General features: G+C 51.7%; 43 protein-coding genes, 11 tRNA genes and 2 rRNA genes (2 of these 56 running past the window's edge). 13 read left to right on the top strand and 43 right to left on the bottom strand.

The genetic code is table 11. The features are described from left to right. From MKY74_RS07060 to MKY74_RS07040, 5 genes are all read right to left on the bottom strand, one after another. Positions 1-871, bottom strand: the 5' portion of a protein-coding gene (locus MKY74_RS07060; RefSeq protein ID WP_076176177.1) for an aldo/keto reductase. 47 nt of this gene lie to the left of the window's left edge; 871 of the gene's 918 nt are visible here — the first part of the coding sequence; it begins with the start codon at positions 869-871; its stop codon lies off the left edge, out of view. A gap of 72 nt (positions 872-943) precedes the next feature. Next, the gene (locus MKY74_RS07055) at positions 944-1507 is read right to left on the bottom strand and encodes a class I SAM-dependent methyltransferase (protein WP_167372937.1); all 564 of its coding nucleotides are present in this window, start codon (positions 1505-1507) and stop codon (positions 944-946) included. A gap of 365 nt (positions 1508-1872) precedes the next feature. Then, complete coding sequence (locus MKY74_RS07050) at positions 1873-2076, bottom strand: hypothetical protein (RefSeq protein ID WP_076176181.1); 204 nt, start codon at positions 2074-2076, stop codon at positions 1873-1875. Between the two features lie 310 nt (positions 2077-2386). Beyond that, entirely contained in the window at positions 2387-3127 is a 741-nt protein-coding gene (locus tag MKY74_RS07045) for an SDR family NAD(P)-dependent oxidoreductase (protein ID WP_076176183.1), read from the bottom strand. A 65-nt stretch (positions 3128-3192) separates the two neighbouring features. Further along, positions 3193-3576, bottom strand: coding sequence for a tautomerase family protein (locus tag MKY74_RS07040; RefSeq protein WP_076176185.1), 384 nt, complete (start codon positions 3574-3576; stop codon positions 3193-3195). Between the two features lie 138 nt (positions 3577-3714). Between MKY74_RS07040 and MKY74_RS07035 the strand changes: the two genes are divergently transcribed. Beyond that, complete coding sequence (locus MKY74_RS07035; RefSeq protein WP_076176187.1) at positions 3715-4638, top strand: LysR family transcriptional regulator; 924 nt, start codon at positions 3715-3717, stop codon at positions 4636-4638. 79 nt (positions 4639-4717) lie between these two features. On the opposite strand, the gene MKY74_RS07030 is transcribed toward MKY74_RS07035, so the two are convergent. Continuing rightward, the gene (locus MKY74_RS07030) at positions 4718-5440 is read right to left on the bottom strand and encodes an AAA family ATPase (protein WP_076176189.1); all 723 of its coding nucleotides are present in this window, start codon (positions 5438-5440) and stop codon (positions 4718-4720) included. Positions 5441-5468: 28 nt separating this feature from the next. Then, positions 5469-6809 carry an aminotransferase-like domain-containing protein gene (locus tag MKY74_RS07025; protein ID WP_076176191.1) on the bottom strand — a complete coding sequence of 447 codons (1341 nt, stop codon included), beginning with the start codon at positions 6807-6809 and terminating at the stop codon, positions 5469-5471. 142 nt (positions 6810-6951) lie between these two features. Between MKY74_RS07025 and MKY74_RS07020 the strand changes: the two genes are divergently transcribed. Beyond that, positions 6952-7902: a DMT family transporter gene (locus MKY74_RS07020; RefSeq protein WP_076176193.1), complete on the top strand. Its 951-nt coding sequence runs from the start codon at positions 6952-6954 to the stop codon at positions 7900-7902. Between the two features lie 188 nt (positions 7903-8090). On the opposite strand, the gene MKY74_RS07015 is transcribed toward MKY74_RS07020, so the two are convergent. The 4 genes from MKY74_RS07015 to MKY74_RS07000 form a co-directional block, all read right to left on the bottom strand. Next, on the bottom strand, positions 8091-11336 hold the full coding sequence (locus MKY74_RS07015) for a DEAD/DEAH box helicase (RefSeq protein WP_076176195.1): 3246 nt from the start codon (positions 11334-11336) through the stop codon (positions 8091-8093). Further along, entirely contained in the window at positions 11333-12964 is a 1632-nt protein-coding gene (locus MKY74_RS07010; protein WP_076176197.1) for an SWIM zinc finger family protein, read from the bottom strand. The genes MKY74_RS07015 and MKY74_RS07010 overlap by 4 nt, the downstream gene beginning before the upstream one ends. Before the next feature lie 61 nt (positions 12965-13025). Further along, on the bottom strand, positions 13026-14228 hold the full coding sequence (locus MKY74_RS07005) for an MFS transporter (protein WP_076176268.1): 1203 nt from the start codon (positions 14226-14228) through the stop codon (positions 13026-13028). A gap of 104 nt (positions 14229-14332) precedes the next feature. Beyond that, a complete protein-coding gene (locus MKY74_RS07000) occupies positions 14333-14761 on the bottom strand; it encodes a DnaJ family domain-containing protein (RefSeq protein ID WP_076176199.1) in 429 nt (142 codons plus the stop codon). A 203-nt stretch (positions 14762-14964) separates the two neighbouring features. Here MKY74_RS07000 and MKY74_RS06995 point away from each other — a divergent pair, with 203 nt between their 5' ends. Next, a complete protein-coding gene (locus MKY74_RS06995; RefSeq protein WP_076176201.1) occupies positions 14965-15825 on the top strand; it encodes a CPBP family intramembrane glutamic endopeptidase in 861 nt (286 codons plus the stop codon). A 122-nt stretch (positions 15826-15947) separates the two neighbouring features. Here MKY74_RS06995 and MKY74_RS06990 read toward each other — a convergent pair whose 3' ends face one another. Further along, positions 15948-17408, bottom strand: a complete 1461-nt coding sequence (locus MKY74_RS06990; protein WP_076176203.1) for an MFS transporter — start codon at positions 17406-17408, stop codon at positions 15948-15950. Between the two features lie 174 nt (positions 17409-17582). On the opposite strand from MKY74_RS06990, the gene MKY74_RS06985 reads away from it, so the two are divergent. Beyond that, positions 17583-18011: a MarR family winged helix-turn-helix transcriptional regulator gene (locus tag MKY74_RS06985; protein ID WP_076176205.1), complete on the top strand. Its 429-nt coding sequence runs from the start codon at positions 17583-17585 to the stop codon at positions 18009-18011. Between the two features lie 124 nt (positions 18012-18135). On the opposite strand, the gene MKY74_RS06980 is transcribed toward MKY74_RS06985, so the two are convergent. Together MKY74_RS06980 and MKY74_RS06975 are read right to left on the bottom strand one after the other, a co-directional pair. Continuing rightward, on the bottom strand, positions 18136-19854 hold the full coding sequence (locus tag MKY74_RS06980) for an ABC transporter ATP-binding protein (RefSeq protein WP_076176207.1): 1719 nt from the start codon (positions 19852-19854) through the stop codon (positions 18136-18138). 28 nt (positions 19855-19882) lie between these two features. After that, positions 19883-20236, bottom strand: coding sequence for a glyoxalase superfamily protein (locus MKY74_RS06975; RefSeq protein ID WP_076176209.1), 354 nt, complete (start codon positions 20234-20236; stop codon positions 19883-19885). A gap of 275 nt (positions 20237-20511) precedes the next feature. Here MKY74_RS06975 and MKY74_RS06970 point away from each other — a divergent pair, with 275 nt between their 5' ends. The 3 genes from MKY74_RS06970 to MKY74_RS06960 all read left to right on the top strand — a co-directional run bounded on the left by MKY74_RS06970 (position 20512) and on the right by MKY74_RS06960 (position 24064). Continuing rightward, positions 20512-21654 carry a tyrosine-protein phosphatase gene (locus MKY74_RS06970; RefSeq protein ID WP_244169444.1) on the top strand — a complete coding sequence of 381 codons (1143 nt, stop codon included), beginning with the start codon at positions 20512-20514 and terminating at the stop codon, positions 21652-21654. 226 nt (positions 21655-21880) lie between these two features. Beyond that, the gene (locus MKY74_RS06965) at positions 21881-22954 is read left to right on the top strand and encodes an SPFH domain-containing protein (RefSeq protein WP_076176211.1); all 1074 of its coding nucleotides are present in this window, start codon (positions 21881-21883) and stop codon (positions 22952-22954) included. A gap of 12 nt (positions 22955-22966) precedes the next feature. Then, positions 22967-24064, top strand: a complete 1098-nt coding sequence (locus tag MKY74_RS06960) for a hypothetical protein (protein WP_076176213.1) — start codon at positions 22967-22969, stop codon at positions 24062-24064. Positions 24065-24173: 109 nt separating this feature from the next. On the opposite strand, the gene MKY74_RS06955 is transcribed toward MKY74_RS06960, so the two are convergent. After that, positions 24174-24527 carry a winged helix-turn-helix transcriptional regulator gene (locus MKY74_RS06955; protein WP_076176215.1) on the bottom strand — a complete coding sequence of 118 codons (354 nt, stop codon included), beginning with the start codon at positions 24525-24527 and terminating at the stop codon, positions 24174-24176. Between the two features lie 197 nt (positions 24528-24724). Between MKY74_RS06955 and MKY74_RS06950 the strand changes: the two genes are divergently transcribed. After that, a complete protein-coding gene (locus MKY74_RS06950) occupies positions 24725-26140 on the top strand; it encodes an MFS transporter (RefSeq protein ID WP_076176217.1) in 1416 nt (471 codons plus the stop codon). A gap of 298 nt (positions 26141-26438) precedes the next feature. Further along, a complete protein-coding gene (gene katA, locus MKY74_RS06945) occupies positions 26439-27896 on the top strand; it encodes a catalase KatA (RefSeq protein ID WP_208629397.1) in 1458 nt (485 codons plus the stop codon). A 69-nt stretch (positions 27897-27965) separates the two neighbouring features. On the opposite strand, the gene MKY74_RS06940 is transcribed toward katA, so the two are convergent. Further along, positions 27966-28925 (bottom strand): ring-cleaving dioxygenase, encoded by a 960-nt coding sequence (locus MKY74_RS06940; RefSeq protein WP_144025533.1) that lies wholly within the window; start codon positions 28923-28925, stop codon positions 27966-27968. 351 nt (positions 28926-29276) lie between these two features. On the opposite strand from MKY74_RS06940, the gene MKY74_RS06935 reads away from it, so the two are divergent. Both MKY74_RS06935 and MKY74_RS06930 read left to right on the top strand, forming a co-directional pair. Further along, the gene (locus tag MKY74_RS06935) at positions 29277-29705 is read left to right on the top strand and encodes a hypothetical protein (protein WP_076176221.1); all 429 of its coding nucleotides are present in this window, start codon (positions 29277-29279) and stop codon (positions 29703-29705) included. Next, on the top strand, positions 29698-30936 hold the full coding sequence (locus tag MKY74_RS06930) for an MFS transporter (protein WP_076176223.1): 1239 nt from the start codon (positions 29698-29700) through the stop codon (positions 30934-30936). The genes MKY74_RS06935 and MKY74_RS06930 overlap by 8 nt, the downstream gene beginning before the upstream one ends. Positions 30937-31062: 126 nt before the next feature. On the opposite strand, the gene MKY74_RS06925 is transcribed toward MKY74_RS06930, so the two are convergent. Together MKY74_RS06925 and MKY74_RS06920 are read right to left on the bottom strand one after the other, a co-directional pair. Continuing rightward, positions 31063-32895 (bottom strand): amidohydrolase, encoded by a 1833-nt coding sequence (locus MKY74_RS06925; protein WP_076176225.1) that lies wholly within the window; start codon positions 32893-32895, stop codon positions 31063-31065. 25 nt (positions 32896-32920) lie between these two features. Next, positions 32921-33106, bottom strand: coding sequence for a XapX domain-containing protein (locus tag MKY74_RS06920; RefSeq protein ID WP_076176227.1), 186 nt, complete (start codon positions 33104-33106; stop codon positions 32921-32923). A gap of 289 nt (positions 33107-33395) precedes the next feature. On the opposite strand from MKY74_RS06920, the gene MKY74_RS06915 reads away from it, so the two are divergent. Then, on the top strand, positions 33396-34046 hold the full coding sequence (locus MKY74_RS06915; protein ID WP_076176229.1) for a hydrolase: 651 nt from the start codon (positions 33396-33398) through the stop codon (positions 34044-34046). Positions 34047-34078: 32 nt separating this feature from the next. Next, a complete protein-coding gene (locus tag MKY74_RS06910; protein ID WP_076176231.1) occupies positions 34079-34918 on the top strand; it encodes an alpha/beta fold hydrolase in 840 nt (279 codons plus the stop codon). 90 nt (positions 34919-35008) lie between these two features. On the opposite strand, the gene MKY74_RS06905 is transcribed toward MKY74_RS06910, so the two are convergent. The 25 genes from MKY74_RS06905 to MKY74_RS06785 form a co-directional block, all read right to left on the bottom strand. Beyond that, complete coding sequence (locus tag MKY74_RS06905; RefSeq protein WP_076176233.1) at positions 35009-36568, bottom strand: response regulator; 1560 nt, start codon at positions 36566-36568, stop codon at positions 35009-35011. 7 nt (positions 36569-36575) lie between these two features. Then, a complete protein-coding gene (locus MKY74_RS06900) occupies positions 36576-38462 on the bottom strand; it encodes a sensor histidine kinase (protein WP_076176235.1) in 1887 nt (628 codons plus the stop codon). A gap of 35 nt (positions 38463-38497) precedes the next feature. Next, positions 38498-40195: an extracellular solute-binding protein gene (locus tag MKY74_RS06895; protein ID WP_076176237.1), complete on the bottom strand. Its 1698-nt coding sequence runs from the start codon at positions 40193-40195 to the stop codon at positions 38498-38500. A gap of 256 nt (positions 40196-40451) precedes the next feature. Further along, complete coding sequence (locus MKY74_RS06890; RefSeq protein ID WP_076176240.1) at positions 40452-41315, bottom strand: LysR family transcriptional regulator; 864 nt, start codon at positions 41313-41315, stop codon at positions 40452-40454. Then, complete coding sequence (locus MKY74_RS06885) at positions 41300-42199, bottom strand: LysR family transcriptional regulator (RefSeq protein WP_076176242.1); 900 nt, start codon at positions 42197-42199, stop codon at positions 41300-41302. The genes MKY74_RS06890 and MKY74_RS06885 overlap by 16 nt, the downstream gene beginning before the upstream one ends. A gap of 814 nt (positions 42200-43013) precedes the next feature. Next, entirely contained in the window at positions 43014-44846 is a 1833-nt protein-coding gene (glmS, locus tag MKY74_RS06880) for a glutamine--fructose-6-phosphate transaminase (isomerizing) (RefSeq protein WP_076176244.1), read from the bottom strand. Between the two features lie 602 nt (positions 44847-45448). Next, positions 45449-46789 carry a phosphoglucosamine mutase gene (gene glmM / locus MKY74_RS06875; RefSeq protein WP_076176247.1) on the bottom strand — a complete coding sequence of 447 codons (1341 nt, stop codon included), beginning with the start codon at positions 46787-46789 and terminating at the stop codon, positions 45449-45451. A 52-nt stretch (positions 46790-46841) separates the two neighbouring features. Continuing rightward, a complete protein-coding gene (locus tag MKY74_RS06870; RefSeq protein WP_076176249.1) occupies positions 46842-48275 on the bottom strand; it encodes a CdaR family protein in 1434 nt (477 codons plus the stop codon). Beyond that, positions 48268-49098 carry a diadenylate cyclase CdaA gene (gene cdaA / locus MKY74_RS06865; RefSeq protein WP_076176252.1) on the bottom strand — a complete coding sequence of 277 codons (831 nt, stop codon included), beginning with the start codon at positions 49096-49098 and terminating at the stop codon, positions 48268-48270. The genes MKY74_RS06870 and cdaA overlap by 8 nt, the downstream gene beginning before the upstream one ends. A 199-nt stretch (positions 49099-49297) precedes the next feature. After that, positions 49298-49912: a zf-HC2 domain-containing protein gene (locus MKY74_RS06860; RefSeq protein WP_076176254.1), complete on the bottom strand. Its 615-nt coding sequence runs from the start codon at positions 49910-49912 to the stop codon at positions 49298-49300. Between the two features lie 119 nt (positions 49913-50031). Then, complete coding sequence (sigW, locus tag MKY74_RS06855) at positions 50032-50598, bottom strand: RNA polymerase sigma factor SigW (protein ID WP_076176256.1); 567 nt, start codon at positions 50596-50598, stop codon at positions 50032-50034. A 188-nt stretch (positions 50599-50786) separates the two neighbouring features. Beyond that, entirely contained in the window at positions 50787-53582 is a 2796-nt protein-coding gene (ppc, locus tag MKY74_RS06850) for a phosphoenolpyruvate carboxylase (RefSeq protein ID WP_076176258.1), read from the bottom strand. Between the two features lie 1221 nt (positions 53583-54803). Further along, a tRNA-Gly gene (locus MKY74_RS06845) sits at positions 54804-54877 on the bottom strand. 56 nt (positions 54878-54933) lie between these two features. Next, a tRNA-Pro gene (locus MKY74_RS06840) sits at positions 54934-55007 on the bottom strand. 23 nt (positions 55008-55030) lie between these two features. Continuing rightward, positions 55031-55107: transfer RNA gene (locus tag MKY74_RS06835), tRNA-Arg, on the bottom strand. A gap of 3 nt (positions 55108-55110) precedes the next feature. Then, positions 55111-55185, bottom strand: a tRNA-Gly gene (locus tag MKY74_RS06830). A gap of 11 nt (positions 55186-55196) precedes the next feature. After that, positions 55197-55280: transfer RNA gene (locus tag MKY74_RS06825), tRNA-Leu, on the bottom strand. An 18-nt stretch (positions 55281-55298) separates the two neighbouring features. After that, positions 55299-55374 (bottom strand) — tRNA-Lys (locus MKY74_RS06820). Positions 55375-55378: 4 nt separating this feature from the next. After that, positions 55379-55453 (bottom strand) — tRNA-Gln (locus MKY74_RS06815). A gap of 51 nt (positions 55454-55504) precedes the next feature. Continuing rightward, positions 55505-55580, bottom strand: a tRNA-Val gene (locus tag MKY74_RS06810). 125 nt (positions 55581-55705) lie between these two features. Then, positions 55706-55777 (bottom strand) — tRNA-Glu (locus MKY74_RS06805). A gap of 8 nt (positions 55778-55785) precedes the next feature. Then, positions 55786-55861: transfer RNA gene (locus MKY74_RS06800), tRNA-Thr, on the bottom strand. Between the two features lie 3 nt (positions 55862-55864). Next, positions 55865-55940 (bottom strand) — tRNA-Asn (locus MKY74_RS06795). 7 nt (positions 55941-55947) lie between these two features. Beyond that, positions 55948-56064: ribosomal RNA gene (gene rrf / locus MKY74_RS06790) — 5S ribosomal RNA — on the bottom strand. Between the two features lie 97 nt (positions 56065-56161). Then, positions 56162-57671, bottom strand: a 23S ribosomal RNA gene (locus MKY74_RS06785); it runs 1420 nt beyond the window's last position.

Below are 57671 nucleotides of genomic sequence, written 5' to 3'. Positions count from 1 at the left end.
CAGCGGCCGCATTGGCCTCGACCTGCTCCGGGCTCTTGCAGCCCGGGATCACGCAGTCCACGGCGGGGTTCTGCAGACACCAGGCCAAGGCCCACTGGGCCATGCCCACGCCTTCGGGCACCTCGGTCCGCTGGATTTCCTCCACCTCGCGGAGGCGGGCATCGATGTTGTCGCGCTCATGCCGTTTGCGCACGTTATCCTGGAACACGGCGCCGGGCTTGTACTTGCCGCTTAGATAACCGCTGGCCAGCGGCACTCTCGCAAGGACGCCCAGATCCTGCTCGGTGCAGGACGGAAAGACACGCTCTTCCGGTTTCCGGTCGAGCCGGTTGTACACGACCTGAATCGCTTTGGCGTTCAGCTCCGTCGCCCGGGAAGTCTGCTCCAGGTTATCGTTGCTGCCGATGGAAATGCCGAGGTTGCGGATTTTCCCGGCCTGCACCTGCTTGTCCAGCAGTGTCCACAGATCGTCGTTGTGAAATACTTCATCCGAGCCCGAGTGGAACTGGTACAGGTCGATATAGTCCGTTTGCAGCGCTTTCAAGGATTCATCCAACTGGACGAGAACTTCATCTGCAGACCAGGCGTTTTCCCAATGATCATGCCAGCGGTGGCCGAATTTCGAAGCCACAACCCAGTCCTCGCGGCGGTCCCGCTTCAGAAAGTTTCCGATGAGGCTCTCGGACAGGTGATGCGGACCATAGCATTCCGCCGTGTCGATCAGGTTGATGCCCAAATCCTTCGCCTTATGCAAAATGGCGTCTGCCTCCTGCTGGTTAAAGTCCTTCCCCCAGTCTCCCCCGAACTGCCATGTTCCTACACCGACCACCGATACCTTCAATTCCGTTTTTCCAAGCCGTCTGTATTTCATTCTCAAGCCACCTCTCCTGTGAATGGGTTTGCATTTTTAGCGCTGCACAGCTTCCGCCGGGCGATACACACGTTATTTCTGAAAAACGATGCTGTAATACTTGTCTGACCACGGCTGTCTGCTGAGCACCTTGAGGCCAAGCTCCTCTCCCATGCGGGCCATGTCCGATGAGGAGATGCGGTGATCCGACGGCGGTTCGCTGTCCGGATAAGCCCATTCCACGCAGAGCGCCTTGCCTCCTTTTTTGAGAACGCGCTGCACTTCCTTCAATCCCTGCTCATGCGGCTCGGCAATATGCAGGACGAGGGACAGGATCATCACGTCCACGCTTTCTTCCTCTAGCGGAATCTGTTCTGCCGTTCCCTGAATCAGCCGAATATTCGTAACGCCCCGCTCTTCCGAACGGGTCTTCAGCATGTCCAGCATCTGCGGATGGGTATCCAGCGCATAGACCGTTCCGGAAGTTCGTGCCGCCGCCGGAAACGTGAAGTAACCGCTGCCTGCCCCCACATCCAGCAAGTCTTCGTGCCCGGACAACTCCAGCAGGTCCAGCAGCTTCTCCGGGGGAAGCTTCTCCAGGCGTTCCGGGCTCTCCAGCCGCGCGATCAGCGTCGGGTCGTACTCTTCTGCAGCCACTTGCTCATCCTCCTTGTCGGATATCCCCATATGAGATATCACCCTTATTTTCTTCATCCTACCATTATCAGCCATAGAGACACAATCGCCTAGCGGTGCATGCCCCGGAGAAAGCTCCCGATCCCAAGCCTTCCTCCTGTGCAGGCCTCAAGCAAGGCGTCCAAGGGATGGGTAACGACGGTATGGATGCTCAGGCCGGGGAAATGAGATCGACTGAGAACGGCTGAAAAACTTCGGATTGGGCGGGTATTTCTAACGATGCAAAATTTTTGACGATGCAAAGGATGCAGAGAATGCAAAGCAAAAAGGCAGCCTGTTCAGGCTGCCACTTGGAAGTTACTCCTGGTCTGCAAGTATATCCTGCGCTAATCCGGTTCTCTCTCCGAATGCTGTACCGAACCACCGGTTTCTGTACTTTGCCGCTCCGAGTCACCGGTTCCCGCATCCCCCTGCTCCGCACACGGGAAGCATTTCAACGACTGGTCCTCCAGCACCACGCCATTCAAAAAACCGTTCTCGCAATAAATGTCCCTGCCGCAATCGCGGCATTTGCCGATCCATTCGCGCATCGGGCAATCCCTCCTGACCCCGCGGATTCTAACCGCGGCTGGTATAATCCGTCTTTTCCAAGTGGAGCTAAGATCAGGTTACCTCGTTTGGAGTCCTTCACGCAACGGATATGCTGTGGATATACCATGGATATTCTGTGGATATGCTGTTATTTACTGTGGATATGATGTGGATATGTTGTGAAACACTTCGGAGGTGCGGAAGATTTTGCATCTACGATCCCGAAATCCCCTTGTTCTCGCGACGTACGGCCGGCCGCTCGCCTCTTTTACAATTCTGCCGCTCCTTCTGCCCGATGCGATATCCTTTTTACATCGTCTGCCCTGCATCCACCGTGATGACCTGCCCGGTCAGCGAATCCTGTTCGACCACGGCACAGATCATATGGGCGATATCTTCGGGCGAAGAAATCCGATTCAGCAGCAAGGAGCCTGCCAGCTGCTCCATCTGCTGCTCGCGCCCGGCCCACCATCGGGTGGCCACCGCCCCCGGCGCGACGCTGCTCACGCGAATCTCCGGGGCCAGCGCCCTGGCGAGCGAGCGGGTCAGTCCATGCACCGCGGCCTTGGACACGGCATACGGCAGTGAAGAACCGCTGCCCGTAATGCCGGCGATGCTCCCCAGGTTAACGATAACGCCTTGCTTTTGCTTTTTCATCTCGGCAGCTGCCGCCCTGGCGCAGTAGAACATCCCTTTCACGTTGACCTGGTAGAGCTCATCCCACGCCTCATCGTTCACGGATTCCAGGTCATTCATGGCAATATACCGGGTAATGCTGGCGTTATTAATCAAAATATCGACCGAACCGAACTCCCTGGCGGCTCTGCCTACCATTGCCTGAACCTCTGCCTCTTTAGCTACATTGGCTTGGACCGCAACGGCTGTGCCGCCGCCCTCTTGAATGGTTCGCACCGTTTCCTCCGCGTCTTCCCGCGACCGGGAGTAATTGACAACCACGCGGGCTCCCCGCTTCGCCAGCTCAATGGACACCGCTCTCCCGATTCCGGTTCCCCCGCCCGTGACGATCGCTGTTTTATGCTGAATGTTCATGTGATCAGCTCTCCTTTCAAATTCCAAAATTGGGTCAGAAATTCATTGATGTCTTTCAAATCCTATCACGGGGCCATCTGCGCGATGCCGTTGCCGAACGACCAGTTTTCTGCCGTATTTTCCGTTAAAATGATCATGACGTCCTGCGGCCGGATGCCCGCTGATTGCTGCAGCCTTTCTGCGATGGCGGCATACAGCGCCTTTTTCTTCGCAAGCGTCCGCCCCTCTTTCAGCGTAATCTGTATAAATATCTGTCCCTCGGACCGTTCTACGTTTAAGTAACTGCGGTCGTACAGCAGCTCCCCTGCCCCATGCCGGGTAATCACCTGAAAATAATCGTCTCCCGGGACGTCGATCGTGTCCACCATCGCCTGATGAATGGAGCGGCTGATCACAGCCAGTTCTTCTTCCGAGGGCCCCTGCCCTACATCTATCCGCACAAATGGCATGTTCCATAACCTCCTGTAGCTTCCGTTTTCTTTCTGCCGGCAATGATATTGTAATCCCGGGGATCATATTTGTATAATTGAATTAAATAAACGACGAATTCAAAAATATTGAACCATACAGCAGGAGGCAAACATATCATGGACCTGAAAGCTGTCAAAACCTTTCACCGGATCGTCGCCCTTGGCGGCTTTAACCGGGCGGCCGAAGAATTGAATTACGCCCAATCCACCGTCACGATGCAAATCCAGAAGCTCGAGTCGGAGCTCGGCGTCCGGTTGATCGAACGGGGCAAAACCTTTCAGCTCACCGAAGCAGGCCGCCTTTTTCACGAGCAGAGCGCACATATCGTCAAGGATGTGGAGCAGCTTCAAGGCACCATGAAGGAGCTGCTGTCGGGGGAAGCAGGCCATCTCCGTCTTGGCGTCGTAGAGCCCATTGCCAGCTACCGGCTGCCGGAGATCCTCGCTTCTTTTCTGCGCGATTACCCCAATATACGGGTATCCGTGACGATTTCCAGCTCGCCCCAGCTGAACGAGCAGGTGCTGCGGGGAGATCTGGACATGGCGATTTGTTCTCCTCCCCAGCTCGGTGCCGGGCTTTATTATGAACCGCTGCTGACCGAACATTTTATCGTCCTCATGCCGGAGGATCATCCGCTGGCTTCCAGGGAGCTCGTCACTCCCGCCGATCTTAGAGGGCATCGCCTGCTGATCACGCAGGCCGACTGCCCTTACCGCCGGAAGCTTGAAATGATCATGCAGGAGCCGGGCGGCCCGCCTATGGATGCGATGGAAATCGGCAGCATGGCTGCGCTGAAATTTTACGTGCAGAGCGGATTGGGCGCTGCCCTCGTGCCGCTGACCGTTCTGCAGCCTGCACCTGCCGGAACAGTAATCCGTCCTTTTAAAGGCAATGCCGTCAACATCACCTGCGGTTATGTATGCCGGTCGGCTGAATACCCGCCGCGCTTGGCCGCCTCCAGGCTATATGAGGCTCTGCAGCGGGGGCTGCCGCAGGCAGAGGCGGAGGAAACCTCCGAGGCAATCCGGCGGAATGCATAGATTTGATCCATGACAACAATCGAGCCCACGCAAACAAGCCCATTTCCTCGAAATGGGCTTTTAACATGGAATATCCGCTTCAGTCCCCGTCCTCCTCCTCAAACAGCTCGCTCAGCACACGCTTCCGGTTTTCAAGAAAACGGCGGGTGATGATATAATGCATCGTATCTTCATATTGAACCTCTTGGGGAGGATGGACGTCAAAATTGATGATATCCGCATCGGGATAGCCCAGCAGGATCGGCGAATGGGTCGCGATGATAAACTGGGCCTCTTTCTCCAAATCCTTGATCACCTTCAGCAGCGCCAGCTGCCGCGCTGGAGATAAGGCCGCTTCAGGCTCGTCCAGCAGGTAGATAGCCTTTTTACCGAACCGGTGCTTGAACAGCGACAGAAAGGCCTCCCCATGCGACTGCTCATGCAGAGATCGCCCTCCGTAATAACGTAAGCTGGCAGGCATGGTGTCCAGATGACTGGCAAAATGGTAAAACGTCTCCGCACGCAGGAAAAACCCGTTCGTCACTTTGGGCATCCAGGACAACCGGATATGGTCACCAAGCGCTGATTGGGAAGCATCCACCTCATACGCGTTGTTTCTGCTCCCGCCGGCCGTGTTGAATCCGCACCGGTCTGCGATTCCTTCCATCAGCGTGGATTTGCCCGACCCATTTTCCCCGACAAAAAAGGTGACGTTTCCCCGAAACGACAGGGACTCCAAATTCCGCAGCGCCGGGATGGAAAAGGGGTATTCGTTCCCCTTGGTATGTTCATTGCGCAGAATGGTCAAGCTTCGTAAAAACATCGGTCTTCTCCCTTCATCATGGATCGTCCTACCCGATCTCCCGAATCACCTGCTCAATGCCGGACTCGATGTCCGGCTCCTTCACGCTGGACACATTCAGCTTGAGAAGCGGCTCTTTCACAAACGAATCAAGGTAACCTGCGTCTGCCGTTTCGACCCGAATGAACTTTTTCTGCAGCCGCTGAATCACCTGACGGGCACGGGCAGCATCCTCCAGCTTCAGATAGGTGTGGACACCCCGCTGCCGGGCCGGCTGGTAGGTAAAGTGAGACGATTGCGTACTTCCTGCATGCAACATGATCGTTTCATGCAGCAGGGCAGATCTTCGCCCATAGCAGCTGCGCATTTTTTTGCGGTGACGCTCAAACATGCCGCTCTTGAGGTACAGCTCCAGGGCCGCCTGGGAGAGCATCGAGCTGTCGATGTCCGACAGTTTTTTATATTGGTTGAAATCGTTCCGAAGCGCCTCCGGGAGCACGGCCACACCGATCCGCAGGCCCGGAAATATGATCTTGGAATAACTCTTTAAATAGACGACATGTGCGGAATCGTCGTACGCATAGATCGGGTCCTCTTTGGCATCCTGCTCCAGATCGGCCATGTAATCGTCCTCGATAACGTAAACGTCGTACTGGGCCGCCAGACGGGCGATAGCTTTCTTTTGCGACCGGTTATAGGATCCTCCCAGCGGATTGTGGAAGCGTGGCACCGTATAGAACCACTTGATCTCCCTGGTCTTAAACATCCGTTCCAGCTCATCCAGATCGATGCCGTCGCCCGACCGCCGGATCCCTTCTGCTTCCATGCCGTACGTCCTCAGGTACTCCATCAGCAGCGGATAACACGGCTGTTCCACCAAAACCCGGTGTCGGCCGTTCGGAAACGGAATACGCGCCAGCAGCCCCAGCGACTGCTGTACCCCGGACGTAATGAAGATACCGCGCTGATCGGTGAACACCTGGTAAGAGGCCAATTGGCGCTGCATCTCGCGGATCAAGGACGGCAGACCCTGAGGCGTGCCGTAAATGAACAAGTCGTTGCGGTACATATCGATCGCTTTATTGATACAATGCTGAAAATCCAGATACGGAAAAATATCCGGATCAGGCGCAGCCGCCGTAAAATCGATCCACCGGTTTCCCGGATTCTGCTTTTTTCCGGACCGCTTCATCACGTAATAACCGCTCTTGGGGGCGGCATAAATCAAATGCTTGTCCTGCAGCTCCTCCAGCGCGCGGATCACCGTGCTTTTGCTGCAATCATAGCGCTTTGACAGCTCCCGGATGGACGGCAGCCTGTCCCCCTCCTTATAGGCGTCACCCGAGATTTGCAGTTCCAAATCGTTGATCAGCTCGGCGTATTTATACATCGTAACGCCTCCTCCCCCGCTCTTTTGTACCGGTACAGATGATGATTATTGATATTGTAGCACAGCCGCGCTCCCCGTAAAATGAAACCATCCACAGGACCGGTCCATAAAGCGCGCGCAGTGATTAGGGAGGTCTGACTTTATGAATGCTTCTTCGAATAAAAAAGCGGTCGCGGCCGCGCTCATCAACGCTTTGATCATCGGATTGTCTTTTATTTTCGTCAAAATCGCGCTCAGCGTATCGGATCCGCTCGACACGCTTGCCCATCGCTTCACGCTGTCCTTTCTGGCGGCATCGCTGTTCGCCTTTCCCGGACGGGCCCGAATGAAGGAAGTCATGCCCCGGACAGCCGCGCTGCTTCCGCTGGCCCTTCTTTACCCTTCGCTGTTTTTTGCCTTGCAGGCATTTGGGCTGCTCTACGCCTCGTCCTCGGTGGCCGGGATCGTCCAAGCGGTCGTGCCGGTGTTTACGATGATTCTGGCTGCGATCTTCCTCAAGGAGCACACGACGTTTGCCCAAAAAATGTTCACCCTGGTTTCGGTGGCCGGTGTTATTCTGATCTTTGCCGTGCCCGGGATCAGCATCTCCTCCGCCAGCCTTGGCGGTGTTCTGCTGATTCTCCTGTCCGCCCTGTCCATGGCGGGATATAATACAGGCGCCCGGAGGATGACCAAAACCTGGCGTCCAAAGGATATGACCTACATCATCACCTTCTTCGGCTTTGCGTTTTTCAACGCCATATCGGTGATTAAGCATGTATCTCAAGGGACGCTCAGCCAGTATTTCATGCCGTTCCTGGAGCCTAAATTTCTTCTGGCCGTGCTGTACCTTGGCGTGTTGTCCTCCCTCGTGACTTCGTTTCTGACCAACTATGCCCTGTCCCGAATGGAGGCCTCCCGCGTCAGCGTCTTCGGCAGCCTCTCCACCGTTGTGACGATCGCCGGCGGCGTGCTGCTGCTGAACGAGCGTCTGGACTGGTACCACTGGGTGGGAGCTGTCCTGATTATCGGCGGCGTAATGGGTGTGAACCTGAAGCGGCGACCGGGAGTGCGGGCGGATCAGAGCAAGGAGCTTGGGAGCTCCAAAGGATAATGTGTGTTGGGCTTTAACCTTAGTCAGCCACTTGGGCATGAAGGCAGTCCAAAACAAAACAGGCAGCACAGGAATCAAGGATCATGCGTGTCAGGCACTCTAACAGCAAAAAAACAGCTGCAATTTCCTGCAGCTGTTTTTCACACCCCAACTAATGATACATGTCTCCAGCTTCCCCTCAGCTGTCCCTACCAGTCGCGCCGCAGCGTAAACAGGTCCTTCAGCGCTTCGGTCGACAGCTCGGTAATCCAGCTTTCCGTGCTGGAAATGACATTATCACTGAGCTGCTGCTTGCTCTCCAGCATCTCGTCGATCCGCTCCTCCAGCGTGCCGAGCGAGATGAACTTGTGCACCTGCACGTCCTTGGTCTGGCCCATCCGGTAGGCCCGGTCCGTTGCCTGGTTCTCCACCGCCGGGTTCCACCAGCGGTCGAAGTGGAAGACGTGGTTGGCCGCAGTCAGGTTCAGACCGACGCCCCCCGCCTTGATCGACAGGATGAACACACCCGGCTGCTCGGCAGCCGACAGCGACTGGGACTGGAACTGTTCGATCATCCGGTCCCGCGCGGTTTTGGACGTGCTGCCGTTCAGATACAGCACCGGCTCCTGCAGCTCCTGCCCCAGCACCCGCTTAAGCATCTCGCCCATGCCGATATACTGCGTAAAAATCAGGCAGCGGTCGCCCTCTTCCCGCAGCTCCTTGACCATGGCCAGCAGCCGTTCCAGCTTGGCCGAGCGGCTGATAAGCCGTTCTGTGTCGAGCTGACCTCCTGAGGATTCAGCAGCTGTCCGTGCAGCAGCCTCATGCTCTGGCGCCTTTGCATCGGCTGAAGTTTCCGCAGCCAAGCCAACGGCATCAACAGTGCCAGCCGAAGTCCGTCGATCACTTATAGCCGCTTCGCTGCCCTCAGCCTCATGCTTTCCGGCAGTCTCCAGATTACCCGAAACTCCTGAAGCGTTTGAATCACTCAGGATACCTGAGTCAGCTGCACCGTCCGTGCCTGCCGCTGCGCCCGCCGTACCAGAAACCGCGGCCATATCCGCGGGATCCACAAAGTTGTCGACCGATTCCCCGGTCAGGAGCACCGGATGGTCGCAGACCTGCTTGAGCTGTGTCAGGGCCGACAGAATGGCCCCCTTCCGCTGAATACCCTCGAGCTTCTGCACCCGGTTCATCAGGTCGTTGACCGTCTGATCGTAGAGGGCGCTTTGCTCGGCGGTCAAGTGGATATAGGTTTTCATCTCGTTCTTTTCCGGCAGCTCCAATTGGATGTGCGGATCCTTCTTCTTCCGCCGCAGCATAAACGGCTTCACCAGCTTCTGCAGCTGCGCCGTCCGCTGCTCGTCCTGGTCCCGCTCGATCGGCTGAATAAAGCGGACCTGGAAGCTGCGCAGGCTGCCCAGATATCCCGGGTTCATAAAATCGTACAGCGACCACAGCTCGGAAAGCCGGTTTTCGATCGGCGTTCCGGTCAGCGCGATCCGGTGCCGGGCCGGAAAGCTGCGAACGGCGGCCGACTGCTTCGTCTGGGCGTTCTTGATGTTCTGCGCCTCGTCCAGGCACAGCGATTCCCAGGCGAACTCCTTCAGCAGGTCCTGGTCCAGCGTCGCGGTCGCGTACGAGGTCAGGACGACATCGGCCTCGCGTAGTTCTTCACGGAGCGCCGCCTCGCCCGACCGGCGGCTGCCGTAATGCAGCAGCACCTTCAGCGAAGGCGCAAAGCGGCTGATCTCCTTCTGCCAGTTGCCCAGCACCGAGGTCGGGCAGATCAGCAGCGAAGGCAGGCGCCGTTCTCCGGATGCGTCCGCCGTCTCCTTCAGGTGCAGCAAATACGTGATAAACTGGATGGTTTTCCCTAGTCCCATATCGTCGGCAAGGCAGGCGCCCAGCCCAAACCGGCGCAGAAACGCCAGCCAGGAGAACCCGTCGTACTGGTAAGAACGCAGCTCGGCCTGCAGCCCGGATGGAACGTCCAACTTCGGCCAGGCCGACTTCTGGCTGAGCTGGTTCATCAGCGTCAGAAGATGCTCGTTCAGCTCCACCTCGAGCTCGATCCGAGCCGCTTCATCCGGATCTTCGTCCGCCTCTTCTTCCTCGCCGTCCTCCCGCTTCCGTGAGCCGGCATCCTCGTCCTTCCGCTGGAGATGCAGATGCAGAACGTCCTGAAGGGACAAGCCCTGCGAGCTGTCGACTCCTTCCATCATCTGGCCGATCTGCTTGATCAGGCTGGGGTCGAGCGTAATCCATTCGCCGCGGAAGCGAACCAGCCGCTCGTTGCGGGCGACCAGCTCCTTGAATTCGTCCTCCGTAATCTGAAGGTCGCCGATCGACACCCGCCAGTCAAACTGAATGATCGAGTCCAGGCCGAACAGTGAGCTGCCCTGCCCTTTGGCGGCGGCCTCCTCGCCCTCGCCGGCCTTGACCTTGGCCCGCAGCTTCGGCTTCCGCCGGCTGGCGGCTTCCCACCACGCGGGCAGCAGCACCTGCCAGCCCGCATCCAGCAGACGGCGGCTGTCCGCCGTCAAAAACTGCCACGCCGCCGCGTCGGACAGCGGCTGGCCCAGCACGTCGCTGCGCTCCGCAGCCCGCACGCTCGCCGGCAGGCTGGCGCGCAGATGCTCCGCCCACCCGGCGGAGCGCTCGCGGATGTGGGCCGTCCAGACGTCCGGCCACACGCCGGATGCCTGTCCGTCCGCATCCAGACGGACAGACACCAGCACCGACGGGTCCAGCTTGTCCTGCAGCACAAGCTGAAGGCGCCAGACGGGCTCGGCTTCGTCCGGCTCCAGCAGCTGCAGCACGGGCCGAAACGGCGCCGCGTCCGCTTTCCAGCCGATCGAGATGAGCCACGCCTGCTCGGTCAAGCCGGCGACGGCCCCCTCTCTCGCGAAGAGCATCGGATACTCGCGGCGCAGGTCGGAAGCCGTCGCTTCCGTTCCATAACATTCGCTGAATACCAGCGAAGAGAACGCGGCGCGCAGCCCCTCGGCGAACTCCGGTCCCAGGTCCCTGATCTCTTCCCGCGCTTCGGCATCCAGCCGGGATTCATCCCAGTTCCACTGAAGCTTGCCGGACTGAAACGCGGGCAGGCTCGGGTTGTACCGCTTCTCACGAACGCAGGACATCAGCGCCGGAGCGAGCCGGATCAACGTCTCCGTCCCTTCGTCTCCCGCCCACTGGATGTGGGCAAGCAGGTCCAGCTGGGCGAAGAACGCAATGACGTACTCGGCCGGCAGGATGACCAGCTCGATGTCCTGCACCTGCTGAACGTCCAGCTGCGTACCGTACAAAGTCTCTTCATGCCAGGCGAACAGCCTGTGCTTCAGGTCGATGCCGGGCACAGTCCGGCGCGTTGGCGTCGAGCCGTAGATGAGCGCGTCGCCGTACCCGCTGAGCCGGGTATGGATTGTGATGGTGTCGGTGTATGGAATCATGGGATCAACTTTCCTTTCCGAAGCTCTTCCTGAAGCGCGCGCAGCCGGCTGTGGCGGCTGGAAAACACGATGATGAATTCTTCCCAGCGCTCCTCCCGCTTCAATTTTTTGTACAGCTTGGCCAGACGCTTGAGCAGCTTGACCGCGGCTTTGTAGCCGGAGCGGTTCTTCAGGAGGACATGCCGCTCCACGCCTTGATGGTAGAAGGGCAGCAGCAGCTCAGGCGCCTGCTTCTCGATCGGCGCAAGCACGCTGACCCGGAACTCCAGCGGGTCCTTGCCGGAGCTGAGCTGCACGTCCATCCACAAGCGCCATTTTTCGTGAGCCAGCAGGTTATCTTCATAAACTTCCTTGGAATACGGCAGCATCCCGGCGAGGGTATGCCACATCGTCTCCTCCGCCTCGGGCACATGCCGGACAAAGGTATTCCAATAGGCGGCATATTCGTGCAGCGGCTCCTTCCGGTGATTGCTGAACAGAGGAGCCAGCCGCACCAGCCATTCCTGCAGGCGGGCCCAATCCTCCGAAGCGGACAGCTCGTCCAGAAAGGAGGTCAGGAAGCCGTGCGGGATGATGGAAGCCTTGTCCGCTGCCTGCAGCCAGGACCAGGCTTGCCGGTCTTCCCCCATCAGGAACGCAATCCGGGACTGGGCGAGCATCCACGGCAGCCGGGAGAGCGTATCGCCCAGCTCCTCTTCGACGCTTTGCAGTTTCCGCATCTCTTCCTCATGCATCCGGGTGTCTTTAACGTTCGGATGGATCCATTTCAGCCAGAACCGGTCATAAATATCGAACAGATAACCTTGCTGCCCAGTTTCCGTCAGCATTTGCCGGCGCAGGTAGTTCAGCGTCTTGGTCACGCGCGGCCACTGATCCGGCTCGGCGGCCAGATCGATCCCTTCGCCCAGCAGCTGCAGCATGCCTCCCCGCAGTTCATCCGCGGCCACCTGCACGTGGTACCCCAAAAATGCCGGAGACCGTCCGCCCGGCACAATTGGCTTGATCAGCTTGATCAGCATATACAGCCTGGCATGGAGCTGATACAGCTGCTCCATGGCCGGAGTCAGGTCCGGCTTGACGGCGTTGATCGCATGTATGGCGTTTCGGGCATAGTGCGAGTTCTGGCTCGTAAATTCCAGCGGAGTGATGCACAGCTTGAAGAAGGCGTGCCATTCGGAGAGGCTCATCTCCGCCAAATGAGCCGCCTTCTCCCTTAAAGCATCCGCCGCACTTCCCCGCTGCACAGGCCCGAGGTCTTCTTCATCTTCCGTCTCCGGCAGATGGTGCTGGAGCCTGACGGTCGTATGCGCATTGACAATCGCATGCACGGACCGGCCCTGCCGGCTGACATACTCCAGGAGGGCGGCGATGGAATGCTTGCATCGTTCCCCGACAGGGCAGCCGCAGCGCCCCTCCTGAACTGACTCGGGATTCAGGTGGACACGGTAAGCCTCCCCGCCCTTCACCACGGCCTCAATTTCGCCATCCCCGCCAATCGACAGCTCCGTCACCCGGCCCTGTTTATAATATTGAAATCCGCGTTTGATCGTCAGGTCGTTATAATACTCCGCAACGCTGCGGATCAGCTCTTGCCACTGTATATCGTTTATAGTTTGGTTCACACTCATGATTGTTCATCGTCTCCTGAGAGAGCGTTAGGAAAAAGCGTGAGGAACCCCCACGCTTTCCCTACAGCAGTTCGTTTCTTTTTTTCAAATACCGGTACAGCACGAAGCTGACCGCCGAGCAGATCAGGGCGCATAAGCCGATAAACGAATATCCGGCCTGCAGTCCCCGGACCAGGCCTTCAGGGGTGCCGGAACCAAAGATATGCTTTACGCCGCTCGTGATGGCGCCGATCAGATAATTGCCGATCACGCTGCCGACCCCCATAAGGGTGACGGTGAAGGTGATAGCCGTATCGCTTCCTTTAACGTAACGCTTGGCGATAACCGCCATGACGGTCGGATAAATCGGAGCAATGCCGATGCCTGCGGCCGCAAACAGGAACGCGCCCCCTTCCCCGCTGACAATGGCGGCGAACGTGCACAGCCCCGAGAAGCCGGAGAGGATCATCAGCGACAGAATAAAGCCGATTCGGTCCGTTACCGTGCCCAGGAAAAGGCGTGCCAGTGAGAAACACAGGAAAAAGATCGAGAGCATGCCCGAAGCTGCGGTCTGGTCCCAGTGATAGCTTTTCTCCAGAAAATTAACCAGCCAGCTGCCTACGGCCATTTCCGAAATGACCCCGAAGGTCAACAGCAGCACGATCATCCACAAGGCCCGGTCCTTGGTCAGCATCCACAGCGAGATCCGGTCCTCCTGGACGGTATCGTCGCCCGGAAACCGGCCGAGCAGCGCCGGGATCATCGGAATCACCGCCAGCGCAAGCATCACCATATACATCTCACGCCAGCCGAGCGTCACGCCCAAGATCGAAACGGACATTAAACCTGAGGCGATCATCGGCGCCACGATCGAGCTGAGCCCGTAGAAAAAGTGCGACAAGTTCATCATCGTCCCGGTATTGCGCACGAAAATCCGCGCTCCCAGAATCGCCAGGCCGATTTCCAGCATGCCGTTGCCGGTGTACATGAAAAAATAGGACGCCGAAAATAGAGGGTATGTTCGCGACAATAAGATGAAGACGCCCGAGAGAACCATCGACCCGAACGAGATCATGCTGACCCATTTGATCCCGATCTTGCGGGTAATATACCCTGTGAAGGAACAAGCCAGCAGATACCCGAGCGAATTGAGCGAGAGCAGGGTTCCAAGCTGCTGCTCGTCGAGTCCGAAATCCGCCTGGATGCGGGGAATCGCCGGACCCTTGATATTTTCCGAAAACCCAAAAATGATGAACCCGATAAAAACGGTCGCCAGCTGCAGCATATAGTTGCGGCCGGCCGGCTTGGCCGTTTTCACGTCGTTCAATTCCGCCTGTGTCTGCAATGATAAATCTCCTTAATCATAAAGTGGATGAACGTTTTATAACATTAAACCCATTTGGGGTAGGCATTCTCCAAATTCGCTCTGGACACCAGCCCCTTCTGCAGCATCGGGTGCGGCACGATCCGGTTATACGTTCTGATTTTGTCGTTAACCGCTTCGAGTTCGGCCCGAAGCTCGTGATCCGAGCAGGGATTGTCAGCCAGACGCTTCAAATCCGCAGCGATTTCCTTCCGCAGCTCGGCCCAAGGAGGCTGATAATTGTTTTTCTTCAAAATGCTGCTGAACACGTCTTCGTCGTCGATCTTATGTGGCTTGCCTTTGCCCGGCAAATCGTCAAACCCGCCACGCTTCGCAAAATCGTCAATAGCCGATTCCACCAGCCCGTAACGTGTGGACATGTTCTGGTAGCGGTCTTCCGCTTCGGCCTTTTCGTCCTGATCTTTCGCTTCTTTGTTCTGATCTTCCCGTTCCACCCCAGTCACCTCTCCTTATGCCAGGATCGCCGATCCGTTATTTGGAGCCTATCGCGTATCGTATAACCCCATTGTAGCATACCCCGGTCTTCCCTCAGCATGTCGTATTTCGAAAAGGCCGCAAATGATCGCCAGAGCTTTATAAATTCTTGATAATTGCCTCTTACCATAACATTAACAACTAACAAGAGAGGAAGTTATTCATGAAAATAACATCTGTTCGCTCCGCGACGGCATTCAGTGTGACTGTGCTGCTGCTTACCCTGCTGGCCAATCTGTCCGGAAGCATGAATCTCGTCGCCATCAGCCAGCTTGCTCCAATGATCACCGTGCTGCTGATGCTGATCTTTATATCCGGAAGAAAAGATTCTCTCCGTTCATCGGGGCTCGGCACGTTTGGCGGTCTCCGCTGGTATTTTGCCGCCATCTTGTCCATCGTCCCGATTGGAATCGGGTTTCTTGCCGCGTGGGCTTTCGGGATCGTACAACTTCCGTCAGCCGAATTCCTGAGCCAAGGCACCGCCCGCTTCACCGTTTCCGAATATGCCTGGTATATCACCAAAAGCTCCTGGGCTCCTCAGATGCTGATCAGCATGCTGATCTTTTCCTTCGGGGAAGAAATCGGCTGGCGCGGCTACCTCCAACCCAAGCTGACGGAAGCTTACGGCATTCGAAAGTCCATTCTGATCACCGCTGCCGTGTGGGCCTGCTTCCACTACCCTTTTTATCTGAACCAATACAATACGGACGGGAATGTGTGGATCAATCTGGTGCTGTTTACCGTTATGATCTTTCCGTTATCCGTATTTATGGGCTGGGTCCGCTGGCGCAGCCGCAGCATCTGGCCGGTCGTTGTCATTCACATGGTCATCAATTTGTCGCGGAGCTGGCTGGAGCAGCTGTTCTTCGATAAAGCTTCGGGCTGGTCTTACGTGGCCGGGGAGAGCGGGGTCATTACCATTGCAGTATGGGCGGCCTGCGCGGCTGTGATCTGGGTCAAGCTTGGAAAAAGCACCTGGGCTAAAAAAGCATCCGGTAAGCTGTCCGAGGTTAATGCGGGGTAAGGAGTAAAGCGGGACCCCTTTTGCTGAAGTTTTTGTTGCGCTATTTCTTACACTTAAAAAAAACAACCGTCCTTTTTCGGACGGTTGTTTTCAGTATTAAACTGGCTTTTTCATCTTAAAAATCAAGCCTTTACCTCCCGGCGCTTTCCCGCCTTCGCCCGGTACATGCGCCAGCCCGTCAGGGCGGCGGCTACCAGGCAGATGCAGGCTGACGTGCTGAACACGGCGTGCATGCCGCTTAAGAAAATGTCGGGATGACCCGGCACCAGCCCGGTCACCCGCCGGCCGGCGCGGAGGCTCATGACGTGGAACAAAATCGTCGTTGCGACAGTGATGCCAACGACCATGCCCACGTTCCGCACCAAGGAGTTGACGCTCCCGGCTGAGCCGAGCTGCGTGCGCGGCACTTGGGACATGACGAGCGAGTTGTTCGGCGACTGGAACAGGCCGCTGCCGATGCCGAGCATGGCGATCCACAGCCCGACGAGCACGAGACGGCTTCCTTCATGCAGCCAGGCCAAGCCGAATTGGGCGATCACCATCACGACTAGGCCGGCAAAGGTGAGAAGCTCCGAGCCGATTTTGTCCGACAAAGCGCCGCTCACCGGCGCCACGATGACCATGCAGATCGGGAAGAGCATCAGCAGGAAGCCGGCGGCAAACGGCGATAAATTCAGCATGTTCTGGGCGTAAAACGGCGCGATGATGTTGAAGCAGAAATTGGCCGTAAAGACGAGAAAGCCGCACAGAATGCTGATGGAGAAGAGCGGATTTTTAAACAGCGACAGATCCAGCAGTGCGTCCTTGCGAACCGCTTCGGTGCGAAGGAAGATGACCAGCGCCACCAGCGCGACGGCAAGAGCGAGCAGAATCCAGACGTTGCCGTATCCGGCCTGCTGGCCGAGCAGCAGGCCTGCGAACAAGGTGATGATAAATACCGCGAACAGCGAGCTTCCCGGCACGTCGATCTTGGCCTTGACCCGGATCAAATCCGCCGGCAGCACCTTCCACCCCATGATGATCGCGATCAAACCGATCGGTACGTTAACCCAGAAAATGTACTCCCATCCGAGCGATGAAATGATGATGCCGCCTAAGGATGGCCCGGCAATGCTCCCGAGAGAAACGAACGTGCCGATCAGTCCCAGCGCCCTCCCCCGCTCCTTCGCCGGGAAAATATCAGTCAGAATCCCCTGACTGTTCGCCATCGTCATCGAAGCTCCAAGCGCTTGAATAACCCGGGAGACGATCAGGAACGGCAGCGTTGTGCTGAACCCGCACAGCAGCGATCCGATAATGAAGATGATCGTGCCGATTTTAAAAATACGGATCTTGCCTGCGATATCCCCCAATTTTCCGAAGAAAAGAATGACCGCGCAGATCGCCATCAGGTACCCCGTCGTCACCCATTCGATCTGGGCGATCGGCAGTCCCATCTGTTTGGACAGCACCGGCAGGGCGATGTTGACGATGCTTCCATCCAGTGTGGACATAAATGTAAATAAATTCAGAACAATGAGGATGATCCAGCGCTTCTTCTGGATATTCGCATCCTCTTGGTACGTCCGCTGTATTGAACTCATGTGGTACCTCCTGCTCCTGTTCATCTTTATTAGTTGCACGCGCAACTAATTGGCAGTAACAGTGTACCTTATATTAGTTGCGCTTGCAACCATTTTGAGATAAAATATTTGCTGAACTTGAGTTTATCGTTCCCGTTGTCCCTCCACTTCATGATGAAAGTAGGTGCCGATGTAATGCCGAACAAAGAACCGATTGGCAAGCTGATCTCGTACATCCATCGCCAGAACCAAAAAAGGCTCGCCAAGGAACTGGCTCCTTACGGCATCGGCGGCGGCGGACAGCACAGCTTCCTGAAGGCCATCCTGCATCAACCGGGAGTTACGCAGGAACAGCTGACCCAACAGTTGAAATTCGACAAGGCCACCACGGCCCGTTCCATTAAACAGCTGGAGGTGTCTGGTTATATCGAGCGCAAGCCGGACCCGGATGACCGGCGTTCCCAGCTGCTGTATCCCACCTCCAAAGCCAAGGAAGTACAGCCTCAGCTGCATGCGATCCTGGATGAATCCAACCGGACTCTAGCCCGGTATCTGACCCCGGAAGAGCATGATCAGCTGATCTCGCTGCTGCACAAAGTCAGCTTGGCCCAAAAAGATGAATAAAGTAAAGGAGCCCCACGGGAATCGTGGAGCTCCTTTTTGATGATTAAGGAAGGTATCCGCTTCGGAGAATTGGCTTCCTTATATCGCAAGAAATGCCTCCGCTAAAATGCGATTCAATCCGATATTACGAATGCTGCGACTGGGCCAGATGCAGCCGGCTGTATATGCCGCCGGCGGCAATCAGCTCCTGGTGCATGCCCTCCTCGGCAATACCCTGTTCATTCACGACCATAATCCGGTCTGCGTTGCGGATCGTCGTCAGCCGGTGAGCGATGACCAGCGTCGTGCGCCCCTGCGACAGCTCGGTCAGCGCCTGCTGAATGGCGGCTTCCGTCTCGGTGTCGAGCGCGGACGTTGCCTCATCCAGGATCAGGATCGGCGGGTTCTTCAGGAACATCCGGGCGATCGATAAGCGCTGCTTTTGTCCGCCCGACAGCTTCACACCCCGCTCGCCGATGACCGTATCCATGCCCTCCGGCATGGAGCGGATCACTTCGGCCAGCGATGCGCGCTCCGCCGCCTTCCAAATTTCCTCATCGGTGGCATTCAAATTGCCGTATGCGATATTTTCCTTCACCGTGCCGGAGAACAGGAACACATCCTGCTGCACGATGCCGATGTGCCGCCGCAGCGAATCCAGCTTGATGTCCCGGATATCGATGCCGTCGATCGTAATCCGTCCCCCATCCAGTTCATAGAAGCGCGGCAGCAGGCTGCAGATCGTCGTTTTCCCCGCTCCGGAAGGACCGACAAACGCGACGGTCTCCCCCGCCCGGATCGACAGATCAATATTGTTCAGGATCGGTTTGGCCGGATCATAACCGAAGGTGACGCCTTCGTAACGGATATTGCCTACAACCCGACCCAATTCCACTGCATCCGGAGCGTCCGCAATATCCGGCTCGGTATCCATGATTTCCAAATACCGCCGAAAGCCCGCGATGCCTTTCGGGTAGCTTTCGATGACCGCATTGATCTTTTCGATCGGGCGGAAAAAGACGTTGGACAGCAGCAGGAACGCCATGAACTCGCCCAGCTCGATCCGTCCGCTGAGGAAAAACCAGGCGCCGCACAGCATTACGAACACGGTGACGAGCCGCATCATCATGTAGGTCACCGACATGCTTTTCGCCATCGTCTTATAAGCCATCAGCTTGGTCTGGCGGAAGTTCTGGTTGTCGACGTCAAACAGCTTCTTCTCGTGCTCCTCATTGGCAAAGGACTGCACGACGCGGATTCCGCCGACGTTGTCCTCGATCCGGGCGTTGAAATTCCCCACGTTCCCGAACAGCCGCCGGTATGTCGTGGTCATTCGGCCCCCGAAGTGAATGATCACCCAGGCCATGACCGGGATAATGATAAAGGTCAGCAGCGCCAGCTCCATGTTAATGGAAGCCATCAGCGCAAAGGAGCCGATCAGCGTCATGACCGCAATAAAGACATCCTCCGGCCCGTGGTGGGCCACCTCGCCGACGTCGTTCAGATCATTGGTGATCCGCCCGACCAAATGCCCGGTTTTATGATTGTCGAAGAAACGGAACGAGAGCTTCTGGATATGGTCGAACAGCTTTTTACGCATATCCGTTTCAATGTTGATGCCCAGCATATGACCCCAGTAGGTCACGATATACTGCAGTACCATATTGAGCCCGTAAATGGCCAGCAGCGCTAGACAGGCGACGACGATGATCGCCCAGTCCTTGCTGGGCAGCAGGTTATCGATAAAATGGCTGACGGCCAGCGGAAAGGCCAGCTCCAGCAGCCCGGCGAACACCGCGCACACGAAATCAAGGATAAACAGCCCCTTGTACGGCTTGTAGTACGCGAAAAACCTTCGAATCATGGATGTATCACACTTCCTTGTTGATATTTTACGGCTTGTGGGCCAGGATATTGATCAGTTTCCCAAAAGGATCCCGTACATAGAAACGGCGCACGCCCCACGGCTCATCCGCCGGACCGTATTCGATCTGAAAGCCCGCCTGCTTCATACGGTTCAGAGCCTCGTCGACGTCATCCACTTCGATGGACAGGTCCGGCACCGGGGTGCCCGAGCCCCCTTCCGATGCGACGCTGACCTGAACATCCATACGGGCATCGGTCCCATAGGTGGCGATCCATCCGTGGTCCATCCACTTCTCCAAACCGAGCACGTCCTCGTAAAAAGTACGGGCGGCCGCCAGATCCTCCGTACGAATGTTCGTGACAATCCGTTTTACTTTCATCTCCATTCCCCCTGTTCCTTTTACTTCCAAGTAACTATTCGACACTGGTCGGGAACCCCCTCCCTGTATGCCGAATTTCCTCTGCTCAGACCCACATCCGCAAGAATTCTGTATCATGGTTCGTTTAGATCTGACACCTTTTATCGTGATTTATGTAAATACTGACACAATTTTACCTTCCGCTAATGCTCGGATAACATGATGCCAACACTTCTCCCCCATCATAAAGAGGACAACATGCATTTTTCTAAGACCAGAGGGGGAGAACAACGACCATGATGAAAAAAACGATTCTGCTGGGCACGGCCCTGCTGCTTTCGGCTGCGCCGCTGTCGGCAGCCACGGCCAGCGCAGCTGCACCTGCGGGCAAAGCGCCCGCGTCCGGCATTCAAGCCAAGGCCAAGCAGGGCAGCTTTACCGGGGCTGCCGTGGAACGAGCCAAAGACGGTACGCTGACGCTGCACTGGCAGACCACCGCCAATCTGGGACCGGTTAAAGTTTACTGGAGCCAGAGTCCGGATAGCGGCTGGAAGGAGCTTGCCCGTACCTACGCCTCGTTTGGCGGCCTGCGAACGAAGGATCCGAATCCGGGCAGCCGGGTTTACTTTAAAGTGAAGGCGGCGAGCGGTGCCGCCATCACAACCGCCGAACGCCTGCTGCCGCTACAAGGCGCCACCAACTTCCGCGATCTCGGCGGCTACAAAACGGCGGACGGCAAAACGGTCAAGTGGGGCAAGCTGTTCCGCTCGGACGAGCTCGCCGGCCTCACGGCAAGCGATATCGCCTATTTGCAAAAGAGCGGCCTGAAGACGATCGTGGACTACCGCACGGACGAAGAAGTGAAGTCCAAGCCCGATCCGGCGATTCCCGGCGCTGCCTATGTCCGCAACCCGGTCTTCGGCCAATCCGGCAGCGGCACTGACATCATGAGCTTCATGGCGAGCGGCGAGTTCGACAAAATGGGTAAGCCCGGCGACGTGCTGACCGCCGCCAACCGCGACATGGTCGACTCCCCTTCGGCTTACGTGAAATTGTTCGACATGATGCTGGATCCGGCATCCGCGGCGCTCGTACAGCACTGCACCGCAGGTAAAGACCGCACCGGCCTCGGCTCGGCATTGATGCTGCTAGCACTCGGCGTTCCGAAAGAAACCGTAGTCCAGGATTTCATGCTCAGCAACAAGTACCGGGAAGCGTACAACAAGGCGGCTGTGGACGCCATGGTGAAGCAGTTTAATCTGACGGACGAGAATGCGATTGAAGTCATCAAAGCGTTAATGGACGTCCGCCCGGAATATATCAACGCTGCTTTCGACGAAATGACGAAGAAATACGGCTCGATTCAGGGTTTCCTGGAAAAAGGCTTGGGGCTAAGCAAAGACGAGCAGGCAAAGCTGAAGCGGATGTATCTCGAATAGTCGCCTATCCCGGTTCTCCGGATGCGAACATAAAGACGACCTGTGTGGATGAAGCCATACAGGTCGTTCTTTTTTTAGAGATAAGAATGTGTAAACTTCCCCTATCATCCCCGACATATTTTGTCCAATGGTGGCGTATGGTGCTGAACCTTCGTCGATTCGTTGAGACGGACAAACCGGAATCACGTATAATGGAGATAACTGGAATAAAGATGGAGGTTGAACGATGGGTTTGTTTTCTTTTATTAAAGGCCAATTTATCGAGGTTATTGAATGGACGGACAACACCAATGAAATCGTGCACCAGTTTCCGGTCTACGACAAAGCGATCAAAATGGGCGCGAGGCTGACGGTGCGGGAATCGCAGGCCGCGATTTTTCTGAACGAGGGCCAGATCGCCGATGTATTCGGCCCAGGCACGTATACCTTAAGCACGCAGAACATGCCGGTTCTGACGGCGTTAAAATCATGGAAATATGCATTCAATTCGCCGTTTAAGGCAGATGTGTATTTTGTAAACACACGTAACTTCACGGATCAGAAATGGGGAACGACCAACCCCATTATGATGCGGGATCCTGAATTCGGAGCTATCCGGATGCGGGGATTCGGCAGCTACGCGTTCCGCGTGCAGGACCCGGCCTTGTTTCTTAAGGAAATCTTCGGGACCCAGTCCTCATTCGGTTCGGATCAAATCGGCGGTTATCTCAAGTCGGTGATCGTGTCCGGTGTGAGCGACCTGATTGGCGAGGCCAAAATTCCGATCATGGATATTGCGGTGCAGTACGACGAGCTGAGCTCCGCCCTCCGGACCAAGCTGGAGCCGATTTTCAATGGCATGGGTCTGTCCCTGTCCGGATTTTTTATCGAAAACATCTCCTTGCCGGAAGAAGTCGAAAAAATGATCGACCGGAAGTCATCCATGAGCATTGCCGGCAATCTCGATCAGTACATGAAGTTTCAGGCCGCCGAATCGCTTCGCGATGCAGCCAACAATCCCGACAGCGGGCTTGCTGGCGCCGGGGCAAGCCTCGGGGCGGGCATGGCCATGGGGCAAATGTTCAATCAAGCGATGAAGCCTTCGGCGGATGCTGTGGAGCCCCAGCCTGCCGCTCCTGCCCATCCGGCGTCCCCCGTTGATACCGAGCCCTGCGCCCAATGCGGACACGGGCTCAAACCCTCCGAGAAATTTTGCCCGGAATGCGGTACGCCGCGGCCGGAGAAAAAATTTTGCACGGAGTGTGGGGGCAGCTTGAGCAGCACGATGAAGTTCTGTCCAAGCTGCGGCAATAAAGTGTAGAGGAGAGCGCTTATGTCCGTCGAAGCACCGATCCGCTTCCCCTGCTCGGGCTGCGGGGCGCAAATGATTTTTGATACCGAAACCCAGCAGATGAAATGCACGTATTGCGGAAGCTTGGCTCCCATTGAACAGCCCCGTTATCCGTCCGAGCCTACCGAATATGAGCTCGATTTTGCGGATGAACAAGATCAGGCCATGAAAGACTGGGGGACCGAGCAGCAGGCGGTCCAATGCGAGAACTGCGGGGCCCAGTTGCTCCTTCCTGCCGCGCAGACGGCGGCTCTATGCGCCTTTTGCGGTTCCCCCAAGGTCCTGCCCCAAGGGGATCCGGACAGCATACGGCCCGAATCCATCATCCCCTTTCACATCTCGAAGGATGAGGCGAACGCCCTGTTCCTGAAGTGGAAGAAGAAAAAATGGTTCGTGCCGGGCGCCTTCAAAAAGCAGCAGACCCGCTCGAATGTTTCCGGCATTTATGTCCCCTTCTGGACCTTTGATGCCCAAACGGATTCCGACTATTCGGCAGAGGTGGGTACCTATCATTACCGCACTGAGACGCGTACCCGAACGGTTGACGGGAAAACAGAGACGTACGAGGAGCAGGTTCGGTACACCGTGTGGCACTGGACATCCGGCTCCTACGATCGATTTTTCAACGATGTGCTTGTTCCTGCTTCCAAACAGCACGACACCCGCCTGATGGAGCAGTTTGACGATTTCAGCCTGGAGGACCTTCGACCCTACAAGCCTGAATATTTAAGCGGTTTTGTGGCCGAAAGGTATACCGTGCCCCTGCGTGAGGGTTGGAGCGACGCGGTATCCCGGATGGACGACAGTCTGGAAGATTCGATACGCCGGCAAATCGGCGGGGACGAACTGCGCAACCTCAGCATCGATACCCAATACTCCGAGCGGACCTACAAGCATATCCTGCTGCCGCTTTGGAATGCCTCTTACACGTACAAGGAGAAGGTTTATCGGTATATGGTCAACGGAGAGACGGGCAGCATCAGCGGCAAGGTCCCGCGCAGCGGATGGAAAATTACGTTTTTCACCCTTTTCTGCGTGCTTGTGGCCGCCGCCATTATTTTGTATTTTTATCAATCCTAAATGTGCCTGTTGGTCGGATTCATAACATTCGCCACTCATAAATATAGAATAAAAAAAAAGAGTTCAGCCTGGTGGCTGAGCTCTTTTTTTAGTTTCTCCGCGGCTTACGTCACATGTTCGAGCTTGCCTGGTTCTCGGTTGATCCCTGGATGTACCGCTCTCCCCACTGGCACATCACATCGATGACCGGCCGAAGGGATTGGCCCAGCTCGCTCAATTCGTAAACGACTTTCGGCGGGACCTGGTTGTATACCGTCCGGATGATGACCCCATCCTCCTCCAACTCTCTAAGCTGCTGAGTCAGCATTTTTTGCGTGATGCCCGGGGTCAACTTTTTCAGCTCGCTCGTTCGTTTAGCTCCATAAGTTAAATGGCATAAAATGAGCGTTTTCCATTTCCCCCCGATGACTTCCAGGGTCGCTTCTATCGGTATATTAAAAGCTTGCGGCATACTCGTTTTCATGGCACTTTTTCCCCCGATCAAAATAGGTACTTTTTGGTTCCTATATTACCTTTTGGTGAAAATGACACAAAAAAGTGCGTACTTCTGTTCCTCGATTATATGATACATAATCTCCTTGTGCCAATAAGGAAATCGGCAGACCCGATCGAGCCGGTTCCGAAAATGGATGATTATTCATAATGAGGAGGACATATCGAATGAAGGCAAACGGTCAAACGTCTCAAAGTTCCGGCAAGCTTTCCTGGGGCTTATTGTTCGTTTTGTGCGGCGCAATTTTTCTGGAAGGGATCGACGTGTCGATGATGGGCGTGGCTCTGCCCTCGATCCGTGCTGAACTGGGCATGTCGACCGGTTCGCTGCAATGGGTAGTCAGCGCCTATGTACTCGGGTATGGCGGCTTCATGCTGCTGGGAGGCCGGGCAGCCGACCTGTTCGGGCGCCGAAAAATGTTTCTGCTATGGCTCACGGTTTTCTTTGCTTTCTCCGGGTTAGGCGGATTATCGACCGAAGGCTGGATGCTGATCACCGCCCGGTTTGTTACAGGCATTAGTGCAGCGTTCATGACTCCGGCCGGCTTATCTATCATCACGACAAGCTTTGCGGAGGGGACTGCACGTAACAAGGCCTTACTCGTTTATGCCGGGACAGCGGCCGCCGGGTTTTCACTCGGTCTTGTGGTCGGCGGCATCTTAAGTGAGATTAACTGGCGTTGGGTTTTCTTTGGTCCGGTTCTATTGGCATTCGTGATTCTTCTAGCCGCGATTCGCCTCATACCGGCCTCTGGTCGGCCGGAGGTCTCCTCCAAAGGCTTCGATCTGGCCGGAGCAGTCAGCGTCACGGCGGCCATGCTGCTTCTGGTTTACGGTGTCGTGGAATCCTCCAACCTGGGCTGGAGCTGGACCGCCGGAATCCTGGCCTGCAGTGCCCTGCTTTTTGGTCTCTTCGCAACGATCGAACGACGCTCGGCTTCCCCCTTGGTACGCCTTGGCATATTTTCTGCCAGCTCACTCGTGCGGGCGAACCTGGGTGCCATGTTGTTTGCCGGCTCTTTTTTCGGGTTCCAATTCGTGACAGTGCTCTACCTTCAAGAACTGCGCGGCTGGTCATCTCTTGAAACGGGTCTTGCCCTGCTCGCCGTCGGTGTCGATTCCATACTCGCACCTACCCTGACCCCCAAGCTGGTAAACCGTTTCGGCAATATTCCGGTGATTTTCGGCGGGTTCTGCCTCGCTGCATTAGCCTACGCCCTTTTTCTTCCCATCGGTTTGGACTGGACCTATGCAGCGATGTTCCCGACGATGATCCTGACGGGCCTCGCCTTTTCGCTGACTTACGGACCTTTAACCATCGCCGCCACGGACGGAATAGCGGAAGAAGAGCAGGGGCTCGCCAGCGGTTTATTGAATACCTCCTTCCAGTTTGGCGCCGCACTCGGTTTGGCGGTCGTGACCGCTGTGCAGATTGGCGCTACAGGTTTGGACAAATCCCCGCAAGCCCTGCTCGACGGCTACCGCACAGCAATGATGGTTCCGATTGCCGCTTCCTTTCTCGGGATTGGCATTACTGCCCTCGGCCTTCGTAAACGCTCAGCAGAAAAATATGTAAACAGCTAAAAATAACGGTCCGCCCTGCATCGCAGGACGGACCTCTCATTTGTCTGCTTATCTATGTAGTAACAGCTTAAATCCTCCCACTCGTATCTATCAATAAGCCTTTGTCAATATCTGTCATGGGGATTTCTTATATCTGCGGGGAATTCAGCTTCTTCACCTCTTCTTACACTGACTTCTAAAAAGATATAAACGATAACTATGTCAAATATAGATAGACCGATATTGATCAAAATACAAAATGGATAATAAGATGTTTCTAATGTACTAATTTTACATATTGGGGGTATTTAAATTGGAAATCAAGCATGGCCAATTAACGACAAGTTGGGGAGCCCCGGTTGGAGATAACCAGAATTCTATGACTGCCGGCTCTCGGGGTCCAACACTCATTCAAGATGTCCATCTTCTTGAAAAGCTGGCCCATTTCAATCGTGAACGTGTCCCTGAGCGGGTTGTTCATGCCAAAGGTGCCGGTGCACACGGATATTTTGAAGTAACCCACGATGTGTCCTCATATACCAAAGCCGACTTTTTATCCGAGGTTGGTAAACGCACGCCCTTATTTATCCGCTTCTCGACGGTTGCAGGCGAACTTGGCTCTGCAGATACCGTGCGTGACCCTCGTGGATTTGCCGTCAAGTTTTACACCGCAGAAGGGAACTATGACTTAGTAGGAAATAACACGCCTGTCTTCTTCATAAGAGATGCCATTAAATTCCCGGATTTCATCCATACTCAGAAACGGCATCCTCAAACCCACCTTAAAAATCCAAACGCGGTATGGGATTTCTGGTCATTGTCTCCCGAGTCCTTGCATCAAGTATCCATCTTGATGTCTGATCGCGGTATCCCTGCTACTTTACGTCATATGCATGGTTATGGAAGCCATACGTTTAAGTGGGTCAATGCAGATGGGCAAGGCGTTTGGGTAAAATACCATTTCAAAACGGAACAGGGTGTTAAAAATCTGGATGTCGAACTAGCTGCTAAACTGGCTGGCGAAAATCCGGATTATCACATTGAGGATTTGTTTCAAGCTATAGAAAAGGGAGACTTCCCCGCGTGGAAGTTGTATGTTCAAATCATGCCGCTGGAAGATGCGGATACTTATCGATTCGATCCATTCGATGTAACCAAAGTGTGGTCGCAAAAAGACTACCCTCTTATCGAGGTTGGACGTATGGTCCTCGATCGTAATCCCCAGAATTATTTCGCTGAAGTCGAGCAAGCAACTTTCTCTCCTGGAGCCTTCGTACCCGGTATTGAAGCTTCTCCGGATAAAATGCTTCAAGGCCGTTTATTCGCCTATGCCGATGCACACCGCTATCGGGTTGGAACCAATCATAACACGCTTCCTATTAATAAACCCGTTACCGAAGTGAATAATAACCAGCGTGACGGTCAAATGCGTTATGATCGCAACGGAGGAAGTTCAATGTATTATGAACCGAATAGTTACAACGGGGCGACTGAGTCTGCAGCATACAAGACAGCTACGTTTGAGGTATCCGGTTCAGCCGACAGTGTCTCTTATGACCATCATGACCATTACACTCAACCTGGTGACTTGTACCGGTTGCTTAGTGCAGAAGAACGCGGGCGCTTGGTTAACAATATTGTGAATGCCATGAAACCGGTTGAAAAGGATGAAATCAAACTTCGTCAAATCGCCCATTTTTATAAAGCCGATCCTGAATGGGGAAATGCGGTTGCTACAGGGCTTGGTTTAAGAAATATGGAGACTTTATTCTATTAAACAAAAAGCAGTTATCACAGCTAATCATAGCCTGTGTAACTGCTCTTTTTACGTTATCAAATGGGTGTTTCATTGCTTGATTGACTTCAATTCGCGCACTTGAATAGGTGGCAGGTTCTTTTCAATTTCAGCGCGGCTGTCTTCAAACCATGACGGCAACATTAATGCCTCGCCCAGATGATCCTCAGGCTCATCATTTGCGAAACCTGGCGGATCCGTCGCAATTTCAAACAAAATGCCGCCTTGTTCACGAAAATAGATCGCATGAAAATACTGTCGGTCAATAATCGGTGTAGGCTGTAAACCGCTGCTTTCCACATGGCTTCTCCAGGCATCATGGTCTTCAAAATTCTTGGCTCGCCACGCGATATGGTGAACGGTGCCGCTACCTGGGATCCCCCATTCCATGGGCTCCGCATTCACATCAATGAGGTTGCCGATGTCCCCTTCAGCCTTATAGCGAATAAAGTCGCCATCCTGCCCTACCCTTTCAAGACCTAAAACGTCCTCAAGTACCTGCATGGTCTTGGTGGATGCAACACTGTATAGCACGGCGCCCCCAAATCCTTTGATCGCCTTATCCGTCGGAATACCTCCGAATGACCACGTATTGAGCGCTCCGTCTTCCCGTTCAACAATTTCTAACTGCAGACCGTCAAGATCTAAAAATTCAATATAGTTTTCAGAAAAACGGGTGCTTTCCGTGAAGGAAATATCGAACGTCGTGAGGCGTGCTTTCCAAAAATCAATTGCGCCTGTGGGTACTACGTACGTTGTTGTACCTACTTGTCCTCCTCCTATGCGGCCCTTGCGGGAAAGTTCGTGCGGGAAGAACGTCATTATCGTTCCGGGGCTGCCTTTTTCATTGCCGAAGTACAAATGGTATACCTCGGGTGCGTCAAAGTTAATTGTTTTTTTTACAAGACGAAGACCTAGAACTCCAGCATAAAAATCTACATTTCTCTGCGCGTCCTTCACGAAACAAGTAATATGATGGATGCCTGCCGTTTTCTTTATGATATTCCCCATCCTTCCCAGACTCCTTCTGTTAAGTATTTTCGATCCTGCTAATAACTGAAAAGTACTCCTGATTCAAATCATAGAGAAAAGAGCAGCAGCGAACCATTCCATTATTTCTATACTTGCATAGCGAATTTACTATATCTTTTGTCCGAAAAACCCATAACGCAAAAGGCCGAGGATTTTCCCAAGCCGTTGCGATGATTATAAGAAAAAGCTATATGAGACATAGAAATATCGATATTGATCGTGCGAACATCCGTTTATACGATTGTGTTACATATCTGGTTCTTGGAATTCAATATCTATAGAACTCCTTGACTGGAGAATGAATCTCGTAAAATACAAAGGAGAGTTTGGATGGGAGTACGTTTTTTAAAAATGGCTGTTATTTATATTGTTCTCGGTATTGGCATTGGAATCTACATGGGCGCAACATTGAATTTTGCATTGACTAGCGTTCATGCCCACACCAACCTTTTCGGATGGGCAACTTTGGCCCTTTGCGGATTTACTTATCTGCGCTTTCCCAAAGCCGCAGCGTCCCGTCTGGCCCAATGGCACTTTTGGTTGCAGGGCATAGGTTTGCCAATCATGCTGATCTCGCTGTCCTTTATTGCAAATGGCTATGATCAGGAATGGTTATCCACGATTAAACGTATAGGTGAATCCGTTGCCGGAAGCGGCATTCTTGTTTTTGCTGTCAACGTGTTTTTAAATGTGAAGGAAACCAATGCAGCTGTAACAAAAGGGACGCCTGCAGAAGAAAGGGGAATCACGATTGATTAATCCAGCAAAGCAAGCGGCACCACGTTATAACCTTACGACCCTGATTCTATTCTGGTGCTCATTAATTGTCGTCTCATCCCTATATTTAACGATCCCCCTGTTTCCCTTATTTGAGGACGTATTCCAGATTTCATCTTCCAAAGCTGCTTGGGCAGGAAGCGCCTTTTCATTTGCTTTTGCCGGCGGAGGACTCCTGTTCGGGGGGCTTTCCGACCGCTACGGACGGAAAAGAATGATGATATCCGGATTATGCCTGCTCGCGGTATCAACCCCTTTTATTGGAACGGTCCATGAGTTTCAGTGGCTTATTGTGCTGAGGGTTATCCAAGGATTGGCAGCATCCATGTTTCCCCCTTCTGTGTTAGCCTACGCAATAGAGATGTTCCCAACGAAAAAAAGGGTAACGATCCTCGGATTTATAAGCACCGCCTTTTTGATGGCCAGTATCGTTGGACAGATCTATAGCAGCACCGTCATATTGGAACTAAGCTGGAGATATGTATTTTACATCCTTGGCATCGTGTATTTTATTTCGTTTTTTCTGATTACCTTATGCATACCCAAAGATATCATCCAGAAGCCGGAGGGCAATTTCTTTACTCCGTTAAAGCGCATTGGCGGTATTTTCAAGAAAAAAAGCCTGCCCTTCTGTTACATCATTTCCTCAACTCTCTTTATTGCACTCGTCGGTTTTTTCTCTACGCTTGGAAGTTATCTAAGCAGTGCTCCCTTTAGTCTGAGCCACCAGGAAATCTTATGGGTTCGCGCAGCCGGTATCATCGGCATGCTCGTTTCCCCGTTTGATGGAAAGCTCGTTGCTAGGTTTGGCGTAAAAAATGTACTATGTTGCGGTCTGATCTTGGCCGGTATTGGCCTAGGTCTGGTAGGCGCCTGGGAGAACCTTGCGTTTTTAATCTTGGCGAGTATTGTTTTTGCAGCTGGCATAGCTATGGCTCTTCCCGCCTTGTTGTCTCTAATAGGCACTTTAGCTGGAGAGTTACGGGCTAGCGCTCTTTCTTTCCATATGTTTATGCTATTTATCGGAGCCTCACTTGGCCCCATCGTCTCGGTTTATCTGACCGGCATCAAAGGTCATGTGTTCACATTCGAGGTGTTGGCCGGATTACTGCTGCTAAGTACGATTGTCCCATTCTTCATTCGCTTGGAGAAAAAGGAAACCGCCGCCACCCCAATCCATCCACCCAATCAAACTAACGTTGAGCATCATTGAAAAGATGACTCCTGTTTTGATCGGGGCTGCTGATAAAGTCTTCTAAATCAAAAGGTACAGTCCCCCAGTTTCAATGAGGGGACTGTACCTTTTGTCTGACTAGGATCACCTTAGGTTTGTTTACTTTTAGAAGACAAAGCAATCCAAGTCGCAGAAACCGCTGCCGTGATGATGGTTACACTTATGATGAAGATGGACCTGTTTAGGCGTATGGGCACCTGATCCACCACCCCCATATTCCGGCCCCTTGTAATAGCCGCCAAAGACATTATGCGGAGACCAGTCTGGGCTGGCTTTGGGAGCTGGAGGCGACAAAAACTGAAATTCGCTGGTACCGTAGACAATCTTACCACCTACGACGGTAAAGACAGATTCAATTTTTTTAATTGCTTCTTCCGAGACATGAAAGAAATTATCGGAAAGGATCGTAAAATCAGCATATTGACCCGGTTTGATCTGCCCTTTCACATCTTCTTCCTTTGAAAACCATGCATTCCCCGTCGTATACATCCGAAGCGCTTGGTGTCTCTCTACACGATTAGAAGCAGGATACAGGCTTAATCCTCCCAGTGTTTTGCCCGTCACTAGCCAATATAAGGCCACCCAAGGATTATAGCTTGCTACTCTGGTGGCATCCGTTCCCACACCAACGCGCAGTCCAGACTTCATCATCTTGGTTATCGGAGGAGCATTCTCCGCTGCTTTTGCCCCATATCTTTCGACAAAATATTCCCCCTGGAAAGCCATTCGGCTTTGAACCGCGATCGAACCTCCTAATTCGACGACCCGCTCCAAATCCTTCTCATGAATCGTTTCGGCATGATCCAAAATCCAGCGCAAGTCTTTGAACGGCACCTCTTTGTTGACGCGTTCAAAAACATCAAGAAAACGTGTTATGGATTCTCCATAAGTGGCATGAAGTCGAAACGGCCAACGTTGCTGAACGAGATGTTGGGTAACTTCAAAGAGTTCATCTTCGAGTACAGCTGGAAGCTCCGGACGAGGCTCAACAAAATCCTCAAAGTCTGCTGCGCTGTACACAAGCATTTCACCTGCACCGTTATGACGATAATAAGAACTGCCCGTGTATGGCTGCGATGAAGCGGTCCATGCTTTAAAATCGTTTAATTCATTTTTGGGATGCTGGGTGAATAAATTATACGCCGTGCGAACCGTAATTTCTCCACGTCTATCCAGTTCCTCAAACACCTGATAGTCATCCGGATAGTTCTGAAAGCCCCCTCCAGCGTCGATCACGCTTGTCACACCAAATCGATTCAATTCCCTCATAAAGAGTCGGGTTGAATTCATTTGGTCCTCATAAGAAAGCTTTGGCCCTTTAGCTAAAGTGGCGTACAATATCGTTGCATTAGGCCTGGCGATGAGCATTCCTGTTGGATTGCCCCGGCTGTCCCTTTGGATTTCTCCTCCTGGCGGATTAGGCGTATCCTTCGTATACCCTATTACCCGTAAGGCAGCTTTATTCAAAAAGGCTTGGCGGTAAAGATTAAGGATAAAAACGGGGGTTTCCGGAGCAATTCGATTGATTTCATCCAGAGTTGGCATCCGGCGTTCGATGAATTGGAACTCCGTCCATCCGCCTACAACACGGACCCAATGAGGTGCTGGTGTACGATCAACCTGCTTTTTCAGCATTCGCAATGCATCCGCTACGGATGGCACTCCATCCCAGCGAAGTTCAAGGTTATAGTTGAGACCACCGCGAATGAGATGAATATGTGAATCGTTTAAGCCCGGTATCAACATTCGTTTGTTGGCGTTGACAACCTGCGTGGAGGATCCGACATATTTCATGATTTCGGCATCATCACCCACAGCCAGAAACTGGCCGTCCTTAACGGCAACTGCCGATGCGGTAGGATTTACATCGTCCATCGTTACGATGCTGGCATTGTGAATGACTAGACTGGCCTCAACATCTTTCGTTTTTCTAGACATGATTCCGCTCTCCTTTTCGATTGCATTATTTGTGGTTTAGCCATTGCTGGATCCAGGGGATCAGCCGCTGGCCTACAAACATTCCGGCGAGACCGAGCAGTCCTAAAAAAGGCGGTGCTGGCGACGGGATCTTAAGCGATTGAAAAACAACGCCAATGACAATACCTGCGGCAAGAGCTAAGGCCATAGAACCTATAGAACCTGTGCTCATAGTCAATACCTCCTTTAATACGAATTGTGATGTTCTTGCTAGACTGCCTTTATCCATAAGTCTAAAAGTCGACATTTTTACTAACAATATGGCTTTTTCTATAACAGCCATAGGAATTGCTTATGTATATTTCTTATAGAACTTTCGAAGTATATAGGATTTTCCTATGAAAAATATAGAAAACTGAAGATTGTTTGCACATTGGTATTTCCATAGACTGAATACATGCAGCAGAAACTCCAACGGATCGGGCCCTGTTGCAACCAAAATCTAGGAGGTAGGATCCTCTATGTTTAATGACAAGACAGATTTACTGACGGCTGAAAACTCTGCAATTATTCTTATTGACCATCAGCCTCAAATGATCTTTGGTGTTCAAAGCGCGGATCGTCAAACCATCATTAACAACACGGTTGGATTGGCCAAAACCGGGAAAGTTTTTAATGTGCCCACCATTCTTACAACGGTGGCTGCAGAATCATTCTCAGGCCCGATTCATCCGCAAATTCAAGAGGTATTTCCAGATCAGGTACCGATCGACCGTACAACAATGAACTCTTGGGAAGACGACAACCTGGTACAAGCCGTGAAGAAAACAGGCCGTAAAAAGCTGGTCATGGCAGCGCTCTGGACGGAGGTTTGCCTTGCCTTTCCTGTTATTGGAGCTATTAAAGACGGATACGAAGTGTACATTGTAACGGATGCTTCAGGCGGGACGACTGCGGAAGCGCATAACATGGCCGTTCAACGGATGATCCAAGCAGGGGCCATCCCGGTTACCTGGGTTTCTGTTATGCTTGAGTACCAACGCGATTGGGCTCGCCAGGAAACCTATGACGCCGTGATGTCGATCGCTAAGGAGCACACCGGTGCTTATGGCGCGGGCATTGTATATGCCCAATCGATGTTTGGCGGCCACGAGGGCGGGAGCCACAACTAATCATCATCATTAAAAAACAGAGGAGAATGAACATGGCAAAATTATTAGTCGGAGAAGAAAATGGGCACCCTATTCAGTTGAATTTTGAGGATGTTGGCGCAGGCAAACCTGTCATTCTGATTCATGGTTGGCCGCTGAGCGGACGCTCTTGGGAGAATCAGGTTCCAGCTCTCATCAATGCAGGTTACCGCGTGATTACCTATGACCGCCGTGGATTCGGACAATCCTCCCAACCGTGGAACGGATATGACTATGATACGTTTGCAGCGGATCTTCATAAGCTTATCGAACAGCTGGACCTTAAGGATGTAACGCTGGTCGGATTCTCGATGGGTGGCGGAGAGGTAGCCCGTTACATCGGTACATACGGAACAAGCCGTGTCAAAAAAGCCGTGCTGGCCGCTGCGGTTCCACCGTTCTTTTACAAATCTGCCGAGCATCCGGAAGGTGGTCTGGATGAAGCCACGATTCAAGGCTTCCTAGACGGTTTGAAAAAAGACCGTGTCGCCTTCCTTGACGACTTCACTCACAATTTCTTTAAAGCAGGGGATCGAACCGATCTGGTTAGCGAATCTTTCCGCCATTACAACCTTGAAATTGCTTCTTCTGCTTCGCCAAAAGGGACGCTGGATTGTGTTGAGGCTTTCGGCCGGACGGATTTCCGTGGCGATTTGGCAAAATTTAATATCCCACTGCTTGTTATCCATGGGGATTCCGATGCAGTTGTGTCGCTTGAAGTCAGCGGTCAACTTTCCCACGAAGCGGTTCCAGGTAGTCAACTCGTCGTCATCGAAGGGGGACCTCATGGTCTAAACGCGACTCACCCTGAAGAATTCAATACAGCTTTAATTAACTTTCTGAATGCTGAATGATTGAAAGGTGTGAACTTTGACCCATGAGAGGATGCTTTTTCACAAAAAAAAGACCCTCTTATGGGTCATTTGTGTTTTAGTCTTTTATCATCACTCGGTTTCAAACCGTCTCCGCTGGCTTCGAAATTCCAGCGCTGTGATACCTTCGGTATCCTTGAATATTCTCGTAAAATGCTTCACATTTTCGAATCCAACCTGATCGCTGATTTCGTACACCTTCAAATCGGAGTGCACCAGAAGTTCCTTCGCCTTATCCAGCCTTAACCCGCGAACATAGTTCGAGAAGCTCTCACCGGTAAATTCTTGGAAGGCTTGGCTGAAATACGAGTAATTGAGTGAGAAATGGTTGGACACCACCGCCATGTTTAAATTGTCGGCATAATGCGTCTGCAGGTAGGTGAGTACTTTTTGCATCGTATTTTGTTCCGTTGGCACCTGCTCTTTCCGATCTTGGATGAACCGATCCAGACGATCGAGAAGCTGTTCGACGGATTGGTAATAATCCTCAAATCGATCGAAATTTCCGATGTGACCAACAGGAGCGTACTTCATTAATAGACCGAATACCTTAAGCCCGTAGATGCGGAACAACTTATCGAACAGCTCCTCGTTCAGCAGCTGACTAATACGTTCCAGATAGCCGATTTCACTGCTGCTAATGATGCGAACATCGAGGATTTGATCCAGAAGTTGTTTGATTTCATCCCCGCGTCCCATTCCAAGGAGATTCAATATCCGCCCAATCAACTCCATAGGGACGACATACCGCTCATTGCGATCACTTATGCCAGCGTAATCCAGCACATCGAGATCTGGAAGCAGAATCCCGTATTTCATAGTTTGCTTCGCCTGACTGTATGCCCACCTTATCTGCTCAATCCCTTGAACGGAATCACTAATCGCAATTCGCAGCTGTGTCTCATACTCACTTAACCCCCACTGTTCCGCCAACCGGTAGAACATATCGGGATCGCTTGCTATCATAATCGTTCCGCCTTTTCCATCACGCGTCAGCATCCAATTCATATGCCCTTGTAACAGCTCAGCGATTTGATTCCTGAAAGTAGCTGCATCCGTACTGCTTGCCTGTGAACTTCCACCACGTTGCGTAACCAAGCCCAGTGTATATCCTGCATCCAACCAGCTTAAGCCGGCCTGCTTCAGCTTGTTCGGTGTGATCGCATCATCCACATCCTTCTGGGTTAAAAGCAGGGTAACCAGCTCGGCAGCAAAAAGGCTGGCATCTTCGCCCGCCTGGTCTGCTCGCTCTTCTCTTTTCTTTATATCCAGCATTAATCGCTCCAGGACGGCAAACAGCTCCTCCCGAATCACAGGCTTTACGAGATAATCCTTCACAGCAAAGCGGATCCCTTTCTGCGCATATACGAAGTCATTATAGCCAGACAGCAGTACAACCTCGGGTTTAACCGGATGGTCTTGCAGTTGGTCAAGCAGTTCGATCCCATCCATAATGGGCATTCGGATATCCGTAAACATAATATCCGCAGGCTCCTGGCGCAGCAGCTCCAGCGCTTCTTCTCCATTCTCGGCAAATCGATATTTAAACAGATCGGGGAACTGCCTCTCAATGACTGATTGCAAGCCCCTCCGAATGATCTTCTCGTCGTCGACGATCAGCAAGCTAATCATAGATGTCCTATCCCCCTCCCATGACCCGGTACGGCAAAGTCATGATTATGCGTGTATAGCTTCCTTCCTGACTTTCGATCCGAATCCCATATTCCACCCCATAGCTCATCACTAAACGTTGGTCCACATTCCGCAGACCGATTCCATTACCGTCCTCGTTCTCCTTACGAACGAATAATTGCCGGACCTCCTGATAAGCATGCTCTTCCATTCGCAACATTTGATTCAACAAGCCCAGCGTTTCATCCGGTATGCCGCGGCCGCTGTCCGTAATCTCTATGACACAAGCTTGACCACGCCGGACGCCAGAGATCGTAATGAGAAGATTTCCGTCCTTGGAATGCATGCGGCTCATCCCATGCTTGATTGCATTCTCGACTACAGGCTGCAGCGACATTTTAAGCGATTCCTGCATGAGGCATTCCGGTTCAATAGACAATCGGAGATCAAGTCTGCCATCATAACGGATGTTCATGACGGATACATAATGCTGGACCTGCTGGATCTCATCGCTGAGCATCACGTGATCCTGCCTCCATTCCATCGAATACCGCATCATACCGCCTAACGAGGTCATGATGTCCGATATAAGATACTGCCCTTCAATCTCCGCCAGCATCTTGACGTTCTCCAGCGTATTGTAGAGGAAATGGGAATCGATCTGGTTCTTCAGCGCCCGAAGCTCAGCTTCTTTGCCTGCCGCCTGCCGAGCTGCCTGGTCTTGAATGAGCTCGTTAATTTTCAGAATGAGCTTGCGGTAATGAAAGCCCAGCTCTCCTACCTCATCGGTACCGGTAATCGGCGGCAGCTCGACGTTAAAGTTACCGTTTCTCACCTGCTGCATCGATTCCCTTAATGCCTTAAGCCTGCGCAAAATGATCGCTTGCATCGAGTAAGACAGCAGAACGAGAAATGCCGCCAGTAATGAAACGAGCACGATATAACGAACCCTCGAATGGTTAATGCCTTCCATGGTTTCCTCAAGACTAGCCATATTGACCAGATGTACGTCAATCGATGGGATGTAGCTCTGTAAAGCCAAGTAGGAATGTCCATTAACCTTGAACCGCACCGTCTCGTAATCCGTATGGCTCGTCAGCTTTATGCTGCTTATCAATTCCTCCGCGCCGTTCTGCTTGAACACAGACGAATCCTTTAAGCTGAAAACTTGTCCGTTCCTTGCGACTACGATCAGCTGGGAGTTTTTATCCTGTACGCTGCTGAACGTTTGGGAGAAGAAATCGGATAACTGCATCGATATCTCTAGAATCCCGTTATGGGTAGTATTGTCCGGATACTTGAATTCCTGTAAGTACGTCATGAAGGGCTCGTTCGGCATTTGTTCGGAAGGCATACCGGTGAGGCCGACGTTCTCCTGTATCTCCCACCAGGGTAAACCGCCTTGCTTCATCACGTCATCATGCCAAGGCTTGCTCTGAATGCGCGATTCCTGCAGGATAACCGGCCAAATCTCATTCACATAGCGGTTATCCGTGAATAGCCGGACATTCGCGATTCGCGGATTGTTAAACAGAAAATATTGAAAGCTGTTGACCACGTCCTTCTTTATATGAAGAACTTGAGCCGTATCCTGGAATTGTTCGATTTGCAGATAATTATTCATTTCCCGATTGGATAACGCAAGCTGACCCGTCCATCCCATCAGCTCTACGTTATTCTCAATGTTGATCTTCTCTACTTCCAGCACATTCTTATTGTTCTCCAACAATTCCTTCATTGCCTTGGCGGACTCTTCATTAAGCGTATACCAAGAGAATAAAACAACCGGTATAAAAATAACGAATATAAAGGACAAAATCAGTTTGACTTGAAGCGAAAGGTTAAACGTAAATGCACGTATCTTCAATAACCAACGGATTGCCGCGAATCCCATTCCCTATTTCACATCCTGCTGCTTCCTCTATCGAACTATTGATTAAGCGACGACTTCAGCTTCTGTACATTTCGTTCATAAGCCGCCTGGCGGCTTGCTGCGATGGCTTCATACTCGGGATCCTCGGTAGTGGCTTTCATGAATTCGGCGAACAGTCGGTCGAATTCGGCATTCGATTTCGACATCAGCAGCTTCGGCAGCGTCTCCGCCCAGAGCCGCGTATTTTTGCCTACCGCAATTCCTTCCTTCGTTGTCGGGTCCGGGTCCAGGTTTTCGAACTCGCTTGTGCTAACCGTCTTGCCCCTAGTCCAATCGGCAATTTGTTTGGAAGGCTCGGCATCCATCCCCGTCATCCATGCTAGATTCATGTTCGTATCCATTAGCATCCAGTACATATAAGAACCGCCATATTTGCTATCGAACGCTTGGCGATCGGTATTAAGCAGTTGCATGACCTCCGGCAGGAACTGATCTTTGCCGTCAATCGTATCGTAGGTAACGCCCTTCTCTCCTAAGAACAGGTCCTTGTTTCCCTCTTCGCTGAGCAAATAGCTGAGGAAGGCGATGGCCCTCTTCTTGTCTTTGACGTTCTTCGAGATGAGCGTCACGGTCCAACCGGAGATGCCGTTTCCTGCAAGGGTTGGCGCATCATGCGCATCGTTCGCCGGACCGTCAATCGCGATATAGACCTTATTCGGGTCCTTCTGATACAGCGCCTGATTAATCTCTGAAAAATCGGACCACTGATACAGCATGGCAAAATAACGCCCTTGCGATATTTTTTCGTCCTTTTCCACTCGTTTCTCATCAAGAAAAACATCTGTCGGCATCAGTCCGTCCTCATTCGCTTGGCGAAACATCTTCAGCCATTTCAAATAGGTCGGGTCGCTACGACGGTCGTACAATTTGCCGTTTTTCTGCTTCGGAATGGCTAGGAAGTTCTGAAGATAATCTTCCAGCGAATAGTTGCCGGTTTCCGTAAATTCATGAAGGCCAATCGGGATGAGCGGCTTGCCGTCTACTTCCGGAAACTTTTCCTTCGCAGCCTTCAGCGCGCCGAGAAACCCTTCCGGCGTGCTCATATCCGGCTCCCCGAGGGCTTCATACATGTCTTTCCGAACAACGAAGGTCTGATTAGACGTAAAAAGCTTGCCGTATTTTTGATAATCCGCAGGTGATGAAGATGCATTCGGGTAGCTGTACACATTCCCGTCAGCCTGTGTGTACCAGTTAAGCTTCTCTGGGTCAGCAGCTTTAAAGAAATAAGGATCGTATTGTTCCGCCAGCTCGTTTAATGGAAGCACCATATCTCCATTGATCATCTTCTGTACGGAATCCTCGTAGGAGCCTAGCGTGATGAAGTCAGGGAGCGACCTTGCTGACATCATCGTGTTGAGCTTCTCCCCGGCGTCTCCAGCAGGCACAATAAAGTTCAAACTGACACCCGTTTTCTTCGTTATATAATCGGAAACGACGTTGCCCCCCCACTTACCGGTGAACCAATCAAAATTGATATACCAGTCAAACGTTATTGGTGTCGTATCCAGCTTCCAAGCGGGCTCATTTGGAGATAGCTTCGTTTGAGAAGCATCTGCCTTTTTAAGACTGTCGTTGAAAATCGTATCATCAGCAGCGCCATTGCTCGATGTGTCCGTGCTCCCGGAACAAGACGCCAAAGTCCAACACATCAACAGAGCCAGTAACAGCATTGCCGGTTTACGCATTTTCCCCATTCAAAAATTCCCCTTCGGCCTTTAATATCCCATCATTTAATATATTTCCACAAAAACAGACAATTTCCGTTCAGAATCCTTAATGTATTGCTAGTATAAAGGTTATAGCAGGTAAAGGAAAGAGTCTAACCTGATAAGCAGGGTTACTATATTTGGGATATTTTCTATACCGACTAACGCGAATAAGCGAGCAAGACAGGAAATATTCCTTCGTCTAGGCTCGCATTCATTAGCTATGATGTTGTAGTTCCCTTATCTATGATTCCAGAAAAAAATCGATACATTTCTGAACAGAAGGATTATGGTGATGATCCTTTTTAAAAATAAGCTTCATCTCACGTACAGGCGTTAGATCTACGAAACGAATCATTTTCAGATGCTGCCCAGAAAATGTTTCAATTAATGAAACAGGCAAAATAGCTACCCCCAACTTTTGCAGTACCATAGAAAGAAGAATAGCCGTCGAAGTGGACTCAAATTTCGATTGTAAATATTTGTTCATTTTCTCGCTGAATGTATGAAGATGCTCGATTAAACTTTTATCGCCAACAAATAAGGAAGATTCTAAATTTTCTAGCTCTTGAAAAGAAATAAAGGTTCGATCTGCCCATGGATGATCCGCATAAACGACCAATGCTTGTTCTTCTTTATACAGGTGCATCGCATGAATTTCTTTGTTTGGATCATATTTGTCGGCAATGCCAATATCGATACGACGATTCAATAATTGCTGTGATGTATTTTCTGTACTGGCAAATTTTAATGTAATGTCAGGATACTGTTCATGGAATTTCAAAAAACGGGGGATTAAACCATTAAAGTCCACTGGAGAAATGCCTATCGAAAGTTGATTTGCCCGAGCATAGCGTAACTCATGAGTTTCTTTCTTCGATTCTTCAATGAGCCTCATGACGGAAAGAGCTTTCTCGTAAAGTATTTCCCCGTCAGCTGTAATCTTTACGCCTCTGCCAACTCTCTGAAACAAAGGGGTTCCAACTTCTACCTCTAAAAAGCGGATTTGTTGGCTTAAAGTAGGTTGAGAAATCATTAACACTTCTGCAGCCTTAGTAAAGCTTCCTGCTTTGCAGATTTGAATGAAACATTCTAATTGCCTGAACATGGAAGATTCACCTCAACCTCTCTTACATAGGAATCCATCTCTTGAATGAATAGACGTGCCATGGGCCTCATCGTAACGGAATGAAGATATACAAGAGATATATCCCAACGAGGTATATGGCCTTCTAATTTGACAATACGCAAAGAATCATCCCTGAGGCTCTCAAGCAAAGATATGGGTATAATAGCTGCTCCAAGTCCATGACGAACCCAGTGAATCAATACTGAAGTGGAGGACGTTTCTATGCTCGACTTCAAGGCAAACCCACTTGAGAAACAATACATATCAAGCAATGATTTGTTTTGTTCTCGGAACATGATCGAGTTCATTTGCTTCAAAAATCGAAAAGGAATCGAAGATTTATTAGCCAAAGCATGTTCGGAGTGAATCAATAGCGCCATTTCTTGTCTATACAAATGAGTCGAAATGAGCGAAGTATCCGAAACTGGATATGCAGTGATCCCAATGTCCACCCTTTGCTCCAAAACCTTATTTTCGACATCCTCTGCATCGATAATTTTTAATAAAATATTCGGGTACTTTTGATGAAATCTCATGAAGTAAGGAGCAAGATATTCAAGTTCAGCAGGACAACATCCAATAGAAATGGTTTCTCTGGATTTGTTGATTCTGCCAACGATTTCATTTCGCGCTTCTTCAAGCAGATTCATAATGGCGTTGCCCTTATTCAAAAGAATTTTTCCCGCTTCCGTTACCTCAACTCCTCTACTTACCCGATCGAACAATTGAATATTATACTCATCTTCCAAAACCCGAATTTGCTGACTTAGTGTAGGCTGAGTCACACCTAATTCTTCTTTAGCTTTGGTCAAACTTCCAGATTTGCAAACTTGAATAAAATATTCAAGCTGACGTAATTCCACAATGTATCCCCCCTTTGTTAATTTGTTCTTCGGTTTCTTAACCTGGCGATTTTCCGGACACCATCCTTGCTGATCAGTACTCTTACTTATTGCTTACCGTATGAAGTGCTCATCCGCTGGTGGTCATGAGCGTGATCGTGATAATTGCTGAACTTCTCTGTAATAAACATTATATGAAGGAAACTATCATGTAATATATCCGCTACATTTCAGGTGAAGGTTACTAGATTTTAGGGTTGGTGGCCGGGGAACCCCGAAAGGTATAATAAAATCTTAGGCTGGCCGTAAGCGCAGTTTAGGGCTCTTAAGAGGATCATTTGGTGTCAATGGCACACCGTTTCCTTCGAAAGCGTTAAAAGCCCCTTGAGAGGTAACATAGGCCCTGAGATAGCCTCCGAAACACAGTGTTTTTTACTTTATATCCTTGATTTCCTTGAAACAACAAAGGAGCCCAGTTTAATACTCCGGGCTCCTTTGTACTTAGTTAAGAAGTTACAACCAATATCATTCCGTTACTTTTATTACTTTGTTGGCCACAGCACAAAAGCTACACCAAATCGGCGCTCTTGGACCTTGAGCTTAAATCAGCCTGTCTATAGCGAGTTGTCCGCTCTCTAAAACAACTAATGGCTTCGCCCCCAACGAGGGACGAAGCCATTAACTTTGCTTTGTTCAGCTATAATCTTAAGATGTCGGGACACCAACTCTATTGCAAAAATACTGGTGTAACGGCTCAACAATAATGTCTAGCACTCACTTTAATGTCACCAGACAGAAATTGTCGGTCGTGTTGTCGACAATCCTTTTACTCCCCTTACTCCACCGTTACGCTTTTCGCCAAATTCCGCGGCTTGTCGACGTCGTTGCCTCTAGCAAGCGATGCGTAGTAGGACAGCAGCTGCAGCGGCACAACCGACAGAGCCGGCGTCAGCAGCGGCAGCGTCTTCGGAATCGCAAACGCCTGGTCAACCGACTTCAGCAAACCTGCGACATTTTCTTCATGGGTAATCGCCATGATGTCCGCGCCGCGTGCATTCACTTCCTTGATGTTGCTGACCGTTTTCTCCAGAACGGCTTCCTGGGTTGCCAGGGCAATAACCGGGATGCCTTCCTCGATCAGCGCCAGCGTACCGTGCTTCAGTTCACCCGCAGCGTACGCTTCAGAGTGAATGTAAGAGATTTCTTTCAATTTCAGCGAACCTTCCTGCGCTACCGCGTAGTCCAGTCCGCGACCAATAAAGAATAAGTGCTCATGCTTCGAAATATGCTCTGCATAGGCTTTAATGGCATCCGGCTTGGCCAGCATGCTTTCCACCTGCTCCGGCAGAGCCTGCATAGCGGCTACGATCTGAGCCACCGCTTCCGGCGTCTGCGTGCCGCGAACCTCGGCGAGGTACAGCGCCAGCAGATAGAATGCGATCAGCTGCGACGTATACGCCTTAGTGGACGCTACGGCAATTTCCGGACCGGCCAGCGTCACGATAACGTCGTCGGCGTCACGGGCGATCGAGCTGCCCACCACGTTGGTGATGGCAAGTACGTGTGCTCCGTTCGCTTTGGCTTCACGCATCGCAGCGAGCGTATCCGCCGTTTCACCGGATTGGCTGACAACGATGACCAGCGTTTCCGGCGTTACGATTGGAGAGCGGTAACGGTATTCCGACGCTACGTCCGTCTCTACCGGAATGCGTACCAGCGATTCAATCGCGCTGCGTCCCACGAGACCTGCATGGTATGCTGTACCGCAGGCAATGATTTGAATGTTGCGGATATTTTTGATCTGATCGGCCGTCAGCTTCAGCTCTGGCAGAACTACCTTTTTACCCGACTCGTCGATCCGTCCGCGCATCGTGTCGCGATAAGCTTTCGGCTGCTCGTGGATTTCTTTCAGCATGAAGTGCTCAAAGCCGCCTTTTTCCGCCGTCACTGCATCCCAGTCGACATGAATCATTTCCCGAGAAATAAAATTCCCCTCAATGGTCATCAATTCGACAGAATCCTGCGTCAATACGGCCATCTCACCGTCATTCAAAATATATACTTTACGCGTATATTGAAGAATTGCCGGAATATCCGATCCGATGAAGTTCTCTCCTTCGCCAATCCCGATAATCAGCGGGCTTGCTTGACGCACAGCCACGAGTTTATCCGGTTCGTACTCGGTCAATACACCGAGGGCAAAGGCGCCGCGCATATAACCGATGGCCTTCTGAACCGCTTTGACAATATCGCCGTCGTATTCGCGGGCAATCAGATGGGAAATCACTTCCGTATCAGTTTCCGACACGAAATGATGTCCCTGGCTGATCAGCTCATCCTTCAGCTCCAGATAATTTTCGACAATGCCGTTATGCACGACCGAAAATTTATGACTGTTGTCCGTATGCGGATGAGAGTTCACGTCCGATGGCTTGCCATGAGTAGCCCAGCGCGTATGCCCGATGCCGGCACTTCCCACCAGCGGTGTCCCTTCCAGCTTGGACTCCAGATTGGCCAAACGGCCTTGCGCCTTGGCAATTTGCAATCCCTGGTTGGTGAACACGGCAATACCCGCAGAATCGTACCCGCGGTACTCCAGCTTCTTCAGACCCTCGATCAATACCGCTTGCGTATCCTTTTTACCAATATATCCGACAATACCACACATAGTTAATATCCTCCGTTCACTTCTTCAAATTGGGTTTTAGAAGCGTACGGGAGCATAAAGGTGCAGCATGGTGCCAGAATGTACAGGAAAACGAACATTGTATTCAGTTATACAAGGTGCATTCACGAATGTACATCCTAGCATCGCCGCATCTCTTATGCGCTTGCCCGCACACTCATGAAAAATGATCACTATTTTCTAACACCCACTGGAAACGTTGTGTGAACGGTCGCCCGTTCATTTTCCGTTTCGAGTTTACGGCTGTGGTGTATCACCGGGAGGTCCCCGCCGAACATTTCGAACACCTCCACCTCGTCAACTTGATGCTGCCGTGAATCCGAAGCGTCGTGCTCCTTCAGATTCTTCCCCGCGCAAGCTCAAGTTCTGGCGCTATTGTTGCTAACCTCACGACCCTCGCTTTCTGTTTCGTAATGACATTTACTAATTATATTCATGTCATCTCCGTTTTGCAATCGGGCTGATAGCCCCAAATCGGAGTCCCCGTTATATACCCTGTAAAAAAGCCGATGAAACCGCAATTCTAGTCTCACCGGCCTATGGCATTTATGCTTTATTTTATAGAAAAAACCAACATTTACCTGCTATACTAGTTCCCGTTTCACCACATCGACGATTTGGGAGACATACTGATCCAGGTCCTCCTTATTAGGACCTTCAGCCATGACGCGGATCAGCGATTCCGTGCCTGAAGGACGAACCAGTACCCGGCCGTTATCCCCAAGGATCCCCTCAACGGCTTGAATAGCATCCTTAATAGCTGCATTGCCTTCATACTTGCTCTTGTCCTCTACCCGTACGTTTACCAACACCTGAGGGTACTTGCGCATCATCGTTCTCAGCTCGCTCAGCTTCTTGCCCGAAGCCTGGATCGTATCCACCAGCTGGATCGCGGTCAGAATGCCGTCACCGGTCGTATTGTAGTCCAGGAAAATAACGTGGCCGGACTGCTCTCCGCCTAAGTTATAGCCGCCTTTACGCATTTCCTCCATCACATAGCGGTCACCGACAGCCGTTTTGGCCGTTTTCAGCTCCAGCTTCTCGGTCGCCTTATAAAAACCGATGTTGCTCATGACGGTCGATACGATCGTGCCGTTGTTCAGCTTACCCTGCTTGTTCATAGCGTCACCGCAGATACAGAGGATGAAATCGCCGTCGACTTCCTCGCCCTGATCGTCAATCGCGATCAAACGGTCCGCGTCTCCATCAAAGGCAAGACCCAGGTCAGCTTTGGCTTTCAGCACTTCTTCTCTCAGCTTTTCCGGGTGGGTGGATCCGCAGTGGTCGTTGATGTTCAACCCGTTCGGCTCGGTGCCGATCGTAACCACCTCTGCCCCGAGCTCCTCAAACAGCTTAGGAGCCAGCTCGTAAGCGGCGCCGTTGGCACAGTCGAGTACGATCTTCAGCCCGTCAAAGCTGTGGGAAATCGTCGTTTTCAAATACTCCAAATATTTATATTTCGATTCATTATCGACAATAACATTGCCCAGATCCTTGCCAATCGGACGCGGAAGCGTATCTTCGGCTGCGTCCATCAGCTCTTCGATTTTCAGTTCGGTCTCGTCGGACAGCTTGAAGCCATCCCCGCCGAAGAACTTAATACCGTTATCTTCGACCGGATTGTGGGAAGCCGAAATCATAACGCCGGCGTCCGCCTTTAACAACCGTGTAATATACGCCACCGCTGGCGTAGATACAACACCTACACGGATAACATGCGCCCCGATGGACAGCAGACCCGCAACCAGTGCCGATTCCAACATAACTCCCGAAATCCGGGTATCCATTCCAATGACAACCGTAGGTTTCTCCACGTCCCCGGTCAACACATAACCGCCGCAGCGTCCAATGCTGTAAGCCATTTCGGCCGTCAGTTCTTTATTGGCAACACCGCGTACTCCATCAGTTCCAAAATATTTCCCCATAATTGATCTCCTTTTTGAGTGCATCTCTAGTTACTATATGAGTTCGTTCAGATCAGGGTGAGCCGGTATCTGTCTGTGGCTCCTGCCCTTCCGGCGGCGTGGTGTCACCCGCCGTTCCATTGTTGTCTGTCTCATCTACGTTCGTCGAATCCGTCTCAGACCCTGAATTGCCGCCTGTTCCCTTATTGCCGTTGTCGGTCGTTCCCTTGCTGTTATCTTCAGGCTTCGAGTCCGGCTGGGTCGACGTTGCTGCAGCATTATCCTTGATCTCTATGGTCGCCGTTAGCGCATTTCCCTGATCCACCCGCGAAACATAGCGTGGGAGGACCACCTGCAGGTTCACCTGATGCGTACCGGGCTTCAGGTTACCAACGCTGGCGATGAGCTGAATGTCATCCTTTGTCAGGCTGTTCAGCAGTCCAGGAGCGCCGCTCAGCTTAAGCGACATGGTGCCGCTTGCCGGGCTCTTGATCGCGGCCTGCACGTCAGAGCCGGCCCCGCTGATCTTAATCGGAATGTCGTCAATCACCCGCTGAGAGTTGGACACCGTGGTGATTTCAACCTCCATAGAGCTCGGCTCGATTTTCTCAAAACCCTGCGGCGGCGTCAAGTCCACAGGAAGTACCATTGTTCCCGCTTCCTTGATCTGCCCCAAATCCACATCGACGTCATTATAGGACTTTATTCCCGCAAGCGCATCTTGAGAACCGTACAGCTTCACGGTAGTCACGCTTGGCTGAGCCTTGGAAATCACGAGGCCGTCAGGCAGTTGGCCGGAATAGTGCAGTTCGATCGGCACCTCTTTGTATGGCGGCGTAATCGGAACGACCACGGAGATGGTTGACGGCTCAATTACCGCCCCCTCAATTTCCTTCCCCTGCTTGTCCAACGCGGTCAGCTTCACCCGCTTTTCCTTAATCGTTGCGTCTTCGCCATCAATGGATACCGATCCTTGAATCTTATCGACCCTTTTCAGGTCGCTTTCAGGCAGCGTAACAGACACTGTAGCCGGTTCCATCGTAATGCTGCCCATCTGATAACCGGCTGCCGGCTCCCCGCTCGTCACGATCGATACCGGGAAAGACGATGTATCCCTCTTTTCAATATTGACAGTCACGGTTGACGGCTGAACGTTGACCACCTCAATTCCCGAAGGAACGTCTACGGTCAGCGGCAGCGTGCTGGTGCCTACTTTGGCTTTGCTCAGGTCCAGCCTTACTTTATAATCTTCCGAGTACATCGAGAGCAGGTCCGACTTTTTTCCTTTGACCTCAAGCTGAACCTGATCCGTGTCCATGGCGCTCAGAATATACTTCTTCTCATCCAGTCCAAAAGCCTGTACCTTCACATTATCAATGATCCGTGAATCAATTTTAGCGGTAGGCGTAGGCGTCACATCGTTCAAATGAACCATGCTCCAGAGCAAAATACTTACGGCAAGCGCCAGCACTTTCGAAATATTGTTGTTATTGATCCACTTATTCATGATTATCATTCCCCTTCCGCTTCCAGAAAACAGGACGTTTTTCTTTCGCAGAGGAATTTGGACGGAGCTCTTCATACAGTTTCGATATTAAGGATTCTTCTTTAATATCACGAACGACCTGACCGTTAATGGCCAACGATATTTGTCCGGTTTCCTCCGATACGACGATGGACACCGCATCCCCTACTTCACTGATCCCGATGGCCGCCCGGTGCCGGGTGCCCAGCTCCTTGCTGATAAAAGGATTCTCGGACAGCGGCAAATAGCAGGCGGCAGCGGCGATCTGCTGGTTCTGAATGATCACGGCACCGTCATGGAGAGGTGTATTCGGTATAAAAATGTTAATGAGCAGCTGGGAGCTCACCATGGACTGCATAGGAATCCCGGACTCCGTATATTCATTGAGACCTGTCTCCCGTTCAAATACGATTAACGCTCCGATCTTTCTGCGCGCCAAATAGTTCACGGCCTTAATGACTTCGCCGATCAGCTTATTGAGCTGTTCATCTTCCGCCGATGAGCGGCCAAACAGCTTGCCCCGCCCCAACTGCTCCAGCGCCCTCCGAAGCTCCGGTTGGAAGATGATAAAGATCGCCAAAATGCCAAAGTTAAATATCTGGTTCATAAGCCATTTAAGGGTGTACAGATCAAACCATGTACTGAGCGCCCAGATGATGACCAGGAACAAAATCCCTTTCAACAGCTGAACCGCCCGGGTCCCCCTGACAAGCAAAATGACCTGATAAATGATATATGTAACGATGGCGATGTCAATGATATCTTTAATGGACTCTTTCCACGTTAAGTCCGCAAAATAACTCATACTTAGGCCCCCATACTCCCCTTCATGATGATGGGTCTCTATGTCATTTAATTTCCCCTATATTACCTAGGTTATAACGTACACCTTCAGGTTGCAAGCGGCCGCGGTTTCAAATTGGAATCATTTATAAATATTGCCAACAAAAAAGACGCCCGCTTTGTCCCAAAGAGGCGCCAATATCCACAAATATCAAGATTTACTAACGATAGGCGACATCAGAGAACATGTTTGTGATTTTATACCATATCCAGTCCATCGCCTGATCAATGCTCTTCACCTGACCCGAAATATGGGCGGTTGAGGCTTGGTACAGCGATCCATCGATGACCGTCAAATTACCTTGGACGTCACCATAGATCTGAGTCTTTCCATTTTCTACCGTCAAATTGCCCGCAATACTCTTGCCTTCAGGCACGATGACCGTGTTCCCTTCAATGACAACTTGATCCAGATCACTGCCTTTAACCACCAGTTGGGTATCCTGATCCCAGAAGCTCACGGTACTAAACAGCATCACTAAGACAAATATAGCCGCGGCTGTAATGGCCGGATGTCTCTTGACCCATGTAAGCCATAGCTGCTGCTTCTTCTGCTTCGGGAGAGAATTCATGATCCGCTCAGTCAGCTCAAGAGATGCAGACGGCGTATGATGCGTCAGCGAGTACATCAGCATATCCGTCTGTTCCAGCTCTTTAAACTGCATCCGACAGTCAGGGCAGGACAGCATATGGGTCTTAAGCTCCAACTGCTGCTCCTTGGACAAGTCGTCATCTAAATAATCATGCATTAAAGAGACGGCTAATTTGCAATCCATTCTGAGCCAATCCTTTCATTAATATGAATGTATTCAATCTCCCCGGTTCAGGGGCACAGGTCAGTTTCATTTGTAATACGTACAGGTTCTGAAGAAGTTTCAAAACCGAAGCTCGTTTTCTATAATTTGGGCTCTAATTTTTTGCGCAAAAATTCGCGACCCCGGTGCACCCTCGTTTTAATCGTTGTTACGGGCATTCCCAGCACATCGCTGATTTCCTGCAAGGACAAATCCTGCAAATACCGGAGGACCATGACCGACTTATACTTCGCCGGAAGGCTCTCGATCGCTTCGTAAATGATCTGCTGCGTCTCCGAGATCAGCGTCTCGCTCTCAGGCGTCCGGTTATCGCTTGGAATCATCGAATACCCGTCCATTCCTTCCTGGTCGTTCATCTCAGCATCAAGGGAATAGGTCGGTTTCCTTTTCCTCAGCCGGTCGATGCATAGATTGGTTCCGATGCGGTAAATCCATGTGGAGAATTTCTGATTCTGGTCATACCTGTCCAAATTTTTATATACGCGTAAAAAAGTCTCCTGAACGACGTCCTCCGCTTCGTGGCGGTTGTTCAGCATCCTGTAAGCCAAATGATAAATTTTGTCCTTGTACAGTTCCACAATTTCGGCAAACGCCCGCTGGTCTCCTTTCAGAGCCAGTTTTGTCAGCCGGTTTTCTATATTTTCCATCAAGATTCCCCCAGACTTGCTGATGGGTACGACAACAATTTATTTTTCCATTCAAATCGTAAATGAAGTCTCTCTAAAAAGCAAGACAAGCCGTATAACAGAACAATAGGAAAGCCGCAGCACCTGGGGTTCAGGCACTGAGCTTTCCTATTCTGGCTTCAGGGATGCTTATTGAAGTAATCGTATCATCAGCCTGTGTTCCGGAGTCCCGAGGCAATGCCGTTGATCGTGAGCAGAACCTCACGCAGCAATTCTGCATTATCCTCATCCTGTTCGCGCAGTCCGCGGAGCTCGCTGAGCAGCTGTACCTGCAAATAGCTGAGCGGATCCACATAAGGATTGCGGAGGCGGATCGATTCCTGAATGACAGGCACATTATCCAGAATTTCTTTTTGTCCTGTAATTTTCAAAATCAGCTCTGATGTCAGCTTGAACTCTTCCTCAATCAGTCCGAAGATACGGCGGCGTGCCTCATCGTTGCGGGCCATGCCGGCGTATTCCTTGGCAATGACCATATCCGCCTTGGCGATCGCCATTTGAAGGGAATCGATCAATGAAGTGAAGAAGGAGAACTTTTCGTACATCTCCTGCATCACCTTCAGATTCTCTTCCTTGTTCTGATAGAAGCTCTGAAGGCCTGTACCCGCGGCGTACCATGCAGGAAGCAGGTAGCGGCTTTGGGTCCACGAGAACACCCACGGAATGGCGCGCAGATCTTCAAAACGGTCGGTATTCTTCCGCTTGGAAGGACGCGAACCGATGTTCAGCTCTCCGACTTCAGGAAGCGGCGTGGATTCCTTGAAGAATGCCAGGAAATCCGGATCACGGAAGATCAGATCCTGGTACTTATTCCGGGAAACCTCGGACATCTCGCGCACGATTTCATCCCATTGGGCTTCGTTTACGTCATCCTCTTCCGGCGAACGTGCGTTGATTGCTGCCGTCACCAGAGCCGATGTTGCCTGTTCCAAACTGCGGTAAGCAATGCCCTTCAGCGAATAGCGCGAGGAAATGACCTCACCCTGCTCGGTGATCTTGATGCCTCCGCCGATGGTAGAAGCCGGCTGCGCCAGAATGCTGCGGTTCAGCGGCATGCCGCCGCGACCCAATGATCCGCCGCGTCCGTGGAAAAATTTCAGCTTGATGCCGAACTCGCTGGCGACAGCCGTCAGCTCTTTCAGAGCAACCCGCAGTTCCCAGTTGGCTGTAACCGCACCGCCGTCCTTGTTGCTGTCGGAGTAACCCAGCATAATTTCCTGAAGGTCGTTCCGGGCCGTAATGCTCTGACGATAAATCGGCAGTTTGAAAAGCCGTCTCATAATTTCCGGAGCGGCGTGCAGGTCCTCTATGGTCTCGAACAACGGAACCGCCTGCAATGTACATTCTACGGTACCGTCCGGAAGTTGCCGGAACAGCCCGACTTCTTTGGCGAAGACCATGACTTCCATGATGTCACTGGCTCCTTCAGCCATACTGATCAGGTAGCTGGTAATGCAATCCTTGCCGTAATCCTGCTGTGCTTCCTTGACTACCCGGAATACATCCAGGCACTCTTTAGTACTTGGGCTGTAGTCCTGATATACCGACGAGATCGGTCTCGGCTCGCTCAGCAGCTTCGTGAGCAGCTCAATCTTCTCCTCTTCGGAAAGCGCAGCATAGTCCGGCGTAATGTTGCTCTTCTCCAGGACCTCTTTCATCGCATTCTCATGTTCCTGGCTGTGCTGACGGATATCCAGCGCCGCCGTATGGAACCCAAACAGCTCCACCTGACGAATCAGCTTCTTGATATAAGTATCTGCTACATAGTCCGCAAAATGGAAGCGAAGACTGCGGTCAATAATGCTCAGGTCTTCAATAAACTCCGCTGGCGAAGCGTAGGACTCGGCTGTTCCTTTTTTACTGTCGTCCAGAACGTTCGCGATTTTCTCCATCATGTAAACCAGTTTGATACGGTATGGTTCCTTCGCATTGTTCCAAATATCCCTTTTTGTAACGGTTACATTTGCACGGTCCCGTTCAATGGAATCCTGAAGTTCCTTGGAAACTTCTACTATGGAAGTGCTGAAGCTCAAATACTGCATATATTCAACTAAAATGCGCTGATATTCCCGAATAGCCAGCTTGCGCTGCATACGAAGCGTCTGTGAAGTGATCTCGGCCGTCACAGATGGGTTACCGTCACGGTCGCCGCCGATCCATGAGCCGAATTTCAGGTACGTAGGCACGTGCCAGAGGTGTCCCGGATAATACTTGGTCAAGCAGCGTTCCAATTCCTGATAGACGTCAGGCAGAACGTGGAACAGCGTCTCATGGAAGTAATACATTCCGTTACGGACCTCATCCAGTACCGTAGGCTTACGGGCTCTAAGCTCATCCGTCTGCCACAGCGTAATGACTTCGTTCAGCAGCTTCTCCCGAAGCTGTTCGCGCTCGCGGAACGTAAGAGTCGGATTGTCCAGCAGCATGACATCTTCGGAAATCCGTTTATGAATATCCAGAATCGCTCTGCGCATGGCTTCCGTCGGATGGGCGGTCATTACCAGTTCCAAGGACAGGCTCTCAATAATGTCCTGAACTTCTTCGACCGTAAAGTTCCGCTCTTTCAGTTCCTTGATGGCCATCTCGATCGAATCGGGCTGAACGCTTTCTCCAGCTGAGCGCTCATAGTCCCGTTTTCTACGGATTCGATGATTTTGCTCGGCGATATTCACAAGCTGGAAGTAAATCGCAAAGGCGCGAATCACCTGATGGCGAATATCCGGCTCAAGGGTTTCAACCATCTTTTTGAATTCTTCATACAATTCAGGCAAAAAAACAGAACGTAAAGATTTGCTTGTTTCACGGATCTTCTCAACGATATCTAAGAGTTCATTGCCCCCTTGATGGACAAGCACTTCTCCGAGTATGTTCCCCAAGAATCGCACGTCACGCCGCAGCAAGTTGTTTGAATTGCTTTTGTTCGCGGTTACCGTAAGTTCAGTCATGCTACTCCTCCCGTCTCTATCCCGTCTGTATTGCTTTCTCTTTGTTCATACTTTCTTAACATCATACAATAAATCACATCGAAAATCTGCACTTTTATTAAATAAAGCGCAGATTTTCGCGCAAAAACACGATGTAAAATATGTATTTTCATTCAGTCATGCCTAATTCCTGACATATAGTTTAACAGATGTTGTGGATAATACAGCGGTTTTCATTCTAAATAAAATACCGCATTGAGTTTATTTATGCATAGCCCAGATGATTCAACCACTATTTACCACATAAGTTAACTCATTAAACAAATCATCTCGTTAATATTTAACATTGGTTTGATTTAACGGAAGATGTCAGTGGACCTTTTTCGTTACAGCAGCTGATTTAACTATGCTCTCTTGTTAACATAACGGGGAGTTCATTAATCAACATGGAACACATATAAAGGAATCATGGGCATACCCAATATTAGATTGTGTTTTAGCTTGCTTAGCTAGGCATAATATAGATTTTAAGAATGCAATTATGTAGTTATTAACCCTCCATTTAAAAGGGTTAGAGGGGCAAATAAGGCGTTTTTAGAGGCAATCAGGTAAACCCCTCAGAGAGCTACCTTGTAATCGTGCATAACAGCCCTTAACAGCCCTTTCAAGGCATCTCAAATTAAAAAGCGGACCTTCGGCCCGCCATTGAGGTTAGATCTTGACGCGCGTCCTGAGCGGGTTCCTTCAGTGACGCCGGCACGGACGGTCGTACCCACGCTGCGTAGGTTTTCTCCCACACAACCGCTCCAAACAAAAAAACGCCTTTCGGCGTTATGTTTTATGTATGGAGCGGGTGATGGGAATACTCAACATCTCGATTAAATAAGCGTGCCTTCGGCCCGCCACAGAGGTAGATGTTGACGCGCGTCCTGAGCGGGTTCCTTCACTGAAGCTGCACGGACGGTCGCACCCACGCTGCGTAGGTTCTCTCCCACACAACCGCTCAAAATAAAAAAACGCCTTTCGGCGTTATGTTTTATGTATGGAGCGGGTGATGGGAATACTCAACATCTCGATTAAATAAGCGGACCTTCGGCCCGCCGCAGAGGTAGATGTTGACGCGCGTCCTGAGCGGGTTCCTTCATTGAAGACGGTACGGACGGTCGTACCCACGCTGCGTAGGTTCTCTCCCACACAACCGCTCTAAACAAAAAAACGCCTTTCGGCGTTATGTTTTATGTATGGAGCGGGTGATGGGAATCGAACCCACGCTATCAGCTTGGAAGGCTGAAGTTCTACCATTGAACTACACCCGCAGATCTCCGTGCAAGCCTTGAAACAATCATGACTTGCACGAAGCTGTGCATGCGTATCGGGATGACACGATTCGAACATGCGACCCCCTGGTCCCAAACCAGGTGCTCTACCAAGCTGAGCTACATCCCGATATCTATTGTAAAACAGTTAAATGGCGCGCCCTAAGAGATTCGAACTCCTGACCTTTTGATTCGTAGTCAAACGCTCTATCCAGCTGAGCTAAGGGCGCATATGGAGCGGACGACGGGAATCGAACCCGCGACCCTCGCCTTGGCAAGGCGATGCTCTACCGCTGAGCCACGTCCGCATTAAACAAAGTGGTGCGCGTGGAGGGACTTGAACCCCCACGTCAAAGACGCTAGATCCTAAGTCTAGTGCGTCTGCCAATTCCGCCACACGCGCAAAACCTGTAAATAAAACTGGTGAGCCATGAAGGACTCGAACCTTCGACACCCTGATTAAAAGTCAGGTGCTCTACCAACTGAGCTAATGGCTCTCACTGGCTGGGGATATAGGATTCGAACCTATGCATGACGGAGTCAAAGTCCGTTGCCTTACCGCTTGGCTAATCCCCAAAGTTACGAATAACTATAGTCTGCCCAATTTTAAGTATTTCATATCATAAATGGTGGAGGCTGAGGGGATCGAACCCCCGACCCTCTGCTTGTAAGGCAGATGCTCTCCCAGCTGAGCTAAGCCTCCATGCAAACTATGTATCCATTAAAACACACGATGACCCGTCCGGATCTTTCCTTCGTTTAAAGGCAGCAAAGCTTGTCCCAACGAAAGTATATCCGACGAACCTTATGTGGAACAAAACAAGAAAGTGACCCGTATGGGATTCGAACCCATGTTACCTCCGTGAAAGGGAGGTGTCTTAACCCCTTGACCAACGGGCCACAAAATATGGAGCTCTCAACCGGGATCGAACCGGTGACCTCATCCTTACCATGGATGCACTCTACCTACTGAGCTATGAGAGCAAATGGCTCCCCGAACAGGACTCGAACCTGTGACAACTCGATTAACAGTCGAGTGCTCTACCAACTGAGCTATCAGGGAATATACCGCTTGGCAACGTCCTACTCTCCCAGGACCCTTCGGTCCAAGTACCATCGGCGCTGGAGGGCTTAACGGTCGTGTTCGGGATGGGTACGCGTGGAACCCCTCCGCTATCGCCACCAAACGTTCAAGTGTTTTGATCACTTGAAAACTAGATACGAAACGAATCTGCGAATTAATAAGCATATGCTTCCGTAGCAAGCTTTCTTTCAGAAAGCTTTTAGGATAAGCCCTCGACCGATTAGTATTGGTCAGCTCCATGCATTGCTGCACTTCCACCTCCAACCTATCTACCTCGTCGTCTACAAGGGGTCTTACATACTGGGAAATCTCATCTTGAGGGGGGCTTCACGCTTAGATGCTTTCAGCGCTTATCCCGTCCGTACGTAGCTACCCAGCCATGCTCCTGGCGGAACAACTGGTGCACCAGCGGTACGTCCATCCCGGTCCTCTCGTACTAAGGACAGCTCCTCTCAAATTTCCTACGCCCACGACAGATAGGGACCGAACTGTCTCACGACGTTCTGAACCCAGCTCGCGTACCGCTTTAATGGGCGAACAGCCCAACCCTTGGGACCTACTTCAGCCCCAGGATGCGATGAGCCGACATCGAGGTGCCAAACCTCCCCGTCGATGTGGACTCTTGGGGGAGATAAGCCTGTTATCCCCAGGGTAGCTTTTATCCGTTGAGCGATGGCCCTTCCATGCGGTACCACCGGATCACTAAGCCCGACTTTCGTCCCTGCTCGACTTGTAGGTCTCGCAGTCAAGCTCCCTTCTGCCTTTGCACTCTTCGAATGATTTCCAACCATTCTGAGGGAACCTTGGGGCGCCTCCGTTACTCTTTAGGAGGCGACCGCCCCAGTCAAACTGCCCACCTGACACTGTCCCCATACCGGATTACGGTACCAGGTTAGAACCTAGATACGATCAGGGTGGTATCCCAACGGCGCCTCCACCCAAGCTGGCGCTCAGGTTTCAAAGGCTCCCACCTATCCTGTACAGATCGTACCCAAATCCAATATCAAGCTGCAGTAAAGCTCCATGGGGTCTTTCCGTCTTGTCGCGGGTAACCTGCATCTTCACAGGTATTAAAATTTCACCGGATCTCTCGTTGAGACAGCGCCCAAGTCGTTACGCCATTCGTGCGGGTCAGAATTTACCTGACAAGGAATTTCGCTACCTTAGGACCGTTATAGTTACGGCCGCCGTTTACTGGGGCTTCGGTTCACAGCTTCGGGGTAAACCCCTAACCGCTCCCCTTAACCTTCCAGCACCGGGCAGGCGTCAGCCCGTATACTTCGCCTTGCGGCTTCGCACAGACCTGTGTTTTTGCTAAACAGTCGCTTGGGCCTTTTCACTGCGGCCCCCTCGTGCTATTCACACTACCGGGGCACCCCTTCTCCCGAAGTTACGGGGTCATTTTGCCGAGTTCCTTAACGAGAGTTCTTCCGCGCGCCTTAGAATTCTCTTCTCGCCTACCTGTGTCGGTTTGCGGTACGGGCACCTTCACCTGGTTAGAGGCTTTTCTTGGCAGTGTGAGATCATGACCTTCGGTACTATAATTTTCCCTCCCCGTCACAGCCCAGCCTTAAAGTGTGCGGATTTGCCTACACACCAGCCTCACTGCTTGGACGAGCATCCATCAGCTCGCGTCACTACCCTCCTGCGTCACCCCATCACTCATAACGGTTTACGGTGGTACAGGAATTTCAACCTGTTGTCCTTCGA

It is taken from the genome of Paenibacillus sp. FSL R5-0378 (assembly GCF_038009285.1).
GTDB classification, from domain to species: domain Bacteria; phylum Bacillota; class Bacilli; order Paenibacillales; family Paenibacillaceae; genus Paenibacillus_AQ; species Paenibacillus_AQ favisporus.
Note: the sequence above shows the minus strand (reverse complement) of the source record. Positions and strands in the feature narration are given on the sequence as shown.

Coding starts and splice junctions, on each gene's coding strand:
- MKY74_RS07050 (WP_076176181.1), bottom strand. CDS start 2,076: ATGCGCGAATGGATCGGCAAATGCCGCGATTGCGGCAGGGACATTTAT.
- MKY74_RS07045 (WP_076176183.1), bottom strand. CDS start 3,127: ATGAACATTCAGCATAAAACAGCGATCGTCACGGGCGGGGGAACCGGA.
- MKY74_RS07040 (WP_076176185.1), bottom strand. CDS start 3,576: ATGCCATTTGTGCGGATAGATGTAGGGCAGGGGCCCTCGGAAGAAGAA.
- MKY74_RS07035 (WP_076176187.1), top strand. CDS start 3,715: ATGGACCTGAAAGCTGTCAAAACCTTTCACCGGATCGTCGCCCTTGGC.
- MKY74_RS07030 (WP_076176189.1), bottom strand. CDS start 5,440: ATGTTTTTACGAAGCTTGACCATTCTGCGCAATGAACATACCAAGGGG.
- MKY74_RS07025 (WP_076176191.1), bottom strand. CDS start 6,809: ATGTATAAATACGCCGAGCTGATCAACGATTTGGAACTGCAAATCTCG.
- MKY74_RS07020 (WP_076176193.1), top strand. CDS start 6,952: ATGAATGCTTCTTCGAATAAAAAAGCGGTCGCGGCCGCGCTCATCAAC.
- MKY74_RS07015 (WP_076176195.1), bottom strand. CDS start 11,336: ATGATTCCATACACCGACACCATCACAATCCATACCCGGCTCAGCGGG.
- MKY74_RS07010 (WP_076176197.1), bottom strand. CDS start 12,964: ATGAGTGTGAACCAAACTATAAACGATATACAGTGGCAAGAGCTGATC.
- MKY74_RS07005 (WP_076176268.1), bottom strand. CDS start 14,228: ATGCTGCAGCTGGCGACCGTTTTTATCGGGTTCATCATTTTTGGGTTT.
- MKY74_RS06995 (WP_076176201.1), top strand. CDS start 14,965: ATGAAAATAACATCTGTTCGCTCCGCGACGGCATTCAGTGTGACTGTG.
- MKY74_RS06990 (WP_076176203.1), bottom strand. CDS start 17,408: ATGAGTTCAATACAGCGGACGTACCAAGAGGATGCGAATATCCAGAAG.
- MKY74_RS06985 (WP_076176205.1), top strand. CDS start 17,583: ATGCCGAACAAAGAACCGATTGGCAAGCTGATCTCGTACATCCATCGC.
- MKY74_RS06980 (WP_076176207.1), bottom strand. CDS start 19,854: ATGATTCGAAGGTTTTTCGCGTACTACAAGCCGTACAAGGGGCTGTTT.
- MKY74_RS06975 (WP_076176209.1), bottom strand. CDS start 20,236: ATGAAAGTAAAACGGATTGTCACGAACATTCGTACGGAGGATCTGGCG.
- MKY74_RS06970 (WP_244169444.1), top strand. CDS start 20,512: ATGATGAAAAAAACGATTCTGCTGGGCACGGCCCTGCTGCTTTCGGCT.
- MKY74_RS06965 (WP_076176211.1), top strand. CDS start 21,881: ATGGGTTTGTTTTCTTTTATTAAAGGCCAATTTATCGAGGTTATTGAA.
- MKY74_RS06960 (WP_076176213.1), top strand. CDS start 22,967: ATGTCCGTCGAAGCACCGATCCGCTTCCCCTGCTCGGGCTGCGGGGCG.
- MKY74_RS06955 (WP_076176215.1), bottom strand. CDS start 24,527: ATGAAAACGAGTATGCCGCAAGCTTTTAATATACCGATAGAAGCGACC.
- MKY74_RS06950 (WP_076176217.1), top strand. CDS start 24,725: ATGAAGGCAAACGGTCAAACGTCTCAAAGTTCCGGCAAGCTTTCCTGG.
- MKY74_RS06940 (WP_144025533.1), bottom strand. CDS start 28,925: ATGGGGAATATCATAAAGAAAACGGCAGGCATCCATCATATTACTTGT.
- MKY74_RS06935 (WP_076176221.1), top strand. CDS start 29,277: ATGGGAGTACGTTTTTTAAAAATGGCTGTTATTTATATTGTTCTCGGT.
- MKY74_RS06925 (WP_076176225.1), bottom strand. CDS start 32,895: ATGTCTAGAAAAACGAAAGATGTTGAGGCCAGTCTAGTCATTCACAAT.
- MKY74_RS06920 (WP_076176227.1), bottom strand. CDS start 33,106: ATGAGCACAGGTTCTATAGGTTCTATGGCCTTAGCTCTTGCCGCAGGT.
- MKY74_RS06915 (WP_076176229.1), top strand. CDS start 33,396: ATGTTTAATGACAAGACAGATTTACTGACGGCTGAAAACTCTGCAATT.
- MKY74_RS06910 (WP_076176231.1), top strand. CDS start 34,079: ATGGCAAAATTATTAGTCGGAGAAGAAAATGGGCACCCTATTCAGTTG.
- MKY74_RS06905 (WP_076176233.1), bottom strand. CDS start 36,568: ATGATTAGCTTGCTGATCGTCGACGACGAGAAGATCATTCGGAGGGGC.
- MKY74_RS06900 (WP_076176235.1), bottom strand. CDS start 38,462: ATGGGATTCGCGGCAATCCGTTGGTTATTGAAGATACGTGCATTTACG.
- MKY74_RS06895 (WP_076176237.1), bottom strand. CDS start 40,195: ATGGGGAAAATGCGTAAACCGGCAATGCTGTTACTGGCTCTGTTGATG.
- MKY74_RS06890 (WP_076176240.1), bottom strand. CDS start 41,315: ATGTTCAGGCAATTAGAATGTTTCATTCAAATCTGCAAAGCAGGAAGC.
- glmS (WP_076176244.1), bottom strand. CDS start 44,846: ATGTGTGGTATTGTCGGATATATTGGTAAAAAGGATACGCAAGCGGTA.
- glmM (WP_076176247.1), bottom strand. CDS start 46,789: ATGGGGAAATATTTTGGAACTGATGGAGTACGCGGTGTTGCCAATAAA.
- MKY74_RS06870 (WP_076176249.1), bottom strand. CDS start 48,275: ATGAATAAGTGGATCAATAACAACAATATTTCGAAAGTGCTGGCGCTT.
- cdaA (WP_076176252.1), bottom strand. CDS start 49,098: ATGAGTTATTTTGCGGACTTAACGTGGAAAGAGTCCATTAAAGATATC.
- MKY74_RS06860 (WP_076176254.1), bottom strand. CDS start 49,912: ATGGATTGCAAATTAGCCGTCTCTTTAATGCATGATTATTTAGATGAC.
- sigW (WP_076176256.1), bottom strand. CDS start 50,598: ATGGAAAATATAGAAAACCGGCTGACAAAACTGGCTCTGAAAGGAGAC.
- ppc (WP_076176258.1), bottom strand. CDS start 53,582: ATGACTGAACTTACGGTAACCGCGAACAAAAGCAATTCAAACAACTTG.